Raw genomic sequence first — 57671 nt, forward strand, 5'->3', positions numbered from 1 at the left:
TCGAGGGTTGCGAACCGCTGACCTCGGTTGCCGATCTTACCCTGCCGCTGCGCAAGGATGAAGTCACCGATGGCAACATCCAGCAAAAAGTGCTGTCGAATGCACCGATGACCGATGCTGGCTGTTTTGTTGTGCCCAAGGTGGTTGAATAATGACTGATCTGACAAAGCTGACACTTGCAGAAGCCCGCGACGGGCTTGCAAAGGGTGAATATACCTCGGTCGAACTGACCGAAGCGCACCTGAAATCGATGGAAGCACATCGCAATCTGAACGCTTACATCACCGAAACCCCGGAAAAGGCCATCGAAATGGCCAAGGCATCCGATGCCAAGCGCGCCAAGGGCGAAGCTGGCAAAATGGAAGGCCTGCCGATTGCGGTCAAGGATCTGTTCTGCACCGAAGGTGTTCAGACCACGGCGGCGTCGCATATCCTCGAAGGGTTCAAACCGGAATATGAATCCACGGTCACCAGCAAGCTGTTTGAAAATGGCGCGGTGATGCTGGGCAAGGCCAACCTTGATGAATTTGCCATGGGGTCGTCAAATACGTCTTCCTATTACGGCAATGCAATCAACCCGTGGAAGGGCAAGGACGGCAAGGATCTGGTTCCCGGTGGTTCGTCAGGCGGTTCTGCGGCTGCTGTTGCTGCCAACATGGCGCTTGCGGCAACCGGTACCGACACCGGTGGTTCGATCCGCCAGCCGGCATCCTATTGCGGTATTGTCGGCTTGAAGCCGACCTATGGCCGTTGCTCGCGCTGGGGTATTGTTGCCTTTGCAAGTTCGCTTGATCAGGCCGGCCCGATGACCAAAACCGTTCGTGACGCGGCAATCATGCTGGGTTCGATGGCCGGTCACGATGCCAAGGACAGCACGTCTGCGCCAATGGCGGTTCCTGATTTCGAAGCTGCCCTGACGGGTGACATTCGCGGCATGAAAATCGGTATTCCAAAAGAATACCGTGTTGATGGCATGCCCGAAGAAATCAGCAAGCTGTGGGACGATGGTGTTGCCATGCTGCGCGATGCGGGTGCCGAAGTGGTCGATGTGACCCTGCCGCACACCAAATATGCGCTTGGCACCTATTATATCGTCGCCCCGGCAGAAGCATCTTCGAACCTCGCCCGTTATGACGGTCTGCGTTATGGCCAGCGTGTCATGGACGAAGGCGACAGCCTTGATGACATGTATATGAAGTCGCGCGCAGCCGGTTTCGGCAAGGAAGTCCAGCGCCGCATCATGATCGGCACCTATGTGCTGTCGGCTGGCTACTATGACGCCTATTACAACAAGGCGCTTAAAGTCCGTCGTCGCATTTACGAAGACTTCGCCAATGCCTTTGGCACGGTTGACACCATTCTGGCACCGACCGCACCGTCGGCCGCGTTCGCCATCGGTGAAAACGAAGGCGATCCGGTCAAGATGTATCTGAACGACGTCTTCACCGTTCCGGCAAGCCTTGCTGGTCTTCCGGGCCTGTCGCTTCCGACCGGTCTGTCGTCCGAAGGACTTCCGCTTGGCCTGCAGCTGATTGGCAAGCCGTTTGATGAAGAAACCGTTCTGCGTGTCGGTGGTGTGCTTGAAAGTGCCGCCAACTTCACCGCAAAACCGTCCGGGCTGGAGGGTTAATCCATGAGCTATGTGATCGAAGGTTCGACCGGCCCGTGGGAAATCGTTGTCGGTCTGGAAGTTCACTGTCAGGTGATTTCCGAGTCCAAACTGTTTTCCGGTGCATCAACCAAGTTCGGGAACGAACCGAACACCAATGTCAGCCTTGTTGACGCGGCGATGCCGGGCATGCTTCCGGTGGTTAATGCCCAGTGCGTGCGCCAGGCAGTCAAAACCGGTCTGGGTCTTAAGGCCAAGATCAACAAGGAAAGCGTTTTTGCCCGCAAAAACTATTTCTATGCCGATTTGCCGCAGGGCTATCAGATTTCGCAGTTTGACAAACCGATTGTCGGCGAAGGCACGATCATTCTTGATATGCCCGATGGTTCGACCAAGTCGGTTGGCATCGAACGTCTGCATCTTGAACAGGATGCCGGCAAGTCAATGCATGATCAGGACCCGAAATATTCGCATATCGACCTGAACCGTTCGGGCGTGGCGCTGATGGAAATCGTGTCCATGCCAGATATCCGAACCCCGGAAGAAGCTGGTGCATACCTGACCAAGCTGCGTGCGATTGTGCGGTATCTTGGTACGTGTGACGGCAACATGAACGAAGGTTCGATGCGTTGCGATGCCAACGTTTCGGTCCGTCGTCCGGGCGAGCCGTTCGGCACTCGTTGCGAGATCAAAAACGTCAACTCCATCCGTTTCGTGATGCAGGCGATCGAGATCGAAGCCAAACGCCAGGTCGAAGTTCTGGAAGCCGGCGGTGAAATCGTTCAGGAAACCCGCCTGTATGATCAGCGTCTGGGTGAAACCCGTTCGATGCGTTCCAAGGAAATGGCACATGATTATCGCTATTTCCCGGATCCGGATCTGCTGCCGCTTGTCTTCGATGATGCTTTCATCTCGGAAATCGAAAAAGAACTGCCGGAACTCCCGGACGAGAAAAAAGCCCGCTTCATGCGTGAAAACGGCCTGTCGGCATATGATGCCGGTGTTCTCGTTGCGGAAAAGGAAAAGGCTGATTACTACGAAATCGTCGCCAAGGGCCGTGATGGCAAACTGGCTGCGAACTGGGTGATCACCAACCTGTTTGGCGCGCTGAACAAGGCAGAAGTCGGCATCGCGGACAGCCCGGTTTCGGCTGAAAACCTTGGCAAGCTGATCGATCTGATTTCCAATGACACCATTTCGGGCCGTATCGCCAAGGATGTCTTTGAAATCATGATTGAAACCGGTGATGATCCAGAAAAGATCGTCGAGGAAAAAGGTCTGAAACAGATCACCGATACCGGTGCCATCGAAGGGGCGATTGACGAAGTCATCGCAGCCAACCCCGACAAGGTACAGGAAATTCGTGACGGCAAAGACCGCATGCTGGGCTGGTTCGTTGGTCAGGTCATGAAGGCCACCGGCGGCAAAGCCAACCCGGGCATGGTCAACAAGCTGCTGCGTGACAAGATCCTTGGCTGATTAATCATCAGACCATTGAAAAAGCCGCCCTGATCGGGCGGCTTTTTTTGTATGAGGAATGCCGGGGCCCGTCGCGGTGCGCTCATGATGGTAATGCTGCTGGTGATAATGCTGCCAGGGGCGGGCATTGGTCCGTGCGGCAAAATGCATCATCCATGCCCGCGGTTATCGGGCCGGTTGGCGATGAGTAAATAAAAAAGCCGCCTGTATCATGATTATACAGGCGGCCTTGACGTTCGGGTGGGGGGAGACACGAACGTTGATGGTATTGATCAGCTGGTCACGGACGCGGGATAACCTGCATCGGTGATCGCTGCGATCAGGGCGTTGACATCCGCGGTTCCGGAAACGGCAATTTCACCAGATTCCAGATCAACCTCTGCGCTTTCAACGCCGCTGACCTTGGTGGCGGCTGCGGTCACTGCATTGGCGCAGTGGCCACAGCTCATTTTTTCGACCTTCAGTTTTACCATTTGAATACTCCATAAAACCGGTATCTATGCCTGCAGTATGAAGGTTCCAGTAGATGGAAGGTCAAGCAGTTTTATGCGGACAAAAGTTTGATAACTTCGTCTGCGGTTGCGTCGCTTGATGCCGGGTTCTGTCCGGTCACAAGTTTGCCGTCAACCACAGCAAATGGCGCCCACATTTCACCACGTTCATAGGTGCCGCCATGCTTCTTGAATTCGTCTTCAATCGACAGCGGAACCACCTTTTCAAGGCCGACAGCCTTTTCTTCGTCATTGGTAAAGCCGGTGACACGTTTGCCCGCAACAAGCGGCTTGCCATCAGCTGTTTTGGCATTCACCAACGCAGCAGGACCGTGGCAAACAGCGGCGACCGGTTTGTTCTGTGCGACAAATGCTTCGATCAGGGCAATTGATTTTGCATCGGTTGCAAGATCCCAAAGCGGGCCATGCCCACCCGGATAAAACAATGCGTCAAAATCATCTGCCTTAAGGCCGTCAAGCGTGACGGTGTTTTCAAAGGCCTGTTTGGCGGCCGCATCTTTTTCAAAGCGTTCGGTCGCCTCGGTCAGGGCATCTGGAACCAGACTGTTGGGGTCAAGTGGCGGCTTGCCGCCTTTGGGCGATGCCAGGGTGATTTCCGCACCGGCATCGAGAAAACGGAAATAGGGGGCTGCAAGTTCTTCAAGCCAGATACCGGTCTTGTGGCCGGTATCACCCATGCGGTCGTGCGAGGTCGTAATCATCAAAATACGCATCAAATCCTCCATGCGCTGATTTCATTTGCCATGATCGTAACTGGCTGACAAAATTTGCGTAAGCGTGAATTATTGAACAGATTGTCAAATTAATTGAGCACATGAAATGTCGGCACTTGATGAAGTCAGAGCAATGATGATCTTTGCGCGCGTGGTCGAGGAGGGCGGGTTTTCCGCCGCTGCGCGCAAGATGGGGCTTAGTCGCGCGGCCATTTCACATCAGATCCGCCAGCTTGAAGCCAAACTTGGCGTGCCGTTGTTGCGCCGAAGTACTCGCACATTCAGCATCACGGATGCCGGTGAACGCTATTACGACAGTTGTCGCACCATCATGTTGGAGGCCGAAGCGGCCCGCAAACGGGTCGAGGAATTGCGTGATGAACCTGTTGGCAAGATTTCAATCACGTCTTCGGTGCATCTTGGCAATTTGCGGATCGTTCCGATTTTGAACCGGTTCCGCCGGACATATCCCAGTGTCGCAATTGATGTGCATCTGAGTGACGATGTTGTTGATCTGATTGGTATGGGCATGGATATCGGCATCCGGTCAGGACCGCTGAAAAGTTCCGATCTCAAAAGCTTCAAGCTTTATCAAACACATCGTATTGTCTGCGCCAGCCCGGACTATCTTGATCGTGCGGGGCATCCGGAAAAGATTGACGATTTCGCCCTGCATGATTGGGTGATGTATAGCCGCATCCCGGAAACCCTGACCATGACTTGCAAGGGTACAGAACAGAAAGTCCGGGTTAACGGTCATGTCCGCGTTGATAATGCCACGGCGCGGTTACAGTTCCTTCGGGGCGGGCACGGCATGGCTGTTGTGCCGCAATGTGATGTTCAGGATGATATTGAGCGCGGTGATCTGGTCCGAATTCTTCCTGACTGTATTCTGCCTGATTTGCTGGTTTATGCCGTTTATCCGGCCGGTGTAACGCGCAGCGCCAAAGTCCAGGCATTGCTGGAATTCATGCGCCGTGAATTGCGTGACATCGATATTTCACGGAATGGATGACGCCGCAATCATCGCCATATTGATCAATTGTGCCTGATCGGCTATGTCCCATTGACGACTTTCGGGGGGATCCATGGCCAATCTGTTTTTCTATTACTCGTCCATGAATGCGGGCAAATCGACCACGTTGCTTCAGGCAAGCTTCAATTACCGCGAACGGGGTATGGAAACGCTGTTGCTAACGGTTGCCTTTGACGACCGTTTTGGCGAGGGCAAGATTGCGTCACGCATCGGTCTGGAAGCCCCGGCACTTTTGTTTGATGGCCAAACCGATATGTGTGCGCTGATCCTTGGGGAAATGAAAAAGGGCAAGGTCGATTGCGTCCTGATTGACGAGGCCCAGTTCCTGAGCAAGGAACAGGTGTGGCAACTTTCCGATATCGCTGACAAGCACGGTGTTCCGGTACTTTGCTATGGCATCCGCACCGATTTCCAAGGGCAGTTGTTCGAAGGGTCCAAATGGTTGCTGGCCTGGGCGGACAAGCTTAATGAGCTCAAAACCATCTGCCATTGCGGTCGTAAAGCCGGCATGGTGCTGCGTGTCGATGAAAATGGCGATCCGGTCCGTGAAGGGGCGCAAGTCGAAATCGGCGGCAATGACCGATATGTCCCAGTATGCCGCCGCCATTTCAAGGATGCCATGGGCCAGTGAGGCCAGAATAATGGTTTCTGGTCCAATGGCGCGCGGTTACGCAAGGATGGCGCGGATTTCCGGTGCAAGCAGGCTATAGGCAACAAGCCACATCACCGCACAGGTGATCGCATCGACGATTTTCCAGGTGATTGGGCGCGCGACATAGGGGGCAAGCCACGCAGCCCCAAGCGCGATCGAAAAGAACCAGACGAAACTTGCACTCATGGCACCAAGGGCAAAGCCAAGCCGTTCATCCGCCGGATATTGGCCGCCGATCCCGCCCAGCATCACCACAGTATCAAGATACACATGCGGGTTCAGAAGCGTCACGGCGAGTGTTGTTGAAAGTACTGCCTTCCAGCCCTTCTTTGATCTGGTGTCATCTGACAGCGTTTCGGTTTCAAACAACCGCCGAAACGCGCCGATACCGTACCAGATCAAAAAGGCACCGCCGCCCCAGGCCGCAATTTTGGTCAGGAGCGGGTAGGCCGCAATAAGTGTTCCCAACCCGGCCACGCCCGCCGCAATCAGGATCGCATCACACAGCGCACAGACCAGCGCAACCATCAACGGATGGTTACGACGCAATCCCTGTCCCAAAACAAATGCGTTCTGGGCACCAATCGCGATAATCAATCCGCCACCAAGGCCAAATCCGGTTGCGTAAGTCAAAAGCATGTCGGTGTTCCTGTTTGAAGTGATGGCCCACTGATATCAATTTCACAAAATAAGAAAATCGAATTATGATTAAGCACCATTAGAAAAAATTATGGGTCAGGCATGCTTGATTACAAACTGTTGCAGGCCAGCGCCGAAGTCATCCGCCATGGCAGCTTTGAAAAGGCCGCCCGTGATCTTGGGCTGACACAATCTGCTGTGTCTCAGCGCGTCAAACTTCTTGAGGAACGTTTGGGGCAGCCGGTCATCATTCGGGCAAAGCCGATTGCCGCCACGGTCGCAGGGCAAAGATTGCTTCAGCATTATCAAAGTGTTCGGTTGCTTGAACAGGAACTGCTTGATGAAATGCCCGACATTCAAAGTGATGGCGGCTATGGTCAGGTCGCGCTCGCGGTCAATGCCGACAGTCTGGCAACCTGGTTTGTCGATGTCCCTAAATATCTGTTTGATCAGCTTGGGCTTCTTGTGCATTTGAAGGTGGGGGATGAATCGCTTAATCACAGCGCGCTTCAGGATGGCACCGTGCTTGGCGCGGTTGATATGCGTTCAACACCGATCCAGGGATGCCGGGTGCGTCCGTTGGGGATGATGCGCTATGTCATGGTCGTTTCGCCGGAATTCAATGCACGCCATTTTGCAAACGGCGTGACGGCAGATGCATTGCGATCCTGTCCGGCCGTCAATTTTTCCGAACATGACGAACTGCAAAACCAGTTTCTTAAGCAATATTTCGGCTTGAATCCCGGCGAATTCCCGGCCCACACCATTCCGAGTTCACAAGGCTTTGTCACGGTCGCGGAACAGGGTATTGCCTATGCCGTTGTTGAACAGCATCAGGCAGAGGAAGCATTGCGAACCGGTCGTCTGATCCGTCCATGCCCGTTTGAAATTGACCGGCCGCTATATTGGCACCACAAAACCATCCAAAGCCGTTTGCTTGATCAGGTCAATGAGATCGTGCTTTCACAAGCCCGCCGTTTTTTGCCCAAAATTACGACATAACAACAAGATAGCGGATAGTGTTCGGTACGTCTGTTCACGGATCATGTGATCGTGGCGACACCGATGCGGTTTGACTTCATGTCAAAAGTGTCGCTTACTTTGATGGACGAGCCATCATGGATAACGGTTTGTTTCAACAGGAAAACCATGTCGCGTCGATTGATTGCGTGTGAGCATTGCGACTATCTCCATGTCGAGGAAGACATCCCGGCAGGCAGTGTGGCGTGTTGTGTGCGTTGTGGCTCACCGCTTTATTCCGCGGAACAAAACCGGTTCGACAAACCCCTGGCATTGGCGGTGACGGCACTCATTCTTTTTGCAATCGCCAACACCTTTCCGGTTTTGACGTTTGGCATGGAAGGCCGGGTTGAAACCAATACACTGGCAAGCGGGGTGGTAACATTCTGGCAGGAAGGGTTTCCGTTCCTTGCCTTTATGGTGGCCGTGACATCAATCATCGCACCGTTGCTTTTGATTGCGGCGCATATTTATGTGTTGTTGCCGATCTGGCGAGGAACCAGTTGGCCCGGGATGAAACGGGTATGGCGTGTTCTTGCCGTGGTGCGTCCATGGTCGATGCTTGATGTTTTTCTGATCGGGTTGCTGGTGGCATTGACCAAGCTGACCGACTTTGCCCAGGTGATTGCTGGCCCGGCCTTTTTTGCGATTTGCTGTCTGATCCCGACCGTTCTGTTGATGAATGTGACGCTTGATACGCGTGCGGTCTGGCGGCGCATTGCCCCGTCGTCATTGCGCTATCTCGATCAGGATGATTTGCGCGAAAGCACCATGCCAATATCGGGGGCGGTTGCCAGAAAGCATGGGTTGCTGAGTTGCCATACCTGCGCGATGGTGGTCATCGAACAGGAAAATGGGCCAACGAAATGCCCGCGTTGCGGCGATGTTGTGCATCAGCGCAAGGCAAGAAGCCTGTCACGTGCCTGGGCGCTTTTGCTGGCGGCGGTGATCCTTTATGTGCCGGCAAATGTGTTTCCGATCATGCAGGTGACCTATCTTGGCCGGTCCGAAGCCGATACCATTCTGTCTGGTGTCGCGGCATTGACAGCAGCCGGGGAATGGCCAATCGCCATTGTGGTCTTTACCGCCAGTATTCTGGTGCCGATCGTCAAGATCGTGCTTCTGGGATGGGTGTATTTGGCAACCTATCTTGGTCTTGCCGGACCGCTTCGTGAACGCACCCTTATTTACCGGGTGACAGAGCTGGTCGGGCGATGGTCGATGGTTGATGTATTTATGGTTTCGATCTTGGCCGCGCTTGTGAAGCTGGGCAATATCGCATCGGTTCATCCCGGATTTGGCGCCGTTGCATTTTGTGGTGTGGTTATTTTGACCATGTTATCAGCAATGGCCTTCGATCCGCGGCTGATTTGGGATCGTGCGGAATTGAAGGCGCTGAAATCGCGATCCGATACAGGTTTTGAACGGAACCAAGTTGAAAAACAGGGGACGCCGTCATGATTGACGAACATTCGACTTCATCAGATCCGCGACCCGGATCGCCGGATGTCAAAAAGGGATGGGGGCGTTTTTCCATCGTCTGGCTTGTGCCGTTGGTGGCGTTGATCATCGGGGGCTGGCTGTTGTGGCGCGATGTCATGTCAAAGGGGCCGGAAATCACCGTTACCTTTGAATCGGCCGAAGGCATCGCCGCAGGAAAGACTGCCGTTCGCTACCGCGATGTTGATGTCGGGCAGGTGGTCGAAATCGATCTTGCCGAAGACCTTGATCACGTGCGTCTGACCATTCGCATGGATGCAGACCTTGGTGACTATCTGACCGACAAAACGCGTTTCTGGGTGGTTCGACCGCGGGTGACCGTGCGCGGGATTACCGGTCTCGATACCATTGTGTCGGGGGCCTATATCGAAGTCGTCCCCGACAAGACCGGCAAAAAACAACGCGATTTCGTTGGCGAGGAAGAACCACAGATCATTCATGACGAAGAAGACGGAACGCGCTTTGTGCTCAAGGCTGACGAGCTTGGCTCATTGGGGACCGGTACGCCGGTTCTGCTGCGCGGTATAGAAGTCGGTGAAGTTCTTGATACTGAACTGACCGAGGATGCAAGCGGTGTGACCATCCCGATCTTTGTACGCAAACCGTTTGATGCCCTGGTCAAGCGCGATACACGTTTCTGGGATTCAAGTGGTATTGCGCTTGATCTCAATTCCGGGGGCTTGTCGGTTCGTGCGCAGTCGGTGCGTTCTGTTCTGGCCGGCGGGATCAATTTCTATACGCCAAATGACAGCACGAATGATGATATGGCGTCTGCCGATACGGTCTTTCGCCTGCATCCAAGTTTGGAAAAGGCCGAGCTGCTGGCCCAGGGATACAGTCAGGAATATATCCTTTATTTCGATTCTTCGGTGCGTGGCCTGTCGCGCGGGGCGCCGGTTGAATTCAATGGTATCCGGGTCGGAACGGTCGAAAGTGTCGATCTGGAATATGTTGTGAACCGCAATATTTTCCGGGTTCCGGTTCTGGTCACGATCGAGCCAGAACGCGTGCGACTGGTTGGTGGTGATCTTGGTACCCGTGATCCGCAGGCAACCATTGAAACGCTTGTCGCCAATGGTTTGCGCGCCCGTCTTAAAACCGGAAGCTTTATCACAGGGCAACTGTTTGTTGACCTGGCGATGAACCCGGTTTCGCCCGCCCGTTATCTTGGCGACGGGCAGGGGCCGTATCCGGAATTGCCAACCTTGCCGCAAAAACTTGACGAAATCGCCAATTCGCTGACCAGCTTGCTTGAAAAGGTCGAAACCTTCCCGCTCGAGGAAATCGGCATTCGTCTTTTGGGGACGGTTGAAGGCATGGAAAATATCGTCACTTCGCCAGCACTAAGTGATGCGATGACCAACCTTAAACAGGCAGCGGCAGGTGTGAGCAGTCTGGTCAACAACCTTGATACCAGCGTTCTGCCCGCAACCCAGACCGCCCTTGATACCGCGCGCGAGGCATTGGGTGGGGTGCGCGATGTGACGGCCCCGACATCACCTGTGCGATACAATCTGGAACAAGCGCTTAAGGAGCTGAGTGCCACAGCACGGTCATTGCGGGATCTGACCGAGTTCCTTGAACAGAACCCAAGTGCGCTGATCCTTGGAAAAAGTGGCCCGAAGGAGGATGAATGATGCGACAGATAATCCGGATGCAGATGCGTAAATATCTGTTGTTGCTTGTCGCACCGCTGCTTGTTGCCTGCGCATCGCAATCGGGAACAGATCGTTATTACCTGCTGTCTTCAATGATGCAGCAAACGGCTGATCGTTCCGCACAGGCACCGGTTGTCGGTGTCGGGCCGGTGACCATTCCAAGCCACCTGGACCGGTCAACGATTGTCACGCGCAGCAGTGCCAACCGGCTGGAAGTCAATGCCGGTCATCGCTGGGCTGAACCGCTTGATGAAAACATCAACCGGGTTCTGATGGACAATCTTGATCGAACCGGGCGCGCGTCGCGGCTTGAAACATTCCCCTGGACATCCCGTGACGGGGTGGTGTGGCAGATCGTTCTTGATATTGACCGGTTCGAACGCCAGGCCGATGGCAATGTTGTTCTGGTGGCACGCTGGAAACTGGTGCATTTCGAAGACGGCGCCATTGTTCAGTCGGCAAAATATAACAAGATCAGCAAACCGGCCGACGCCACAATCGAAAGCACCGTTGTGGCCATGAGCACGTTGCTTTCAGACATGACCGGCGAGATCGCAAGTCATATTCCCTAATCTATACAATGGGTTATGCGCACGTTATGCGTGTGAATTCGCATCCCGGCATAACGGGACGATGCCGCGGATTTCAGGGCCGTTAAGGCATTGAAGGGCAACGGAAAGCGCAGTTATTGTAAAAGTTGTTGATCAACCTATTGTTTTCATACCCCGAATGGACTTATAAAGAAGATACAAATATAAAAAAACGGGACACGCGCCTGACTGATTACCGGCAAGTAAATGCCGCCCAAACAGGAAGTTAGGGAGCCAGAGCGCATCATGTCGGATACGACATTTGAAGTATTGGTTCAGCGGGGGGATCGCTGGATCATCCACTCGACATTTGACGTCGAAAAAGAAGCGGTTTCAGAAGCAGAAAAGGTTCTGAAAACCAAGGTGTCTGCCGTACGCGTGGTCCGTAACTGGGAACGCGGCGATGGTCGTCATGTTGAAAAGGTTCTTCTGGAAAAAGAAGGGGCAGGTGACAGCGAAGAAGAAGACGTCCGTGTTTCTTCGATCGATGAAGCGCCGCTTTGCGAGACCGACAACGACCTTTTGCAGAAAGAAAGCCGCGCAACCATCAACCGGTTGCTGCGCAAATATTTCGAACAGGAAATTCTGACTCCTTGCGAGGTAATGTATAATTACCAGAACCTCCGCAAGTTGATGTTCCATGACACCTTGATGCCGACGGCTGTCGACAAGGTTGCCGGTTTGCATGCCAAGGCGACCGATGGCGACCATATCGAGGCGATGAACAACCTTCATGGCGCGATCGAACAATTGTCTGCGCGCGCCCGCGAAGTTGAAAAGGTTGATCTGCCGGCATTCGAAGACGCCACCATCTCGGAAGTGCGCGACGAAATTCGTCGTCTTAACCTGGCCGAAGATACTGATTTCCTGACGATGGTAGCGCTAACACGCGTTCTGTCATCAACCCGCAACTGGGTGGGGAAGCTTGATCTTGCCCTGAAGGTCAAAGGCGACGAAAAAGACGAAGCCGCCCGCAAGATGCTTGATGACGTGATTGCCGATATTCTGGGATCACCGGTCGCGCTTAAGGAATTGCTGGGAAGTTCACGCAGCTTTGGCGAAGCGGTGACGCTTCATATCGATCTGGCTCTTGGTCGAGCAAAAGGCAATCGCGGGGCCGCGGATGATATTCTTGAACTGCTCAACCCGTTATTCGGATCCGGGCTGTTGTCGACCAGTCAGGAAGCGATGTTTGATTACGTCGTACGCGAGTTGCGCAGTGCCAACAACCTGACCCGCCATGAAAGTGATCCCGATCCGCTGATTGGCATTCTTGATCGTCTGATCACGGAGCGCGGCGTTGTTTATGGCACCCCGATGGTCGAAGCCATCGCAGAACGCGGTGCGCGGTTGCGCAATGTTGGTGGTCCACGTGCCCTGATCGAAGGTGTTGCCGAGATCAACGGCCGCCTGATCCCCAACTATCGCAAGCTGACCTGGCTGATTGCGGTCGCCAATAGCGGCATCGTCGAAGATTTCGCAGACGAGCTGTATGTCATGATGCAGGACGCGGTAAAGGATATGCGGGCCTTGCGGGCTTTTTGTGATCCGGAATCCAAACCGCGCGACAAGATGGCAACGGTCAAGCATATGAATGACCTGCTCAGCGAGAGCAACCTGCCCGAAGACCAAAAGACCCAAATTGGTGCCAAGCTTGATGATGGACTGGCAGAATATCTGGTGCGTGAAAAGGTGATCGAGCGGATTGATAATCCGTCTCTGCATCTGCGCAAGCGTGCCTATATGCTTGTGCAATTCTGTTCCAGCGGCGTCCTGATCGAAGGTAAATCGGCGGCAATGGCGCGAAAAAGGGTGGTTGGATATCTGAAACAGCCCAACTTTACCGACAAGCTGGTTGATGACATCAAGGATATGACCGCCAAGGAAGGTACGATCCGCGATTTTTATGCGTTGCTGCAACGAAGCGGGTTCTGACCGCCAGCCCACTGCATTTCTGATCTGATTGCAAACACCCCGCGATGCCATTTGGCAAAATTCGTGGGGTGTTTGTCATTGTTGCCAAAACCTGTTTGCGGCATGCTTGGATCAATCCAGCGAGGTGTCCGCATGTCAGTATCCAAAACAGCCGCAAAATCAGAAACCCCAAGACGATTGATCGTCTGCCATGCCTATGACCGGGTGATGAGCCTCGATGTCGTCGGGCCGCTTCAGGTTTTTGGTTCCGCTAATGACGAATTGACCCGAACCGGGCGGGCAGCAGGATATGACGTGCTTGTCACAGCCTCCCGGTCTGGTCCGGTCAGGACGTCCTGCGGGGTGCAGCTTTATGCCGATTGTGGCTGGCAGGATCTTGATCTTTCGACGGTTGATACGTTGCTTGTGCCCGGTGGGGACGGGGTTGCGCGTTTCTTTGATGACCATGATTTTCTTGAATGGCTCTGTGCTGCGGAAAAAGTCATTCCGCGCCTTGGATCTGTTTGTTCAGGCGCGCTGATCCTGGCCGAGGCCGGGCTTCTGAACGGGCGCATGGCGACAACGCACTGGTCGCGCTGTGATCAGATGATCCGTGATTATCCGGCCATTCATCTGATGGCAGATCGACTGCACAGTTATGATCCGACCGGATATGACGGTGACCCGCATGTCTTTACATCGGCCGGGGTGACGGCGGGCATTGATCTTGCCCTTGCAATTGTCGAGGCCGATTACGGTCGGGCACTGGCGTTATCGGTTGCGCGGCGGCTTGTGATGTTTCTTAAACGGCCGGGCGGGCAGGCGCAATTCAGTGCCTATCTGACGCCGGAAGGCGGGGCGACCACCCGCTTGGCCGGGTTGCTGGAATGGTTGCCGGCCAATCTGGCAGAAGATTTGTCGCTTGAAACGCTGGCCGGTCGGGCGGGTATGACACCGCGAACCTTTTCACGGGTCTTTAGCCGCGACCTTGGAATGAGCCCGGCACGCTATGTCGAACGTATCCGGGTCGAAGCCGCACGTGCCTTGCTGCAAGATGACGGGATTACAGTATCGCGGGTCGCCGAATTGTGCGGTTTCAGGCATCCGGAAACCTTGCGCCGGGCCTTTCAGCGACATCTGTCGGTCAGCCCGCAGGAATATGCCGAGCGGTTCGCCCGAAAACCGTATGCGGGCGCAATCTAGCCCGCACGGTACCGGCATCAGGCAGATTGCCTGATCAATTCAACACAGTTTGATTTTTTCGGAGTTGGCAACATGTTGTTACTGACCAATGGCGCGGTGCGTCTGCTGTTTATTGCACAGGCCCTTTACTGGTCCTGTTCGTTGATCGGAATTACCCTGACCGCGCTTGTCGGGGTGTCGCTTGCGCCAAGTGCCGGGCTTGCGACATTACCGCTTGGTGTTTTGATGCTTGGCAATCTTATGTCGGTTCATCCGCTTGCCATGGTGATGCAACGGCGTGGCCGGCGTGTCGGCCTTTTTCTCGGTGCGCTTTGTGGTGTGGCGGGCGGGTTGCTTCTGGCGGCCGGTATTTATATCGGGCAGTTCTGGTTGGTGGCATTGGCACCCTTGTTGATTGGTACCTATCAGGCATCGGCCATGTATTATCGCTATGCCGCGATCGAGGCCGTCGATAAAACACAAAGTGGCCGGGCGGCGGCACTGGTTGTCGGGGGTGGTGTCCTGGCCGCACTTGTTGCGCCGGAAATCGCCGGGTTCAGTCGTGATTTCCTGCCCGTACCGTTTGCCGGTGCCTATGTCGCACTTGCCGGTTTGGCAGCGATGGCTGCGATCATAACGATCATGTTGCCCGATGGCGGCATTCCGGCGCGATCCGGATCAAGCTGGACCGTAATGGCCACACTTTTGCGGCGACCGGTAATCCGCGGGGCCATTGCCGTAAGTGCAGCCGGGCACGGGATCATGATCCTTGTCATGACGGCAACGCCACTTGCGATGAAATATTGCGGGTTTGATATTGATGTATCGGCCAACGTCATCCGTTGGCATCTGATCGGCATGTTCCTGCCTGCCTTTGTCGCAGGCCCGATGATTGACCGGTTCGGCGCGCATCGGGTGGCATCCCTTGGTGTTGGCATCTTGCTGATCAGTGTCGGTTTTGCTGTGACGGACATATCGGCAGAAGCGTTTCTGATCAGTTCATTCCTGCTTGGGATTGGCTGGAACATGATGTTGCTGGCGGGGACGACCATGCTTGGTGCGGGACATGATCCATCCGAACGCGGACATGCGCAAAGCCTGATGGAGCTTGGCAACAGCATCACGGCAACTGCGGCCTCGATCGCCAGTGGCGCTTTGATCGCCGGGGCAGGGTGGATCCCGGTGAATTACGGCGTGGTGCCCGTTCTTGTGGTTGCGATGGTTTTGATGTGGCGCGGGCTGGTCGCGCAGCGATCAGCCGCACAGGCCGGGGCTTGAAAAAGATAAAAGGAACCGCCGGTCATGAGGACCGGCGGTGAAGTTGCGGGGCAAACGGGGAGTTTCGCCCCGGCGCGACTGAAAAACTCAATCGTTTCGCGCCGGATCACGTTCTGTAACGATGCTGTCCGGCCAATAAAAAAACCGGCCATCAGGCCGGTTGTGATTCAAACGATGCGGCGTTGCCGGCAACGAATTCCTTGATCTTCTGCAAAACAAATTCGCGAGAGCTGTTTTCACGGGTACGGAACAGCACTTCGCGATCCTGAATGACCAGGCCCATATAGACCGGATCGTTATGACCTTCCTTGATCAATTTCAGGGCGCGGAGGGTATGCCCGAAATCATCGGTGCTTTGATAGATGGTGCGCATCTTTCTCCAACCAGCATTTGTGTCGGGTGACAATGTAAGACCAATCGACCAAGGCTTTATGACAGCTGTTTTTTTCCAGCCGATGACAGCTTTATGATGGTTTGAAGACAGTTTTGCCCATCAACCAGAAAATTTCATGGGCAGGGCGGTCAAAAAGCTGCTGGTTTTATTTGGAAGGCCTGTTAAAAATAAAACGTCATCAAGGCCGGTTTCGGGCATTGACATGCGCCATGACGGTGTTTAAGAAAGGCGTCGTTCCGCAGGGAACACCAAAGACATACAGGGCAAATGGCCGAGTGGCTGAAGGCGCTCCCCTGCTAAGGGAGTATAGGGTGACAAGCCCTATCGAGGGTTCGAATCCCTCTTTGCCCGCCATTGATTAAAGCACCCCAGAAGGGTGCTTTTTTCTTTTTCCTGATGGCAGAAAATCCCTATCAAAATCGTTATTCTGTTGTGTGGATCTCGTAATCGGGGCCGCAAACAATATCTTTTGATAAACAAAGTGCTACAGTGATTGAGGGTGAAATGTCTGAACAGCGCCATATCCCGGGGTTTGCCGCGATCGTATCGATTGCAGTGATTGCGATCCTCTTGCCGGTTTCGATGGCCCAATCACATACGGCAGCCGGTCTGCATCTGCATGAACCTGTCGAAATTGCACAGGGTGGCGGCGTTTTCTCGGACGAAGAACGTCAGATCATTCGCGAAGTGCTTGATATCGCAACAGGCGAAGACAGTGATCGCAACAATGGTTCCAAAGGTGGCAAAGGCGATAAAGGAAAAGGCAACAAGGGCCTTCCGCCAGGCATTGCGATGAAGCTTGAGCGGGGCGGTACGTTGCCGCCGGGCATTGCAAAGCGTGATTTGCCAGCGAACCTTGAATCAAAATTGCCAAATCGCACGGATGGCGCAGTCCGCCAGATTATCGGTGATGACGTGGTTCTGATTGAGCGGGGAACCAACCTTATTCTTGATATTATCCGCGACGTGGTACGTAACCGGTAGGTCGTCAAATCAGAAAAAAAACGCGGCGAATAATGTCGCCGCGCACGTCGTTTTGGCCTTGTTGATCCGGGATCAGATCAATCAGGTGAAGGCATTGAAGGTAATGATGGTCTGGGTGTCCTTGATGTTGGGCAGCTTGTGGATCTGTTCATTCACATAGCGCCCGATATCCTGTTCGTCTTCGACATAGACCTTGACCAGAAGTTCAAACGGGCCGGAGATCGAATAGACTTCCGACACACCTTCGACTTCTTCCACAAGGTCTGCGGCCACGTCATAGGCTTTGCCAAGTTCACATTTTACGAAAATGAAGAACGGATGCATCGGAACGGCTCCAGTTTGAATTTGAATTTCAGACAAGCTACCCGGCTTGGACGGACCTTGCAATCACCTAGCAGCGATCACGCGGGCATCCCCGAAACGGACAGCCCCTAAAGAGATGTTTTACGTGCCTGCGCAGCCCGGCTTGAAACCGCGTCCTGTGTCAGGTTCCAGACCGTCGTGCCGTCGGTTTCCGCAGTCAGGCTTGCCATGGCAAGGCCTGACGCAATCGCGGCATCAAAGCTGGTGCCCGGTTTGGCATAGGATGCCAGAAACCCGGAATAGAAGGCATCACCCGCACCATTCACATCACGCACCCGGGTCGGAAGCGGCGACCAGAAAGACGTTTCAAGTCCGGTTGAGGAAACAACACCGGTCGCGCCAAGGGTGATAATAACATCGGGGACACCTTTGCCTCGCAAAAGTTCAATGGCGGTTTTGGCCTGGCTTTTGTCGTTGATTTCAATGCCGGTCAGAATTTGTGCTTCGGCGCGGTTGGTAATCAACAGATCAAGCTTGCCCAACACATCCTTGAAACGCACCGCCTTGCTTGGGGAGACAGTGGCAGCACACATCTTTGCCGTGCCCTTGTTTTCAGCCAGCCAGGCAATGGTTTGCGCCGGCAGGTTGGCATCAATCAACCACCATGGCCATGCCTGAAAATTCGAAAGATGCGGTGCCAGACGGTCAATCGTCAGAAGGTCATACACCTCGGCATCCATCATGCCCATCGCGAGTTCACCGGTTTCATCGAGAACCGCGGTGTAGCCCGCTGTATGCTTGCCTTCGAGCTTGATCATCCGTCGCGTATCAATGCCAAGATCGGCAAGGGCTGCGATAACCTGTTCACCATCACCGTCATCACCAACCGCGCCAAGCATCGCAACATTGTTGCCAAGCAATCGCAAATGAACGGCGATGTTGCGGGCAACGCCACCGGGCTTGCGATGCAGGGTGCGAACCGGGTTCGACGCAGCCGGAATATAATGGCCGGTACATTGCAGGGTACGGTCAAAATGAGCCGCGCCAAAGCAAAGGATATTGGCAGTCGGAGTGATCACGTTATGTCGCTCTTTGTGTGGGCATGTCACGATTGGTGACTGTCATAAGCTGCGACAGGTTGCCAAGGCAAGAAAAACAAAAAGGGCGACCCGTGTCGGCCGCCCTTTGCATTCACGATGTGTATTCCCGATCAGATGAAGCAGTTTACTTCATGATGATGCGGTCTTTGGCCATCGGGGTCATTGGCGAATTCATCCCGATATAGTCGGCGACGGCCTGTTCAAGGTTCGGGCCGAAGTCATAAACGTCGGTGGCATTGTCACGGAACAGGGCATAACCATCGCCGCCATTGCGCATGAAGTCATTGGAAACAACGCCGTATGTCTTGTTCATGTCAATCGGAACGAAGGTGTCACCTTCGGCGACCATGACATTTGAAACGCGCGACCCGACTGGCTGCGACAGGTCGAGATCAAATTTAAGACCGGCCACCTGCGGGAACTGGCCTTTATCCTCGTCAACTTTGGAAACGCCGTGTTCAAGGGATGCAACAACGTCCTTGCCCGACAGCTTGAATGTTGCCAGCGCATTCTGGAACGGCAAAACGGTCAGCACTTCACCCATGGTGACCGTGCCCTCATCGATGCTGGCGCGGATACCGCCCCCATTCTGAATGGCAATCTGATAACCGTCACCGGCCTTCCAAAGCATGGCGTCCGCCACAAGGGAACCCATTGAACATTCCATATGGCGGCATGTTTCACGCGACCCGTCCGCAGCCGTGGTAAAGCTGCCGACTTCGATGTTGCGAACGGCATCGACCTTCTGGCTGGCCTCGGCAATGACTGCCAGAACATCTTCGGCGGGCTTGACGCTGGCATCAAGGGCGATCGGGTTGCCGGACCAGGCAGTCGCAACACCGTTATCGTCAAAGGTTACATTCAACTCGCCAAGATAGCGGCTATATGCATAGGCCTGCACGACCAGAACAGGTTTGCCGTCCGGTGCGGTTTCAACAACCGGGTAGGGGTAGTTGGCCTTTTCATCGGTGTTTGAAAACAGCTGGTTGTCGTGACCGCCGACAATGACGTCAATGCCACTGACAGCGCGTGCGAGTTCAAAATCCTTGTAGGATCCCGAATGGCTCATGACGATGATTTTATTGACACCTTTAAGGCGCAGACGCGCAACGGAATAGCGCAGGGCCATTTCGGAATCTGTGATGGCGACCTTGTCACCCGGGCTTGAGATATCCGGTGTTTCTTCGGTCGTGATGCCGATCAGACCGATTTTTTCGCCGCCAAGTTCGATAATGGTATCGGGTGCGATTTCATCTTTGAGGCTGGATGCCGCGGTCGGGTGGACGTTGGCCGACAGCACCGGAATTTTGCTGGCTTTGATGAAAGCTTCGAGAACTTCGGGGCCGTCGTCAAATTCGTGGTTGCCGATGGTCATGGCGTCATAGCCGGCCATTTCCATCAGCTGTGCAGTCAGTTTGCCTTTGTAGGTCGAATAGTAAAGTGATCCCTGGAACTGGTCGCCGCCATCAAGGGCCAGCACATTGCCGCCCTGGGCCTTGGCATCGCGGATGGCCGTGGCAAGACGGGCATATCCGCCAAAGCATTTGCCTTCGGCATCGTCTTCGGCCTTACAGGTATTGTTGTATTTGGTTACCGATTCAACGCGATCATGGACGTCGTTGGTGTGAAGAATGCGCAAGTCGTAATCCGCCAACGCGCTTCCTGCACCAAGGGTCAGCATGGTGCAGGCCGACAGCAATCCTGCAATCTTATGTTTCATTACTATTCTCCAGCAAATAGGCACCTTTCCTGTCCCTCACGGGAAAGGGTGCTACGACAGATCAAAGATATCGGGAGTAAAGCGTTCCCCAACACGGGATGGTAGCACCAAATTCATAGGGACGGTATGCCCGGTTGATTACGGCGCTGTGAAAGTTTGATCATCGCGCAATGTGAATGGCCCCAAATATCGCCGTTTTGTAGAATCGGGCGGACCGCAAATCGGGTAGGGGAAGGCGATTTTGCAAAAAATTCACAGTCGGGATTATTAAGACTGGCAAGAAAATATGTTTCGCAGAAATTCGCCAGATGAATTGGCGGTTGGATCATAAAACTAAGGGAAACCCCGCAGAAACCGGATTGAGGGGTTGATTTGGTTCCGCCGAATTTTGACCGGCTGGACAGCTTTTGTCTTTCCCTTGCATGGTCTGCTATTTACAGGGCACTATATTTTGTAGTTACCATACGCGTTCGCACCATAAACATGCGGACAGCTAAGGTTGAGGGACCGTAGTCGTCCCGATATGGTGTGATCATGTGTTTTCGATGAGGGAGTTCCCCCGGTTAAGGGCACCGGCGGGAAGAATAATCAGAATTCAAGCAATGAAGGGCATCGGAATGAAAAAGCTTCTGACCTCGGTGGTCGCGGCTGTCGCCTGCTATGCGGGTGTCGCTTCGGCTGCAGAAATCAAACCGGCAGTGGTCTATGACCTGGGTGGCCGTTTTGACCGTTCGTTTAACCAGGGCGCATATAACGGCGCAGAAAAATACAAAGAAGACACCGGTACCGAGTATCGTGACTTCGAAATCCAGAACGATTCCCAGCGCGAACAGGCAATGCGGAACTTTGCACGTCGCGGCATGAACCCGATCGTTGCTATTGGTTTCTCGCAGGCATCCGCGCTTGAAAAAGTTGCCAAAGAATTCCCGGACACCAAGTTCACCATCGTTGACATGGTTGTCGATCTTCCGAACGTTCAGTCCGTCGTGTTCAAGGAACATGAAGGTTCGTTCCTGGTTGGTGTTCTTGCCGCAATGGCATCTGAAACCCACAAGGTCGGCTTTGTTGGCGGTATGGACATTCCGCTGATCCGCAAATTTGCCTGCGGTTATGTTCAGGGCGTCAAATACGCCGATCCGAGCGCAGAAGTTTTCCAGAACATGACCGGCACCACCGGTGCGGCCTGGAACGACCCGGTAAAGGGTGGCGAACTGGCCAAGTCGCAGTTTGACCGTGGCGCTGATGTTGTTTACCACGCTGCTGGTGGTACGGGCGTTGGTGTTCTTCAGGCGGCTGCTGATGCCGGCAAACTGGGTATTGGCGTTGACTCCAACCAGAATGCCCTGCATCCGGGTTCGGTTCTGACATCGATGCTCAAGCGCGTTGACGTTGCTGTTTACGAAGCATTCGCTGCTGCGGCCGGTGACAACTGGCAGCCGGGGCTGACCATTCTGGGTCTGGCCGAAGGTGGTGTTGACTGGGCTCTTGATGAAAACAACGAGAAGCTCATTACCGCTGAAATGAAAGATGCCGTTGCCAAGGCGAAGGAAGCAATCACTTCCGGCAGCCTTGAAGTTCATGACTACATGAGCGACAGCGCCTGCCCGCAATAAGGCAGTCTTGAAGCAAACCGGGGATTTGTAGTGTCGGATACGATGCATCAAATGCACGGCACCGGGGAAACCGGTGCCGTGCAACCCGCTATTGAACTGCGTGGCATTGACAAGCGGTTCGGAGCGGTACACGCGAACAAGGAAATCGATCTTAAGGTCGATAAAGGAACGATCCACGGTATCGTGGGTGAGAATGGCGCAGGCAAATCGACCCTGATGAGCATTCTGTACGGCTTTTATCAGGCCGATGCGGGAACCATCCATGTCGACGGCAAATTGTGCGATATCAAAGGTTCCGAAGATGCCATCGCCGCAGGGATTGGCATGGTCCATCAGCATTTCATGCTGGTCGAGACATTTTCGGTTCTTGAAAACGTAATTCTCGGTGTTGAAGGTGGTGCAGTTCTGCGCGACGGTGTTGACCGTGCCCGCGAAGAACTTCATCGTCTTGAGCGTGAATATTCGCTCGACATTGACCCGGATGCCATTGTCGGCGATCTGTCGGTCGGTCTTCAGCAGCGTGTTGAAATTCTAAAGGCTCTGTTCCGCGGGGCCGAAATCCTGATTTTGGACGAACCGACCGGGGTTCTGACCCCGCAAGAAGCAGACCATCTGTTCCGTATTCTTGAAACCCTCAAAGAGCAGGGCAAGACGGTTGTTCTGATTACGCACAAGCTGCGTGAAATCATGGCTGCAACGGACAATGTTTCTGTCATGCGCCAGGGGGCGATGGTTGCCCATCGCAAAACCGCCGATACCAGTCCGGAAGAACTTTCCGAATTAATGGTCGGTCGCAAGGTGTTGCTGCGTCTGGAAAAAGAACAGGCACAGCCCAAAGATACCGTTCTTAAGGTCGAAAACCTTTGCGTGGAAAATGCCCAGGGCGTGCGCAAGGTCAAGAATGCCAGCTTTGACATTCGTGCGGGTGAAATCGTCGGCATTGCCGGGGTTTCCGGCAATGGTCAGAGCGAGCTGCTTGAAGCACTTGGCGGCATTCGTGCGGCCAGCGAAGGCGTTGTTGAACTTAACGGTCAGGATGTCACGCCGGGCAAGGGTGTTGATGCCGCCGAATTGCGCCGTCGCGGTGTGGCGCATGTGCCAGAAGATCGCCATCGCATGGCAATGGTAACCGCGTTCTCGGCCAAAGAAGCAGCGATTTTGGGCTACGAGGATGATCCGGCCTATCAGAAGGGTGTGTTCCTTGATTGGCATGCGATTTCCGATGCGACCGCAAAGATGATGTCGGAATTTGACGTGCGCCCGGATAATCCGGACCTTAAGGCTGCCAATTTTTCCGGTGGTAACCAGCAGAAGCTTGTTCTGGCGCGCGAAATCATGCGCGACCCGGAATTGCTTTTGGTCGGGCAGCCGACCCGTGGTGTCGATATCGGGGCCATCGAATTCATCCATAAACGAATTGTCGCCATGCGGGACGCGGGCAAAGCCGTTCTGCTGGTGTCCGTGGAGCTTGACGAAATCATGTCGCTTGCCGACCGTATTCTGGTGATGTGCGATGGCGCGATCATCGGCGAAGTTGCTGCATCTGATGCGAATGAACGTGTGCTTGGTCTAATGATGGCCGGTGTTGATCCGAGCGAAGCCAAAGCCGTGGAGGGACAGTCATGAGTACGACCGTCCAGTTGCCGCGTTGGATTGATGTGGGGGCATTGCCGCTCCTCAACCTTTTGCTGGCGCTTGTTGTTTCGGGTCTTGTGGTTCTTGCGATTGGCGAGAACCCGGCAGAAGTGGTGGAAATCCTGCTTTATGGCGCGTTCGGCTATGAAGAAGCATGGGGCTACACCCTTTATTACACCACGAACTTTATCTTTACCGGGCTTGCCTTTGCGGTCGCATTCCATTGCGGGCTGTTCAATATCGGTGCCGAAGGCCAGGCTTATGTCGGTGGTCTTGGGGTGACGCTTGCCGCCCTGTATCTTGATTTCCTGCCTTTTCCGATCATGCTTGTGGTCGGAATGCTTGCAGCGATGATCTTTGGTGCGGCCTGGGCCTATATCCCGGCCTATTTGCAGGCCCGCCGCGGATCGCACATCGTGATCACCACGATCATGTTCAACTTCATCGCATCATCGCTGATGGTATATTTGCTGGTGAATGTGTTGCGTCCCGAAGGATCAATGACCCCGGAAAGCGAACAGATCGCCGAAAATCTGCGTTTGCCCTTCATCCATGACATTGCAGGCGCGCTCGGGATCGAGATGGCGTCAAGCCCGCTTAACCTGTCCTTTGTCTATGCGATCTTGGCCAGTGTTATGGTCTGGCTGTTCATCTGGCATACCCGTTGGGGATATGCGATCAGAACGGTGGGTGCCAATGCGGTTGCCGCGACCTATGCCGGGATTGAGCCGGGCCGGTTTATCATTATTGCGATGATGATTTCAGGCGCGCTTGCATCCTTTATGGCGCTAAACGAGATCATGGGGGTTCAGCACCGTCTGCTGATCGACTTTACCGCCGGTTACGGTTTTGTCGGGATTGCTGTGGCGCTGATGGGGCGCAACCATCCGTTCGGTATCTTCCTGGCCGCGTTGCTGTTTGGCATGCTGTATCAGGGCGGGGCGGAGCTTTCGTTTGAAATTCCAACCATTTCCAATGACATGGTGGTGGTTATTCAGGGCCTGGTGATCCTGTTTACCGGGGCGATGGAACATATGTTCCGTCCGCGCGTGACCAAGATGTACACCGCGTGGCGCTTGCGCCGTGACGCGCAGGAGGCCGTGTGATGGAAAATTTCGAACTCGTCATTCTGTTGCTTGATGCGACGCTTCGTACATCAACACCCCTTATCCTTGCGGCACTTGCCGGCATGTTTTCCGAACGTTCGGGGACCATCAATCTGGCCCTTGAAGGCATGATGCTTGGCGGGGCGTTCTCGGCGGCGGCTGTGGCCTTTTACATGGATGATCCGTGGATCGGTCTTCTGGCCGCAATTGCCACCACTATCGGGTTGTCATTGCTTCATGGTTTTGCCTGTATCACCCATAAGGGCAACCAGGTCGTATCAGGCATGGCGATCAATATCCTGATGTCGGGTTTGACGGCATTGGTCGGGATTGCCCTGTTTGCACAAGGCGGCAAAACGCCGGCACTTGACAAAGCAGCCCGTTTTCAGCCGATCACCTTGCCCGGTGCCGAGGCCGTCAAGGATGTTCCGATCATCGGTCCGATCTATTTCGAGCTTCTAAGCGGGCATAACATTCTGGTCTATATCGCGTTTCTTGCCGTGCCGGCAGCATGGTGGGTGATGTATCGCACGCGATTTGGTCTGCGCCTGCGGGCAGTTGGGGAAAACCCGGGTGCGGTTGATACAGCAGGTATCGGCGTGGTGGCCATGCGCTATCGTGCAGTGATTTGCAGTGGTGTGCTTGTCGGCATGTCGGGCGCGTATCTTTCGACTGCGCAGGGGGCGTCATTCCTTCAGGACATGACAGCAGGCAAAGGCTATATCGCGCTTGCTGCCATGGTGTTTGGCAAGTGGCGTCCGTTCCCGGCACTTGCGGCCTGTTTGCTGTTTGGTTTCCTCGATGCGGCAGCAACCCGCTTGCAGGGTGTTGTTCTTCCGGTGATTGGCGAAGTCCCGGTTCAGCTTGTGCAGGCGTTGCCCTATGTGCTGACGGTGATTTTGCTGGCCGGCTTTATCGGACGGGCCATTCCGCCAAAGGCGCTTGGCCGTCCGTATGTGAAGGAACGCTAAGTCTGATCCGGTCCGGTTGCGCAACATAGGCGGCCGGACCGGACTTTCTTGCGATTTCCGCTGCAAGAATTTTAATCATGACTACATGTCAACCGATACTGTCCCGTTCGGGGCGGTGTGAAATTTCAAACAGGATTACGTAAATGGGCGAGATGAAAAAGGCACCGCGCGATCTGATTGACGCTGCATTGGCGGCGCGCGACAAGGCCTATGCGCCTTATTCAAAATTTCATGTCGGTGCCGCATTGCGTACAGCCGAGGGCAAAGTCATTGCTGGCTGCAATGTTGAAAATGCAGCCTATCCCGAAGGCGTCTGTGCCGAAGCCGGGGCGATTTCGGCAATGGTCTTGGCGGGCGAAACAAAGTTCGACGAGATCGTGGTTGTTGGTCTTGGCGATGTTGCTTGCACACCTTGTGGTGGCTGCCGCCAGAAAATTCGCGAATTTACCGGTTCTGATGCAACGATCTTTATCATCAATGATGCCGGTGAAACGCTGTTGACCTTGTCGCGTGAAGAACTGATTCCACATTCCTTTGGTCCGGAGAACCTCAAATGAGCAACGTAAAAGCTGCATTGGACGTGATCGCCGCAAAGGCACCCGGCTTCAAGGCCGAGGTGGCATTGGTACTTGGAAGTGGTCTTGGCGGGGTTGTTGATGCCGTCAGCGAAGCAATCCGCATTTCCTATGAAGATTTGCCCGGTTTTCCGCGCCCGACCGTTGTCGGACATGGCGGGACGCTGGTCCTTGGCCGGATTGGTGGTGTTTCGGTCGCGGTGATGCAGGGACGGGCGCATTATTACGAACATGGTCGTTCCGATTTGATGGCAGAACCGCTTGAAACCATGCGGGAACTGGGGGCAGAACGCCTTATTCTGACCAATGCCGCCGGATCGTTGCTGCCCGAAGCCGTTCCGGGCAGTCTGATGCTGATTACCGATCATATCAGCCTGTTTGGGCCGAACCCGCTGATTGGTTATCACGGGAATGACCGCTTTGTCGGCATGGATGTGCCTTATGATCCGGAAATCGGTTCGGGTCTTCATGACACGGCGGCCAAACTGGGGATCAAGCTGTTTGAAGGCACCTATTGCTGGTGCACGGGGCCAAGCTTTGAAACCCCGGCTGAAATCCGCGCGCTCAAGACCCTTGGGGCGGATGCGGTCGGGATGTCGACCGTTCCGGAAAACATTCTTGCGCGTCGCCTTGGCTTCAAGGTTGCAGCAATTTCAAATATCACAAACCTTGCCGCGGGCATGAGCGCAACACCGCTGAGCCACGAGCAGACACTTGAAATGTCCAAAACAGGATCTGCCAATCTTATCAAGATCTTGCTTCAATATTTTTCAGGTGCTGCCTAAACGCGGCCAAGACCGGAAAACGGTCTGAGACAGTAACGACAAGCGCGCAGGAGACAGCAGATGCTGCCGCAGGAAATTATTCGCCGCAAACGCGAAGGCGAAGTTCTTACAGACGCAGAAATTGCCTTTTTCGTCAAAGGCATCACCGATGACAGCATTAGCGAGGGACAGGTTGCGGCCCTTGCCATGGCGGTGTTTTTCAATGGCATGACCATGGACGAACGTGCCGCACTTACCCGCAATATGCGTGACAGTGGCACCGTCCTTGACTGGAAGGCGCTCGGACTTGACGGACCGGTGGTTGACAAACATTCGACCGGTGGGGTCGGTGACAAGGTCAGCCTGATGCTGGGGCCGATTGTCGGGGCATGTGGTGCATTTGTTCCGATGATTTCGGGCCGTGGACTTGGTCACACGGGTGGAACACTTGATAAATTTGATTCCATCCCCGGATACCGCACCACGCCGACCCTTGAAGAATTCGCCAAAGTGACCCGTGAGGTCGGGTGTGCGATCATTGGTCAGACGTCGGACCTTGCGCCGGCAGATAAACGTTTTTATGGCATCCGCGACGTAACGGCGACGGTCGAAAGCATTCCGCTGATTACGGCATCCATCCTGTCAAAGAAACTCGCCGCCGGGCTTGATTCGCTGGTGATGGATGTGAAGTTCGGGTCGGGTGCGTTCATGAATGAATATGATCGCGCGCGTGAACTGGCGCAAAGCATCACCGAAGTTGCCACCCGCAATGGTGTGCCGACAGTCGCCCTGTTGACTGATATGGAACAGGTTTTGGGCGATACGGTTGGCAATGCGCTTGAAATGGTTGAGGCGATCGATTTCCTGACCGGTAAGCATCAGGAACAGCGTGTCTATGATGTGACCATGGCGTTGGCGGCCGAAATGCTGGCGGTCAGTGGTGTTGCCACCGATGTGTCCGAAGGTCTGCGTCAGGCGACAGACGCGCTTGAAAGCGGCAAGGCGGCCGAGGTCTTTGGCAAAATGGTTGCCAGCCTGGGCGGTCCGAACGACTTTGTCGAAAAACATGCCAACTATCTTGAAGCGGCCCCGATGACCAATGCCGTCACCGCGGCCAAGACCGGTCGCGTCTTGTCGATGGATGCCCGCAAGGTTGGTCTGGCACTTGTCGCGCTTAAGGGCGGGCGGACGCGTGCCGATCAGAAGATTGATTTCGCCGTCGGCTTTACCGATTTCATCAAGGTCGGCCAGCCGGTTTCAGCAGAAACGCCCCTGTGTGTCGCGCATACCCGGGATCAGGCGCAACTGGACGAGGCGACCGCATTGCTGCGTGAAGCCATCGTGATTGGCGATGGTGACGTTGCCCCGACCGGGTCGGAACCCGCGGTGCGCGAACGCATTGTGGCCAGCCTTAAGGGCTAAAACATCAGGGCATGATCTGTGAAAAAGGAAAGCCGGGGATTACCCCGGCTTTTTTTATTGTGTTGCAGATGCCTTGATCATCGCGGCGGCCTTTTCCGCGATCATGATGGTTGGCGAATTTGTGTTGCCTGACACGATGGTCGGCATGATTGACGCATCGGCAATGCGCAAACCGTCAAGACCGCGCAGTCGCAATTCCGGATCAACAACCGATGCCGGATCCGCCCCCATCCGACATGTACCCACCGGATGGAAAATGGTCGTGCCGATATCACCGGCGGCACGTATCAGGTCTTCTTCGCTATCATAGGCGGGGCCGGGTTTGAATTCTTCGGGGGCATAGGGAGACAGTGCCGGCTGGCTTGCAATTTTGCGCGTCAGGCGGATGGAATCTGCGGCGACCTTTTTATCGGCATCCGCGGACAGGTAATTTGGCGCAATGGCAGGCTGCTCGGTGTGATCCGGACTGGTGATATGGATGCTGCCCCGGCTTTGCGGGCGAAGATTGCAGACACTGGCAGTAAAGGCCGGGAACGGGTGAACCGGTTCGCCGAATTTCTCAAGCGACAGCGGCTGCACATGATATTGCAAATTGGGCGTTTCAAACGAGGCGTCAGACCGCGTGAAAATGCCCAGCTGGCTTGGCGCCATCGACATCGGGCCGGACTGGTTGAACAGATATTCCAGCGCGATGCTTGCCTTGCCAAACAGGCTGCTGGCCTTTTCATTCAGGGTTCGAATGCCGCTTACCTTGAATGCGCAGCGCAATTGCAGGTGATCCTGAAGGTTTTCACCGACCTGCGGGCTGTCGACAGCCTGTTCAATGCCATATTGCTGAAGAATGTCACCACGCCCGATCCCGGAAAGTTCAAGAATTTGCGGGGACCCGACAGAGCCGGCAGACAGAACGGTTTCGCGATTGGCATAGACCGTTTCGATATTGCCGCCGCGTTCATATTCAACACCGGTGACACGTCCATCAGCAATGATCAGCCGACGGACATGGGCGTTGGTTCGGACTTCAAGGTTTTTACGATCAAGGGCAGGGCGCAAAAACGCCTTTGATGTGTTCCAGCGAATACCGCGTTTCTGGTTCACATCGAAATAGGATGATCCTTCGTTGGTGCCACGATTGAAGTCGGGAACCTTGGGAATGCCGGCCTGTTCGGCAGCATCCTGAAAGGCTTCGAGGATTTCCCAGCGCACGCGAGCCTGTTCGACCCGCCATTCGCCGCCTTCGCCGTGCAATTCGTCAGCACCGCGGTAATAATCTTCGGATTTCTTGAAAAAGGGCAGCACATCGTCCCAGCCCCAATTTGAACAACCCGATTGACGCCACTGGTCATAATCATTGGCCTGACCGCGCATATAGATCATGCCATTGATCGATGAACAGCCGCCCAGAACCTTGCCGCGCGGATAGCCAAGCGATCGGCCGTTCAACCCCGGTTCGCGGACGGTGTTGAAACACCAGTCCACGTTCGGGTTGCCAATGCAGTAAAGGTAGCCGACCGGGATGTGAATCCAGGGATTGCGATCCTTGCCGCCAGCTTCAAGCAACAGGATGCTTGCATCAGCCATCTCCGAAAGACGGTTTGCCAATGTGCACCCGGCCGATCCTGCTCCGATAATGATGTAGTCGAATTTTTGCTCCATGCGCCTGATACTCTATTTGGGGGATTTCAGGCCCAGCTTTACAGCCAGGTTTGACGCATTAAATTCGCCGACAATCCCGCGACGGAACAATAATACGCAGACGATGAAAATAAGGCCGGTCAGAACGGTGACCGGGAAGCCTGTGGTCGAGAGGTAGTTTTGGACTGTTACCACAAAGGCCGCGCCAAAAATCGGGCCAAATATGGTACCAATTCCACCCAGCAATGTCATAAGGATCACTTCACCCGACATCTGCCAGGCAACATCGGTCAGGGTGGCAAACTGGAAAACCAATGCCTTAAGACCACCAGCCAGACCGGCAAGTGCGGCAGACATTACAAAGGCACCCAGTTTGTAAAGATTGACCGAATAACCAAGCGAAATTGCACGATTTTCATTTTCCCGAATGGAACGAAGTATCATGCCAAACGGGGAATGAACGATCCGCCAGACGGCAAAAACGCCAAGAACGAAGACGCCAAGAACAAAGAAATACATGTTCAGGGGCTCGTTAAGATCGATGAAGCGAAGAAGATGTCCGCGCGGAACCCCTTGAAGCCCGTCTTCACCTTTGGTGAATTCAGCCTGAAGGCAGAAGAAGAAGAACATTTGCGACAATGCCAGGGTGATCATGGCGAAATAGATACCTTGGCGGCGAATGGCGAAGAATCCGATCACCAGACCCATGACAGCGGCACCGGCCACACCAAGCAGAATTCCGGCTTCCGGCGAAAAGCCCCATTCCTTGACCGCATGTGCAGTGAAATAGACGGCACCACCAAAGAAGGCGGCATGGCCAAAGGAAAGAAGCCCCGTAAAGCCCAGCAGAAGGTTAAAGGCGCTGGCAAACAGTGCAAAGCACAACACCTTCATCAGGAAAACCGGATACAACACGAAGGGCGCAAATATCAGCGCGATCAGCAGTGCGATGATAAGCGCAATCTGGACGCGGTTTGCAGTCTGATTGCGTGTTTCGGAGGTCATACTAATTTCAGTCATATCAAGCATCCCGACCAAACAGACCCGCAGGCCGGATCAACAGTACAATGGCCATGATCACAAAGATCACGATGTTGGAGGCTTCCGGATAGAATACTTTGGTCAGGCCTTCCAGAATGCCGAGCATATAGCCCGTAACAATCGCCCCCATGATAGATCCCATGCCGCCGACAACAACGATGGCAAAAACCACAATAATAAGGTTTGAGCCCATCAGCGGGCTGACCTGATAGATCGGGGCTGCCATGATGCCGGCAAGTGCCGCCAGCCCGGCGCCAAGCCCGTAGGTCAGCGTCAGCAGGAACGGGACATTGATGCCGAAAGATTGCACAAGCGTCGGGTTTTCGGTTGCGGCACGCAAATAGGAACCAAGCTTTGTCTTCTCGATCAACAGCCAGGTACCGATACAAACGATCAGCGAAGCAACAACAACCCAACCGCGGTAAATCGGCAAATACATGAAGCCAAGATTGACCCCGCCCGACAGCAATTCGGGTGTCTCGTAGGGTTGGCCGGATGTTCCATAGAAATAGCGGAAGCTGCCTTCTATCACCAGTGCAAGGCCAAACGTAAACAGCAGACCGTACAAATGATCCAGGTTGTAGAGACGGCGCAAAGCAAACCGTTCAATGACGATCCCGGTCAAGCCAACAATCACCGGCGCCAGCAAAAGGGCAAACCAGTAATTGACGCCGACCCATGACAGCAGAAGAAAACCTGCGAAAGCGCCCATCATGTATTGTGCGCCATGCGCGAAATTGATGACACGCAAAAGGCCAAAAATAATCGCCAGCCCAAGACTGAGCATGGCATAGAACGAACCATTGATCAGGCCGATCAGAAGCTGACCGAGAAACGCCTGAATTGGGATACCAAAAATCATAATCACGGCGTCATACTCCCAGAACTTCGTGCAGGGTTTCCATTTTCGCGGGCAGTTCCGCCAAATCAAAACCGTCTGTCACTTTCCCGTGATCCATAACGTAGAAGCGGTCGGCAATCTTGCTTGCAAAACGGAAGTTCTGTTCAACGAGCAAAATGGTCATGCCACGTGCTTTTAGGGTTTGCAGCACTTCTCCGATGCGTTGAACAATTACCGGTGCGAGACCTTCGGTCGGTTCATCAAGCAGCAGCATCTTGACGCCGGTACGCAGCATGCGTGCCATGGCAAGCATCTGTTGTTCACCACCGGAAAGCTTGGTTCCCTGACTGTTACGTCTTTCCTTAAGGTTCGGAAAAAGCTGATAGATTTCCTCTACCGTCATTCCGGTATCGGAAACGACAGGGGGCAACATAAGATTTTCCTCAACACTGAGAGTCGAGAAAATTCCCCGTTCTTCCGGGACAAAGCCAATACCCACCCGTGCAGTATGATGAAGCGGGCGGTTCATAAGGTCGGTACCGTCAAAGCTGATGGTGCCGGTACGTTTGCGCAGAATGCCGACGATTGAACGCAAGGTGGTTGTCTTACCCATACCGTTGCGACCCAGTATCGTGACGGTTTCGCCTTCACGGACTTCCAGATTTACACCATGCAGGATGTGACTTTCATCGTACCAGGCATTGAGATCCCGAACGGAGAGAAGAGTTTTATCAGTCATGGTCCGTCCCCATGTAGGCGATCTTGACTTGCTCGTCATTGCTTACGGTGGCGTAGTCGCCCTCTGCCAGAATTTCACCGCGTTGCAGGACGGTGATGTGGTCACACAGGTCAGACACAACATTCAGGTTATGCTCGACCATCAGGACGGCCCGCGTTTTTGCAACATCTCTTATGAGTTCTGCGACCATTCCGACATCTTCGCCGCCCATACCGGCCATTGGTTCGTCAAGAAGGAGAACCTTCGGATCAAGTGCCAGCGTGGTCGCGATTTCAAGCACACGCTTGCGTCCATAGGACAGGTCCGCGGCAAGACTGTTGCACTGATTTTGCAAACCGACCGAGGTCAGAAGTTCCATCGCCCGATCATTTAGAACATCGAGTTTGGACAAAGGCAGCCAGAACTGTGTCGACAAATTACCCGGACGCTGAAGGGCGACGCGTATATTTTCCAGTACCGTCAAATGAGGGAAAATTGCCGAAATCTGGAAAGATCGCACCAATCCCATACGCGCGACGCGCGCAGGCGCGGTCTTGGTAATGTCCTGGCCAAGCAGGGTGATCTTGCCGCTGGTCGGCTGCAGGAATTTTGTCAGAAGATTGAATACGGTGGTTTTGCCTGCGCCATTTGGTCCAATCAGCGCATGCACTTTGGCGTGATGAACGTCGATATTGACGTTGTTGACCGCAGTAAAGCCGCCAAAATCGCGACGAAGGTCACGAGCGGAAAGAACCACTCGTGACTTTGTCTCGTTTTGCTGGCTACCGGGTTTCGTGTGAAATTCGGTTGCCGTCATGGTCTTATTTCGATGCCAGGCTGCAACCGCTTTCGGCCGGATCGATGAAGGCCTTGTTGCCAGGAACGGTATCAAGGATGTTGTAGTAGTCCCAGTCGCCCGTCATTTGTTCTGGCGATTTTACTTCCATCAGATACATGTCGTAAATCATGCGGCCGTTGGCGCCGACCTTGCCATTGTTGGCAAAAACGTCATTGACCGGCATTTCATGCAGGGCCTTGGCGACAGCTTCGGTTTCGTCAGTGCCGGTTTTATCAATGGCCTTGAGATACTGAAGAACTGCCGAATAGGTGCCAGCCTGAATCATGTTTGGCATACGACCCGTGCGGTCAAAGAAGCGTTTGCCAAATTCGCGGGTTTCGTCATTACGATCCCAATAGAAACCCTCAGTCAGGGTCAGACCCTGGGATGCCTTGGCACCCAGACCATGGACTTCTGCAAGCGTAAAGAGCAAGGCAGCCAGTCGCTGGCCGCTCTGTACGATACCGAATTCCGATGCCTGTTTGATCGCGTTGGCGGTATCAAGACCAGCATTGGCAAGGCCAATAACTTTTGCCCCGGATGCCTGTGCCTGAAGCAGGAAGGAGGAATAGTCGTTCGTTCCAAGAGGATGACGGACTGAACCCGATACGGTGCCGCCGCTTTCCTTTACAAAGTTACCGGTCTGTTCTTCGAGTGAATAGCCAAACGCGTAATCGGCAGTAAGAAAGAACCAGCTGTCTCCACCGTTATTGACCAGTGCGCCGCCGGTGCCAACAGCAAGTGCGTGCGTGTCATATGCCCAGTGGAAACCGTACGGGGAACATTGTTCGCCTGTCAGTGCCGTAGTTGCCGCACCGGTAACGATATCGATCTTTTTCTTTTCTTTTGAAATGCCTTGCACGGCAAGTGCGACCGAAGACGTCGTCAATTCCATGATGGCATCAACTTGGTCCTGATCATACCATTGACGTGCAATGTTGGCCGCAACATCAGGCTTGTTCTGATGGTCAGCTGTAATGACTTCAACCGGCTTTCCCTGAACGGTGCCGCCGAAATCTTCAACGGCCATTTTGGCTGCTTCGAATGACCAGACACCGCCGAAGTCGGCATAGACGCCCGACTGATCATTGAGAATGCCGATCTTGACGACGTCATCTGAAATCTCGGCATGGGCGGGCAGTGCAGCGGCTGCTGCCATAATTGCAACCGATGCAATCGTGAACTTCTTCATCTAGATTCCTCCCTGATGGAATGAAGTATCCGTCGTCAAGAATGCGACAACGGACTGTAGGACGTTGTTTGACTGCACATTTTTGTTATGGGTGGACGCAAGTGAAATGTGTCAGTCAAGTATCTGAATTATTGGTAGTTTTTGTTAGTTTGATTTGGTTATTCAGAACTTTGAATTACGATAACATTGACCAAAACACCTTCAAATATATAATTTTGGACAATGATTGTACAAAAATGAACAGGTCGGTGGATGCGTCAATTCTCCTGGGATGATTTGCAGTATTTTCTCGCAGTTGCACAAGAAGGCAAGCTGTCTGCGGCGGCACGCCGGTTGCGCACCAGCCACGTAACGGTTGCCCGGCGCATTGACCGCCTTGAAGAAGGTATCGGCGCCAAATTGTTTCAACGAAGCGGAACGGGCTATACCCTGACTTTCATGGGGGAAAAGCTGATGGAGCCGGCCCGGGCGATGTCGATTGAAGCCGACAAGATGCTTGGTGTCGTCGGCGAGGGTACAATACCGCTAAGCGGGGTGATCCGGCTAAGTGTTCCGGAAGGATTCGGGAGTTTCTTCATCGCAGACAGGCTTCCGCACTTCGCGTCGCAACATCCGAACCTGACCATTGAAATGGTCAATATTCAGCAAATTGTTTCTCTTTCCCGGCGCGAAGCGGACATTTCGATTTCGCTTAATACGCCAAAGGCGGGGGCATACTATTTTGAAAAGATCTGCAGCTATATACTCTATATCTATGCATCCAAGGATTACCTGAAACAGCACGGCAAAATCGAACGAAGATCGGATTTGGCGAAGCATCCTTTTATTGGCTATATCGAAGACATGATCTTTACACCCGAACTGAACTATTTGGGTGAGATCGTCCCCGGATTGCGGCCGTCCTATCAAACGTCAAGCGTGTTTGCGCAGGCCAAGGCGTGTCGTGCGGGGTACGGGTTATGTGTCCTGCCATATTATATGGGCAACATGTTTGATGATATTGTTGCGGTGATGCCCCACAGCATTCCAATCCATCGGGACTATTTTCTGGTGTGTCACAATGACGTAATTGACGCTGCGCGTATTCGACCACTCATTGATTTTATTCGGGCTGAAACAGCAAAATCGAATGACTGGTTTGCCGGTTTCCCCAGCCAATTTGTTTAACCGATTGCCCTGTACTTGAAAAATTGCGACTGAATTTGCACAACTGCGCTTGCAAGACAGGAAAATTCACCGCATTTTGATCGGTAACGAAAATTTGCCCGCCAATATGAAAATCAGAAAATATCAGGAGAGAACGGCATGGGAAAACTGGATCGGCGGCGTCGTGAGATACTCGAACTTGTGGCGTCCAACAGCTTTATGACGATTGATTCCCTTGCCGAACATTTTTCCGTAACCCCGCAAACCATCCGTCGAGACATCAACGAGATGGCCGAAGAGGGGCTGATTGCGCGTTATCACGGTGGCGCGGCAAGCGTGTCCACGACCGAGAATACGGCCTACCAGGACCGTCAGGTTCTCAATCTTGGCAGTAAACGCGAAATTGCGAAACTGGTTGCCGAACATATTCCCGAAGGTGCATCGCTCTTTATCAATATCGGCACCACCAACGAGGAAGTGGCCCATGCGCTTTCGGGTCATAAAAGCCTTAAAATCATCACCAACAATCTGCATGTCGCGGAAATTTGTGCCGCTAATCAGGGGTTTGAGGTAATCATTGCCGGCGGTGTTGTGCGCCAGCGTGACTTTGGCGTGATCGGTGAGGCAACGATAGACTTCATCAACCAGTTCAAGGTCGATTACGCCATTATCGGCATTTCCGGTGTGGATGAAGACGGCAGTTTGATGGATTTCGATTATCGGGAAGTGCGGGTTGCCCGCGCGATCATTTCCAATGCGCGTCAGACATTCCTGTGTACCGATGCCTCGAAATTCGGGCGGCGCGCCATGGTACGTCTGGGGCACCTATCCGAAATTGATGCCCTGTTTACCGATCGTCATCCCGGGCCAATCTGGTCGGACGTGATCCGTGAAGCCGATGTGTCGGTCTATACCGCTAACTGATCAAGAGTAATAATTGCGGCCGGTCTGAGCGGTGCGTGATTTGGCGTGAGGCAAGGAACGGGATCAGGCGAAGATGCCGTCTTCGCGTTTGCCGGTCCGCATGGTGATCGGGCCTTGCGATGAACCATCTAGCATCTGGGTCAGATGGGCGTTGTGGGCATCGTCAATATCGTCCGTCTTGCCGGACCAATAGACTTTGCCATCATGCATCATCATCAGGTTTTGATACCGGGTGCGGGCGATTTGCATATCGTTGGTGATCGAAATGACGGTGGTGCCGCGCTGTGTCGCGATCTTTGAAATCATCAGTTCGATATGGTTCGACAAAACCGGATCCAGCCCCGCAGTCGGATTATCAAGCAACAGAAGTTCCGGATCGGTTGAGATTGCGCGCGCAATTCCGACGCGCTTTTGCATGCCACCCGACAGATCGCTTGGTGTCAGTTCCGCACTTTCTTGGGCCAGCCCGACAAGTCCAAGCAGTTCGACAGCCCGTTCTTTGGCGGCCTTGCGGCTAAGTGTGCCCAGTTCAATCTGACGAAAACAGATATTTTCCCAGACCGTCAGGCTGTCAAACAGGGCGTTTTGCTGAAACAGCATGCCGATCTTTGCCGCCCATTTCGGACGTTCGGGGGCGTTGGTATCGCTGACATCATCCTGATCAAGGTAAATGGTACCTTCATCGGCACCATAAATGCCCACCAGGCATTTCATCAAAACACTTTTCCCGGCCGCGGACGGCCCGATAATCGCCAGTGTTTCGCCCCGCGAAAGGGTCAGATCGACATTGTTGACGGCAACCACAGACCCGAAGCGTTTGGTAAGTTTTTTAACGGCAACAAAGGCCGTGCTGTCCGAATGAGAAGATGCAGCTTGGGTCATTGAAATTCCGGTTGTGATCCAGTTTGCGCAGAGTTTCGGCAATTGGCGGGCAGGGGGCAAGCATCAATTTCACAAAAATGAAAACGGCCCCGATCGGGGCCGTTTTGCATAAGGTCGTGAAGTCTGAAAATCCGCTTAGTGCGAAAGAATCTGGCTGAGGAACAGCTTGGTACGTTCGCTTTTCGGATTGTCGAAGAATTCATGCGGACCAGCCATTTCAATGATCTGGCCGGCATCCATAAAGATCACGCGATCGGCGACCTCTTTGGCAAAGCCCATTTCGTGGGTCACGCACAGCATGGTCATGCCTTCTTTTGCAAGTTCGACCATAACGTCGAGAACTTCCTTGACCATTTCCGGGTCAAGGGCCGAGGTCGGCTCATCAAACAGCATGATTTTCGGCTGCATGCAGAGCGAACGGGCAATGGCCACACGCTGCTGCTGGCCACCGGAAAGCTGACCCGGATATTTGTGGGCCTGCTCGGCGATGCGGACACGCTCAAGATAGTGCATGGCCAGATCATTGGCTTCTTTCTTGGGCATCTTGCGAACCCAGATCGGTGCCAGTGTCAGGTTTTCAAGCACAGTCATGTGCGGGAACAGGTTGAAGTGCTGGAACACCATGCATACTTCGCGACGAACGGCTTCGATGTTTTTGACATCGTCACCCAGAAGGATGCCATCCACGGTGATTTCGCCGGTCTGATAGGTTTCCAGACGGTTCATCGTACGGATCAGTGTCGATTTACCCGAACCCGACGGGCCACAGATAACGATACGCTCACCCTTGCGAACGGTAAGGTCAATATCCCGCAGAACGTGGAAATTGCCGTACCATTTGTTCATCTTGTTGACGACGATGACATCTTCCTCGCTCGGAGAAGGCACAGCGCCGGTAGTGGTTTCAGTTGCTACAGTCATTGTTCTTTCCTCACTCCTTACCTGCGTTCGCCTTTGCGAAGTTCTTTTTCAAGATAGGCGGAATATTTCGCCATCGAGAAACAGATCAGGAAGAAAATTGCCGCGGCGAAGGCATAACCTTCGACGTAATACTTGGTCCAGGCCGGGTCACTGCGCAGTGCCAGCTTCACGGTGCCAAGGAAGTCAAACAGGCCGATAATCACGACCAGCGTGGTATCCTTGAACATCGAGATGAAGCTGTTCACGGTTGGCGGAATAACCAGACGCAGTGCCTGCGGCAGGATGATCAGGCGCATGGACTGCCAATAGGACAGTGCAAGGCTGTCACCTGCTTCAAACTGGCCACGCGGAACGGCCTGCAATCCACCACGGAATACCTCGGCAAGGTAGGCGGCGGTAAACAGGATGATACCGATCTGTGCACGCAGCAACTTGTCGATGGTAACCCCATCAGGCAGGAACAGCGGGAACATGACCGATGCCATGAACAGAACCGTAATCAGCGGCACACCACGAATGACTTCGATATAGACCACGGACATGGTTTTGATGGCCGGCATGTGAGACTGGCGACCCAGTGCAAGAAGCAAACCGAACGGAAAGGCAAAGATCACACCGATTGATGACAGGATCAGGGTCAGCGGCAGGCCGCCCCAATAGCTGTTCTGGACATAGGTAAGACCCAGAACACCGCCCCACATCAGAATGGCAATGATCGGTACACCGATCACCCACATCGGGATAATTGCCTTGCGCAAACCGGGATACTTAACCGCGCCAAGGCTGCCGCAGATGATGCCCATCAAAATGATCATGGCCAGCAGCGGGCGCCACTGTTCATCATACGGGTAGGTGCCAAACAGGATCAGCCGCAAGTTGGCATTCACAAAGCCCCAGCAGGCACCGCTGACTTCTTTACAGCCCTCGATGGTCGGTTCCAGAGTTGCGTTGACAATGCCCCATTCAATGATCGGCGGGATCAACCACAGCAGAAAGGCGATCGCGCCAATCGTCAGGATGGAATTGAACCAGCCGTCAAACAGGTTCTTCTTCGACCAGGAAACGGCACGTTCGGCAAAGGTGCCGGTAGGAAGAGGAGGTGATTTTGCGTTATCGGACATATTACCTCTCCACCAGTGCCATTTTCTTGTTGAACCAGTTCATAAAGAGCGAGGTCAACAAGGACAAACCAAGATAGATCGACATGAAGATCGAGATGGCCTCGATCGCCTGACCTGTCTGGTTCATGGTCGTGTTGGAAACAGAAACCAGATCCGGATAACCAACCGCAACCGCAAGCGAGCTGTTTTTGGTCAGGTTCAGATACTGGTTGGTGAGCGGCGGGATCGCAACGCGCATGGATTGCGGCAGGATCACTTTGCGAAGGGCGACAGAACGCTTGATGCCAAGACTGTCGGCCGCTTCCCACTGGCCACTCGGAACAGCCTGGATACCGGAACGGACAACCTCGGCAACATAGGTCGAGGTATAGACAGTCAGGCCGATCAGAACCGCCAGGAATTCCGGCGAAATGTTATAACCGCCACGAATGTTGAAGCCTTTGAGTTCCGGCATGCTCATTTCGGTCGGTGCACCACCTGCCAGATAGGCAAGCAACACAAGACCGACAAAAATGCCAAGACCGGTCAGGAACATCGGGAATGGTTGCCCGGTTGCATCCTGACGTTTCTTCGCCCAGCGTTTGATGAAGAAGATCGCAACAAGTGCGATGATCGCGGCAATTCCCATCAGGGTATAGGCCGTATCAGCCACCGGAACCGGCATATACATGCCGCGCGACGTGAAAAGCACACCCGGAAGAGGTTCCAGCGCATCACGCGGGTGGGGGAACGCCCCGGGGATCAGCGCGTACCAGAAGAACAGCTGAAGCAGGACCGGGATGTTACGGAAGGTTTCAACGTAAACCGTTGCCAGTTTCCGTACGATCCAGTTTGACGAAAGGCGTGCGACGCCAAAAATCGTCCCAATGATCGTGCAAAGAACGATGCCAAGCACCGAGACCTTTACGGTGTTGAGAAGACCGACGACCAGTGCTGTCGCATAATTGCTTTTGGCACTGTAATCAATCATGGTCTCGCTGATCTCGAAGGATGCTTCAAGATCAAGGAACCCGTAGCCGGTAGAGATGTTCTGCTGCGCGAGGTTGTACAGGGTGTTCGACACCAGGTACCAACCAGCCAGAATGATAAGACCGATCGCGACGATCTGGTAAAGCACGGCGCGAACGTTCTCGTCATTCAGGTAATCGACGAGGCTCTTGGAGCGAACATCCCCCTGGGCATTTTGAGGCTTACTCATATGACCCTCAGGTGTAGATTGTATCCAAAATCAGTAGCCACCTAACGAAAAGCTCCGCCCATGCGTTCAGGCAGTGGGGCGGAGCTTCGTAGGTTTTAGCGTACGGTTGCTATCGTATTAGCGAACCGGCCATGCGTACTGCAGGCCACCATCGGTCCACAGAGCGTTCAGACCACGCTCGAGGCCAAGCTTGGCGGTAACGTTTTTCTCGTAGCTTTCGCCGTAGTTACCAACGTTCTTGATGATGCGGTAAGCCCACTCTTCGTCAAGACCAAGAGCTTCGCCCATGCCCGGCGATACGCCCAACAGACGCTGGATGCCCGGGTTGGTGCTGTTTGCTTTCATGTCGTCAACATTTTCCATGGTGACGCCAAGCTCTTCTGCTTCGACCATTGCGGTCAGCGCCCAACGAGCTACGTCCGACCACTGTTCGTCACCCTGGGCGACAACCGGGCCAAGCGGCTCTTTGGAGATGATTTCCGGAAGGATCATGTAATCATCCGGGTTTTCCGCCATGGTGGTGCGGATCGAAGCAAGACCCGAAGCATCCGTGGTGTAAACGTCGCAACGGCCCGAGAAGAAGGCTGCGGTTGCTTCGTTGATGTTTTCGATAACGACCGGCTCGAAGCTCATGCCTTTCGCGCGGAAGTAATCAGCCAGGTTCAGCTCGGTCGTGGTGCCCGGCTCAACGCAGACGGTTGCGCCGTCAAGCTCGGTCGCGCTTTTAACGCCAAGAGCTTTCGGGATCAGGAAGCCCTGACCGTCATAGTAGTTGATGCCGACAAAGGTCAGACCCAGTTTCGCGTCACGAGTGGTGGTTGCCGTGGTGTTACGCGACAGAATGTCGATTTCACCAGACTGCAGAGCGGTGAAACGCTGTGCGGCGGTCAGCGGGGTGTACTGAACGCTGTTTGCGTCACCGAGAACTGCTGCTGCAATTGCACGGCAAACATCAACGTCAATGCCTTCCCACTTACCTTCGGCATTGGCAGCGGAGAAACCCGGAAGACCGGTGTTCACGCCACACTGAACGAAACCTTTGGCCTTAATGCCGTCAAGCACGGCACCAGCCTGTGCATTCTGCGCGGCAACGGCTGCAACGGTCATTGCGCCTGCGGCAAGGATCGTTTTGATTTTCATAGATGAGCTCCCTTATTAGCAAAGCATTGTTTTTAGCTTTTGTACCACCCTGGATACGCGATGTAGCATATCCATCTATCCAAATAGATTGGATTGCCAAATTAAGAAATTTTAGGCCGCTATGTGTCAAGTGCGAAAAATTTTATACTGGTCGGGCCAAAGCCGATTTGGTCGGAAAATCGCCGGTTTTTGGCTGTTGGTCGCGGTATGAATGTTTGAACTTCTATAAATGGCGAGTTGAGAATTGTCTGTTATATCAGTAATTTAACGGATGAATTGACAGTGCATGGGGATGCTTTTGCAGATTGCACGAACTTTTTTCGCGCAGAATGAACAACTGTTTAAAAAAAGGTCAATATTTCACCCTGTGTAAAAATGATGCACTTCGCGGTGCGGAATCGGACGGGAATGACTCCGGCTTCTTTCCGCTAGGCCCGCGTGACGCCGCAAAAGAAAAACACCTCCTGACCGGCTGATCAGGAGGTGTTGCGCATTTATTTCTTGAGTTCACCAAGATTGGAGAATAGCTCGAGCGCTGTGGGATTTGCTAGAGCTTCCTGATTTTTGACCGGGCGCCCGTGAACCACATCACGTACCGCAAGTTCGGTGATCTTGCCCGATTTGGTGCGTGGGATATCGGCAACGGCAATCACCTTTGCCGGAACATGGCGCGGGGTGCAGTTGTTGCGGATCTGCTTTTTGATCTTGTCGATCAGAGCTGCATCCAATTCGTAATTATCGCGCAGCACAACAAACAGAATGACCCTTACGTCATTATCCCAGTCCTGACCGATGACAATCGATTCCTGAATCTCAGGAAGCTTTTCGACCTGGCGATAGATTTCCGCTGTACCGATACGCACACCACCCGGATTAAGCGTCGCGTCCGAGCGGCCATAGATAACCATGCCGCCTTCGTCGTCGAGTTCAACATAATCGCCATGGCACCAGATATTCTCGAACCGGTCAAAATAAGCGGCGTGATAGCGTGATCCGTCCGGATCGTTCCAGAAGCCGACCGGCATGGACGGGAAGGGCTTGGTGCAGACCAGTTCGCCTTTCTCGTTGCGAACGGCTTTGCCGTCATCGTTAAAGACGTCCACAGCAACCCCAAGGGCACGGGTCTGGATGACGCCGCGTTTGACCGGCAGAACCGGTGATGCCAGCACGAAACAGCCAAGGATGTCGGTGCCCCCCGAAATTGATGCCAGATGAATGTCTTCCTTGATGTCGCGGTAAACGTAATCGAAGCTTTCAGGTGCCAGCGGCGAGCCTGTCGAAGTCATCGCACGTACGGTTGACAGATCGTGGGTCGCACGCGGTTTGAGTTCCGCCTTGGCCAATGCATCAATATATTTGGCAGATGTCCCGAACAGGGTCATGCCTTCTGCATCGGCATAGTCAAACAGGATGTTGCCGCTGGGATAGAATGGTGATCCATCATACAGCAGCAGCGTTGCCCCGGCAGCCAGACCGGCCATCAGCCAGTTCCACATCATCCAGCCGCAGGTGGTGAAATAGAATACCCGATCGCCCGGTGCCACGTCACAATGCAGGACATGTTCGGAGACCTGTTTCAACAAGGTCCCGCCGGTACCATGGACAATGCATTTCGGTTTGCCCGTTGTTCCCGACGAGAACATGACATAAAGCGGATGATTGAATTCAACCTGTTCAAAGGTGATCTTTGCGCCTTCGAACGGGGCGATGAAATCATCATATGTAACCGCGTTGCGAATGCCGGTGCTGTCAGTGCCATCAAAGGCATATTTGACGATGACGACCTTTTTCAGGCTGTCGATCCGGTCAACAACATCGCGGACCTTTTCGCGGATGTCGTGCTGTTTGCCATTATAATGGTATCCATCGACCGTAATCATCACAGTCGGTTCGATCTGGCCAAAGCGGTCAACAACGCCCTGGACGCCAAAGTCGGGGGAGGCGGAAGACCAGGTTGCCCCGATGGCGGCCGTTGCAAGCAGCGCGATCACGGTTTCGCCCATATTGGGCATATAGCCGCAGACGCGATCGCCTTTGCCGACACCTTCGGCGCGCAGGGCCTGTGAAAAGCGCGACACGGCGATATTGAGGTCCGTCCATGACAGACGTGTTTTTACCTTGTCCTCGCCCCAGAAAACCAGGGCATCGGTATTGTCATCGCGAACCAGAAGGTTTTCCGCAAAATTCAGGCGTGCATCGGGGAAAAACTGTGCGCCGGGCATTTTATTGCCATCAATCAGGACGCGCTCACCCCAGGTTTCAGCCTTGAGATCAGTATATTCAATCAGGGCAGGCCAGAACTTTTCAGCCTGATCCACAGACCAGTCATACAGCGCCGTGAAGCTTTGGAGATCCAGACCGTGTTTATCGTTAACCCAGCGGCGAAAGCTGGTGACATTTGCGTTTTCAACGCGTTCCGTCGTCGGTTTCCAAAGCACGTCGCTCATGATGGGGCCTCTGTTTCCTGCCTGTTTGTGATTGTTTGATAGCGTCCAAATGGGGCGCTAATTTGGTATCTTCATACCGTTTTTCTACGGTGAAAAATGTCGGGCGGCAAGCAGAGTAACGTCGATGTCGAATATTGGTAATACCAATGATGTCAAAAATCTTGCAGTATAAGATTGAGATACATTGATAATCAATTGATAACTAATGACATGTTTTAAAATAATTAGCTGTAAAAAATCTTTACCGTGATTGGTGGTTATTTGCGCGGTTTGCTAATTAAATGACAAAAATCAATGTGATTTTGGTCGATCATGATTCGGCGCACGCAATCAAAATGTCGGTTGTTATGAAAAGGCTTGCACATCAAATGCGGCGTACTAGTTTGATCTGGCCACAAAAAAGTCGGGAGGTCAGTTTGGCCGGGATAGATGAAAGCAAGCCGTTTGTATCGATCAACATTGCCGTTTTAACGGTCAGTGATACGCGAACGGCCGCGAATGACACATCGGGTGATGTTCTTGTCAGTCGCATCGAAGAAAACGGTCATCGCGTGTTTGATCGGAAAATCTTGCCAGATGATCAGGGCGCATTGCGCGACCAATTGGCAAGCTGGTGCGAGAACCCGGAAATTGATGTGATCATCACGACGGGTGGCACGGGTGTTACCGGGCGTGACGTTACGGTCGAAGCCCATCGTGCCCTTTACGAAAAGGAAATCCCGGGTTTTGGGGAACTGTTCCGCTGGATTTCGTTCCAGAAGATCGGGACATCAACCGTGCAATCCCGGGCAACAGCCGGGGTTTGCAAGGGTACCTATATGTTCGCGCTGCCGGGCTCGACCGGTGCTTGCAAGGATGCGTGGGATGAAATCCTGACCTATCAACTCGATATTCGCCATCGCCCCTGCAATTTCGTCGAATTGATGCCGCGTCTTACCGAACGTTGAAGATCGCGCCAAAGGGGCTGCTTAACGGCCCTTGGTAATCTTTTCATCACTGACCTAACCTGTCTCAGGGAAATTCCATGGATTTCATCACAGATCCGTTCTTTTATGCGGTCGCAGTGCCGGCTGTTCTGATTGCCGGGGTCTCAAAAAGCGGATTTGGTGGCGGGTTGGGGGTGATCGCCGTGCCATTGATGGCATTGGCCGTATCGCCACAAGCCGCCGCAGCAATCATGTTGCCGATCCTGTGTTTGATGGATGTTGCCAATGTCTGGGCCTATCGCAATCGGTGGGACCGGCGCAATATGCTTATTCTGGTGCCCGCAGCACTTGTCGGGATACTGGTTGGTGTCTTGACCTTCAGTTATCTGAGTGTGGCGGCTGTCAAACTGATCATCGCACTGATTGCCATTGTCTTTACCCTTGATCACTGGCTGCGTGGCAAGAAAACAGGCGACACGCCAAAAGAAGCAACCTGGGGAAAAGGATCGGTCCTGGGGAGCCTTGCGGGGTTCACAAGCTTTGTCGCCCACGCGGGCGGGCCGCCGGTTTCGGTCTTTTTGTTGCCGCAGCGGATGGACAAGTCGATTTTTGTCGGCACCACGGTGATGTTTTTCATCGTCGTCAATTACGTCAAACTCGTACCGTACTGGTTCCTGGGCCAGTTCAGCAGTGCAAACCTTGGAACGTCAGCCGTGCTGATACCTGTTGCATTGTTCGGCACCTGGGTGGGGCTGTGGGCGCATGACAAGGTGAATGTCGTGCTGTTTTACAGGGTTTGCTATGCATTGCTGTTCCTGACCGGGATCAAGCTGCTTTGGGATGCGGTCGTTCTGTTTTCGGCGTGATGTACCAATCACCGATGTCTGAACTGAAATTTTGCGGGCATCGATTGCGATGTCCGCATTTTTAATGGGCGGACCATTGCAAAGTGGTTCATGCTTGCCCGCGTTCGGCAAACCATATAGCGATACAGTCAATTTGTTGATAAATTGTCATTAAGTGACTTTTGTGCGCGAGGTGCCCGAACGTGGAACTGATACTGGCCAAACTGAGTGTCTCGGTTGGAATGGTTCTTGGTCTGTCCTTTCTGGCAGAACGCGCAGGCCCGCGTGCCGCAGGTATCCTGTCGGGTTATCCATTGGGGACGGCAATTTTGCTTTATTTCATCGCAGTAGAGCAGGGCATTGCCTTTGCCAGTGAAAGTGCCGTCTATGCGATGCCGGGGCTGATTGCCACGCTGGCATTTCTGTATGGCTATTTTCATGCATCATGTCGCTTGGTGCGTTTGCCCGTGATCCCGCAGATTGTGCTAAGTTCGCTTGCGGCCTTTGCTGTGTATCTTGCGGTGTCGTGGTTATTCCAATTGACATCAATGACCCTGACGCAGGCTGCGATCATTTTGCTGTTTGCGATTTTTGCCGCTCTCGTCCTGTTCCGAAAAATCGAGAATGTCAAAATTCTCAACCGGGTGCGGGTTACCAAACGCGTTATCCTGTTCCGGGCCGGACTGGCGTCGGTGATCGTGCTGATTATCAGTGGTCTGGCAGCGTGGATTGGCCCACGGTGGTCAGGGTTGCTTTCGGGTTTTCCGGTTGCGCTTTATCCGACAATGATCATTTTGCATTTCAGTTACGGGGCGGCACCTGTTCATACACTGGTGCGGAATTTCCCGCGCGGCATGGGGGCACTTTGGACATATATCCTGGCCGTATCGCTGAGCTATCCTGTGCTCGGGCTTAATGTCGGGACGCTGGTTTCGTTTGCAGCAGCAACGGTTTACCTTGTTACATATTCCACTTTCGTTTGGATGAAGCAAAAGTCCGTGCGCCCAATAGAATGATCCCATAATATCACTGACAATGGTGAAATAGCGGTCCGTTAAACGGGCCAGTTCAGGGAGACGTATCTGCATGCAGCAGGTTCAATCACTGGTCAGGGCGTTAAGCATCCTTAATGCGCTTGCAGAAAGCGATGATGGCATGACGCTGACCGAAATTGCGCAACAGGTGAAGTTGCCTCCATCAACCGCCCACAGGTTGCTGACAACCATGCAACACGAACGCTATGTGTCGTTTGATGGCGAACGGACATTGTGGTTTGTAGGTGTTCAGGCCTTCAGTGTGGGAAATGCATTTACGAAAAACCGCAATCTGAGCCAGATTGCCCGTCCCTATATGCGGGCATTGATGGAAGATAGCGGTGAAACAGTTAATCTGGCCGTCGCCGACGGCGGGGAGGTCATTTTCCTGTCACAGGTCGAATGCCGCAAAATGATGCGCGCTCTGGTCACGCCGGGACGCCGCGCATTGATGCATTGTTCCGGTGTCGGCAAGGCGCTGCTGGCGTTCCTGCCGGAATCCGAACTGAAATCCGTCGTTGCCAAGCATGGATTGCCAAAAATCACGGAACGGACACTGGTTTCGTCCGGTGCACTTGAAAAGGATCTGGAACGCGCCCGCCAGCGTGGCTACGCCCTTGATGACGAGGAACATGCCGTTGGCCTGCGATGTGTCGCAGGGGTGGTTCGCGATGAAACCGGAAGTCCGATCGCAGCCCTTTCCCTGTCAGGGCCGGCTGCACGTATTCCAAACGATCACATCGAACAGCTTGGGCTTAAGGTTCGGCGTGTTTGTGCCGATCTCAGCCGTGAATATGGCGGGAAGCCGGTATAAACCGGCAAAGCCCGCAGCTTGTTCAGCTATTCGGTACGTGAACGGTTGTTTGTCGCAAAGCGGAAGGTGTTCCTTCCGCTTTTTTTCGCGGCATACATTGCATCATCCGCCGCGGCAATCAATTCATCGACGGTTTCGCCGTGATCGGGATAAAGCGCGATGCCAATGGATGCTGTCACCGTATAGGGTGAGAGGTCATCACCAAATTCAATGGCGCTGCCCGATAGGGCGGTTTGCAGTTTGCGCGCAACAAGTTCGGCGTCTTCGGGCGTCTCGGTGCCGGGCAGAATAATGGTGAATTCATCACCGCCAATGCGGGCAACAGTATCGACATTGCGCAATGTGCCGGTCAGTCGCTTGGCAATTTCATCAAGTGCCTTGTCGCCTGTGGAATGGCCACCGGTATCATTCAGCGACTTGAATTCATCAATATCGATGAACATCAGGGCAAAGCATTCACGCCGTCGCTTTGACAGTTTGATCGCAAAGTTCAGCCGATCCATGAACAAATAGCGGTTCGGAAGGGATGTCAGCGCATCATGATTGGCCTGGAAACGAATTTGTTCCTCTGTGAATTTGCGATCCGAGATATTGGTAAAGCTGGTCAGCCGCAAAGTCTGGCCTTGGACAACGACGTTTCTGCCATTGATTTCACAGGGAAACTTGCTGCCATCCTTGCAAACAGCAATCGCCTCGTAGGGTTTGTCATATCCCGAGCGGATATTGGCCATGACAAGCGGCAAGGTTTCGCTTGAGATAATGTCCGCTGCACTCAGCAACAGAAGTTCGGAACGATCATAACCGAACATGCGTTCGGCGGCGTTATTGGTATCGATGCATTTCCCGCCATCATGCAGAAAAATTGCTTCGTTGCTCAGGGTTTCAAGGATCTTGAGCCGTTCTTCGCTTTCCTGGCGGCGGTTGCGTTCCTCGACCAGTTCGGTGATGTCCCAGATGATGCAATCGATCTGACAATCCGGGGTGATCGGCGGTAAAGCACGCATTTGAATACGCACCCAGCGTTGTTCACCGTGATTGGTTTTTACAGTCATTTCGGTCGTTTGAATTTCGCCTTTGGCCTCGATTGCCGCCCGGCGAAGGTTCATCAGGGCTTCATGGTCAAAAATCTGATTGCGCAGGCTGTCCGTAATCGATGCACCGGCCCAGTTAAGACCCTGGTCCGATGCAAATTCGATCTTGCCGAACTCATCAATGCGGAACACCAGCCCGGGCAGGCGGGCAAAGAACCGCTGCCGTGATTTGGCGTTTCGGCGCACCATGAAATGCACGATCGCAAGCAATCCGGCAACGGACAGGAAAAAGACAAGTGATGTCGAAAGCGGGGGGAATGTCGCGTCACTATAGGTCAGGGCAAGGGCATATTCAATGCCGCCGCATAACCAAAGTCCCAGTAGCCACCAGGATATATGCAGGCCGATAAAGTATCGGTCTTTCAAAAACGGACCCGGCATATCTCTTTGTATATCCTTTGCCTACCAATCAAGCCAAAGAATATACCGGTCATGAAATATGACAAGCATCTGATTTGTCGATAGCAGACGCGATGCGGTCCGTTTTTGAAGACAGGTCAAATTCGGCTTTTACATACCGGGGCAGGAAACCCCGGTGCCGCCTAGTCCGCAATATCCATCAGGATTTTTGTGCAGATACTGCTGATGGAAATCTTCGGCGTAATAGAATGTCGGCGCATCGGAAATTTCGGTGGTGATCCCGCCCTGACCAGCGGTATCAAGGGCTGCGTGATATGCATCGCGCGATGCAATTGCCGCTGCTTTTTGATCGGGGTTGGTCGTGTAGATCACCGAACGATACTGTGTACCGATGTCATTGCCCTGACGCATGCCCTGGGTCGGGTCATGATTTTCCCAAAACAGCTTCAGCAGTTGCTGATAGGAAGTCACAGCCGGGTCGAAAACAACCATTACAACTTCGGCATGGCCGGTCATGCCACTACACACTTCGCGGTATGTCGGATTGCGGGTATAGCCGCCGGCATAGCCAACAGTGGTGGTCCAGACGCCGTCCGCTTTCCAGAACAGGCGCTCGGCCCCCCAAAAACATCCCATGCCAAAGACAGCAACTTCGAGATTGTCGGGGAAGGGACCCACCATCGGGTTTCCGGTCACAACGTTACGTTCTGCGACGGCAATGGCATCGTCGCGACCGGGCAATGCGGTATCTGCGGATGGCATTTGTGCCTTGTCTGTTTTAAGGGCGGAAAGCATGTCTTTCACCTGATGAGTTTGGAATTTCTGACTGCAATGTAACCCAGTGCACGACAATAGCAATTCCCCTGTTGATCAAATGTCTTTGAACATTCTTTTGGTGGGGCACGACAGGCCATAGATAATGCGCGCAACAAAGCGGTTGTCGGGAAACAAGGTTTCGTCGTGCGCAGACTGTCGAATTTGAAATCAATGGCTTTGATCCTGATCGGGGGGCTTTGTTTGTTGATCGGATTGGTGTTTTTGCCATTGCCGCCGCCATTTTTCGGCATGGTGTTCATTGCGCTGGGCCTGCCATTGCTGGCGGCCGGCTCAAAACGAACTCGCCGCCTGATCCAGCATCTGCGATGGCGGTATTATCGACATAATGCAAAAATCGAATATCTGCTGGCGCGCTTGCCGGGCTTTTTACGCCGTCACGGCCACAAGACGCGGCCAGATGTGCTTGTGCGACTCAATAAAAAGCGTTAGGCAAGGTTGGACCGTTGATTGTTAAGCGTGCGGCTATCTCAGGCATATCGTCAAAGCAGGCCCGGGTACTCAGCGTTCCACACGGCGGATCAGGCAATCAACGCCGGCTGATTTAAGCTGGTTACAGGCTTGGGCGGCCTCTGACTGACGCGCATATGTTCCGGTCAGAAGACGGAAAAACAAACCCTTGCCCTCAATTGCGATACTGACAACCTCATGATCAGCGTTTGTCAGCATTCCCCGAGATGAATTCTGAAATTTCGGCCAAGCATCTTCGGCACGACCGCGCGACCGGTATGCTGCCAATTGAACAGCATAATAGGGGCCCGACCGGGTTGCAGACGAGGCCGCCGGTGCAGATGTCGAAGCGGGAGCAGGTGCGGTTCTTTCTGCAACACTTGGTGTGCTGCGCGGTGCGGGCGCCGGCGTGGATTGCGATGCCATCGGCAATTCGATCATCGTGCTTGATGGTTCGCGATCAATGATTTCGAGTTCCCCTTGCTCAACCGGCCGGGAATTGGTGGCAACAACTGCACCCTGATGGTCGACATCGGCCGCTGTTCCGGCGATTGTCGGTGCCTCGGTCACCGGTGCTTTTGCCGCTTTGGAGGCTGCCGCAGGCATCTGTTCCGCAACAGGTGCCGGTTGCACGGGGATGACCGGAATAATCGTTGGCTGCGAAGCCGCTGTTGCCGGTGCCGCCACGGTGCCCGGACTTGTCATCGCAGCCGATGGCGTCGATGTGGTTTGCGGTTGTGATACACGGCGTTCAACACGGGTGAGCTGGGCCGTGTTTTCACTAACCGGCATGTCCATACGTTCGATCGGCTTGGTACTGTCTTCGGGTTCGGCAGTAACAACGCCACCGGTTTCATAGAAACGACGATCACGCTCCACCTTGGGCGGATCGGGAAGATCAGGGCCCGGTGCGACGGTTGCGGCCGCCACGACCGATTCAATTTCGCTTGAACGGGCAAATTGCGGGGCAATTTCATCAAGTGCAACCAATCGACGCTGGGCGAGGGCGTTGACATTGCCGGTCAGCTTGATGCCCTGACCACAATCAAGATTGATTTTGTTTTCAGGCGGGGATGCTGTCAGCCAGACATACAATTTACGCGCATTTTCGTAATTTCCATTGATGTCATAGGCAATGGCCTGCATCAGGTTTTCTTGCGGGGTGCGCGTAAGCGAAATCTCGGTAGCAGCAATATGCGATACTTCGGCGGGCGTGGTCTTGCCGAAAAACAATCCGCATGCTGCACGGTTCAAGTCATAGCCGGTTTGCGGACTGTCCGTCGCAGGGCCGTCAACCGATGATGGCTGCATTGCTGAGACATCGCTGGATGAAGTTCCAAACCACAGCCCGGAAAAATCATCGGTGCTGCAGGCGCCAAGAAGCGGCAATAGTGCTGCGGCGGCAAACCAGCCCTTTTTAAGCGGGGCGTTCTTTTTTCTTGTCGCAGCTCTGATTTTCACGCTTCACCTGATGATCATATTATCAGCGTAAGTTATAGCCAGCAGGAAGGCCCGGAGCAACTGTTACAAGCCGCCCCGGTGCTGTCAAGCATCCAGAAAAATCAGAAGGATATGGCGCCCCATCTGTAAGATTGGGCTGATCTGCCTGCCGTCAGGCCGGTGGTGGTTCTATCGGGAAATCAGCGGGACCATGATGCCGATCAAAAGGACAAGCACGGTAATCGCAATAACGATGTTGATTACGCTTTTGGAGGCCTGGTTTGCTGTTTCGCGCGATATGCCGGGATTGGCCTTGCGCGCACGCGTGCCCGATCCCCCGGAACTGCCAGATGCACTTTCCGCAGTCAGGATTTTGATAACCTGTTTTTTGTCCTTGCGGCTGGCCTGGTCGTATTTGCTTTCGACAATCCGTACTTCGGTATTGTTCTTGTTTGTCAGAGCTTCTTTTGCCGAATTAAGCGCCGCCCCATAATCGGAAACCGTCTGCAAATCCATCTGCTGCCCGGTCGCACGGACGCAAACGACGGTGTAGCTTTTGCGCATAATTGCGTCAGACATATCTTTAATCACTCTTCAAACGTCAGCCTTGCGGCGACATATGACCTCTTCAGGCGTAAATAAAAAGATATCCTAACGAATAGGGCGGGCTATTTTTCCGAATGATGGATGAAATGGCGGCGCAGAAATTCGATCAGTTGGCGATCTTGCCTGCCAGTTCCTTGTATTCTGCGCAATCTGTTCCGCAAATCTGTTCAAGTCGCGCCAGGTTTTCCTGTGCGAGTTCAGGCTTTCCGGTTTTAAGAAACAGCTCGCCCTGATATTCCAGCGCACCGACATGTTCCGGGTTGATCATAAGCGCGCGTTCATAATTTTGCCCGGCGCTGTCATAGTCGCCCAGATTGCGCTGGCTATAGGCAAGGTAGTTATACAGATCGGCATTATCCGGATCGTCTTTGAGCATGGTTTCGATCTTGTCGACGGCCATATCATACATGCCGGTATCGACCAGTTCGGAAACGGCAGACAAATCGGTGCCGTCAGACGTCCAGGTGTTTGAACTTCCCATGGCAAGGGCGCTTGTGGTTGTCGCCCCGGTCAAAAATACAAACATCGCACATGACGAGGTGATTTTAGGTGTTTTACCCTTGCGGTTCATCGTCATACCTTTCATTGATCAACATATGGCATCAACAGGTGCGTCGGGACGCGTCAACTTGTGATTTATCACAATCACCGGGTTGTCGTAATCACTTGTTGGTGAAGAATATGTCAATGAAAGGGCGTGTCATTGGGAGTTGTTGAAACACTTGCTCTGAGCATGGGCGGTGCTTGGGCCAGCGGCGTCAATCTGTACGGGACAGTGGTTGTTCTGGGGATGATGGATAATTTCGGCTTTATCGATCTTCCACCCGATTTACAGATTTTGGCCAGTTGGTGGGTGCTGGCAATTGCGATCTTCCTGTATCTGATCGAATTCGTTGCCGACAAAATTCCTGTTGTTGACAGTCTTTGGGACGCCCTGCACACCTTTATCCGCATTCCGGCCGGTGCCTTGCTGGCCGCCGGTGCCGTAAGCGGACTTGATCTTGGACTGGGGGATGAGGCCCAAACTGTGATCAGCCTTCTTGTCGGTGGAACCATCGCAGCCGGAAGCCATTTCACAAAGGCCGGAAGCCGTGCAGCGATCAATACATCACCCGAACCGGTGACCAACAGTGTGGCGTCTGTGACCGAAGATATTGCCGTGTTCGGCGCCCTTTACACCGTGGTGTTCCATCCGGTTGTGTTCTTTGTGTTGCTGGCGGTTTTTGTGTTGCTGTTGGTCTGGCTGGTGCCAAAAATCTGGCGGTTCATTGGTGACGTATTTGGCAATGCGCGCCACCCGGCCGCCGCATACGGGCAGGCACGGGCCCAGCATGGCGGCGCAAACAGTGGACAGTTCGGCAAAATCAGTTTGTCCGGCACCCGGGGAAAACACCAAACTGCCCAAGAATGATCCGAAATTGCCACCACAATAAAGCGCACGTCATCACCATCGGAACCAAAAAAGCCCGCAAGCATATGCCTGCGGGCTTTTTATTTGGTCGTTTGGGCAGAAACCGTTCCTAGAACTCTGCCTCGATCACGCGATCACGGATTTCAGTTGCCATCGCGTTGGCAAGTTCTTCAATCCCAAAGGTCTTCTGGTGTTTGAAGCCGATGCGGCGCACAGAAGCTGTTTTTTCTTCTGCTTCGCGTTTGCCAAGCGCCAGGATCATCGGAACCTTGGCGTGGCTGTGTTCGCGGACCTTGTAGTTGATCTTCTCGTTACGAAGATCGAGCTCAACATTAAGGCCCTTTGCTTCAAGGGCGGCTTTGACCTCGTGGGCGTAATCATCGGCTTCGTTAGTGATCGAACAGATCACTGCATGAACCGGTGACAGCCACAGCGGCAGGCGACCGGCATAGTTTTCGATCAGAATGCCGATGAAGCGTTCAAGGGATCCAAGGATTGCACGGTGCAGCATGACCGGGCGATGCTTTTCGCCGTCTTCACCCATATAGGACGCATCAAGACGTTCCGGCAGAACAAAGTCGGCCTGAAGCGTGCCGCACTGCCAGTCACGACCGATGGCATCACGCAGAACAAATTCAAGCTTCGGCCCATAGAACGCGCCTTCGCCCGGGTTGATTTCAAGCGCAAGACCGGCTTCTTCGGCCGCTTCGCGAAGGGCTGCTTCTGCCTTGTCCCAGATTTCATCGGAACCGGCACGAACTTCCGGACGGTCCGAGAATTTGACAAGAATGTCGGTGAAGCCGAAATCCTTGTAAACGGACTTCAGAAGGTCACAGAAAATCTTGGTTTCCGAGACAATCTGATCTTCGGTGCAGAAGATATGCGCGTCATCCTGAATGAACTGGCGTACACGCATGATGCCATGCAGGCCGCCAGACGGCTCGTTCCGGTGACAGCAACCGAATTCTGCCATACGCAGCGGCAAGTCACGATAAGACTTGCTGCCCAGACGGAAAATCTGAACATGGCACGGACAGTTCATCGGCTTAAGGGCCAGAACCTTTTCGGGATCATCTTCATCCGGGGTGGTGGTGAACATGTTCTCGCGGAACTTTTCCCAGTGACCGGACTTTTCCCAAAGCACACGGTCGACAAGCTGCGGCGTGCGCACTTCCTGATATCCTGCATCGTCAAGACGATCACGGATATAGTTTTCGACCTTGCGATAAAGCTTCAGCCCCTTGTCATGCCAGAAGACCGACCCTTGGGCTTCTTCCTGCATGTGGAACAGGTCCATTTCGCGGCCAAGGCGACGGTGATCACGCTTTTCGGCTTCTTCAAGCATGTGCAGATACGCATCAAGGTCTTCCTTGCTTTCCCAGCAAGTGCCATAGATGCGCTGAAGCATCTCGTTATCCGAGTTGCCACGCCAATAGGCACCGGCAACCTTCATCAGTTTGAAGGCCTTGCCGATTTTGCCGGTCGACGGTGCGTGCGGACCACGGCACAGATCAATGAAGTCACCCTGGCGATAGCATGTGATCGTCTCGGTTTCCGGAAGATCACGGATAATCTCGGCTTTGTACTTTTCACCCTTATCAAGGAAGAACTTGATCGCCTCGTTACGATCCCAGACTTCGCGAACAATCGGTTCGTTCCGTTCGATGATCTTGTGCATCTGCTTTTCGATCTTGACCAGATCGTCGGGCGTGAACGGGGTCGCGCGTGCAAAGTCGTAATAGAAACCGTTTTCAATGGACGGGCCGATGGTGACCTGAGTGTCAGGATAAAGTTCTTGGACAGCTTCGGCCATCACATGGGCACAGTCGTGACGGATCAGCGGCAGAACCTCGTCATGGCCCTTGGTCACGATTTCGATAGTCGCGTCAGTGTCAATCTCGCGCGAAAGGTCGCGTACTTCACCGTTAACGATGATGGCAAAGGATTTCTTTGCCAGCGAAGAACTGATGCTTTTTGCGACATCAAAACCCGATACAGGGCCGTCAAATTCGCGTACGGCGCCATCGGGAAGGGTCAGGGCAATCATGGTTGGCTCAACTCTGCTTTATCTGCGGGCATAATTCAGTAATGCACATATACGACCCGCATATTTACGCGGGGTAAAGGCACAAGAAAAGGAATTTCAGGATGAGGTCAAGTTCGCTCTTTGAAAAAAGCGACTTTCGGGACAGCACAAATCACCGTGCCACCATGATGGTGTCCGGAGATTGTGTTGGTGATCAAGTTTTTCTCGGCCATGCCGTGCATTGATACTATCCCGTTGCGTGAAGAGCCAATATAACAGTTGAGACCTTAAGGGCAAGGCTCAACCACATGACAATGGCCGATATTCCGGACTTCATTGCCGTGATCTGGGTGCCTTGTCGCAATTTAGAAAATAATGGCGCCACCATCGCCAAAATCGGGAGCCCCACATGTCCAACCCGGAAGTTCGCCGGAACATCATGATCCTTAGTTTATGCGTCGCACTTTCTGCCAGTGCGATGTCGCTGATCTTCACTGTTGCCGCGGTGATCGGGTATTCGCTGGCGACAGACAAGTCACTTTCGACCTTGCCGGTGGCCTTCATGATGATCGCCATGATGGCGATGACAGCACCATCGGCCATGGTGATGGCGAAATTCGGACGCCGGTTCGGCTTCTGGATGGGGGCCGGGATTGCAATGATGGGCGCGGTTTCGGGCATGGGAGCCGTTTATTACGGCAATTTCTGGCTGCTATGTGTGGCCTGCGCCTGTATCGGGGCAGGCAATGCGATCGCCATGCAATACCGGTTCGCCGCCGCCGAAGCAGCACCCGCAGAATTCCGTGCGCGCGCCATTTCCTATACCATGCTGGGCGGGCTTGCATCGGCATTTATCGGACCGAATTTGGCAAGTTTTGCACGTAACTGGTTTGAAACTGTACCTTTTCTTGGAACGTTTGTTGCGCTGATTGGTTTGCAAATCCTGTTGGTGATTGCGATCGGACAGCTTCGTCTTCCCGATATGCGCGGCCGTGTTCATGATGAACCGGCCCGGCCGCTGAAAACCGTTTTGGGGCAGCCCGCCGTAATGGTGGCGATTTTTGCAGGCGCACTTGGCTATGCCGTCATGAGCTTTGTGATGACCGCAACGCCACTGGCGATCCTTGATTGTGATTATGCGTTCGGGGATGCGGCATTCATCATTCAATGGCACGTGGTCGGGATGTACGCGCCGGGATTCTTTACAGGCAATCTGATCAAACGGTTCGGGGCGTTGAAAATCATTCAGGTGGGCGCACTTCTGAACTTTGCCTGTCTGGCAGTCGGTTTGTCGGGGCAGGACCTGATGGGGAATTTCTGGATATCGCTGGTTCTGTTGGGGATTGCCTGGAACTTCATGTTTGTCGGGGCAACGACCTTCCTGACCGAGAATTATCGCCCCTCCGAGCAGGCGCGGGTTC

Annotated in this window: 54 protein-coding genes and 1 tRNA gene (2 of these 55 only partly in view); 30 read left to right on the plus strand and 25 right to left on the minus strand. The window is 53.7% G+C overall.

Annotated features, from left to right (window positions below):
- The 3 genes in view from gatC to gatB are tightly spaced (at most 3 nt apart) and all read left to right on the plus strand, a layout consistent with a single transcriptional unit that may run on beyond the window.
- Positions 1-152: the 3' portion of an Asp-tRNA(Asn)/Glu-tRNA(Gln) amidotransferase subunit GatC gene (gene gatC / locus CU041_RS05855; RefSeq protein WP_008890773.1), read on the plus strand. 139 nt of this gene lie to the left of the window's left edge; the window shows 152 of its 291 coding nt (coding positions 140-291); the start codon falls outside the window, past its left edge; the stop codon is at positions 150-152.
- Positions 152-1630 (plus strand): Asp-tRNA(Asn)/Glu-tRNA(Gln) amidotransferase subunit GatA, encoded by a 1479-nt coding sequence (gene gatA, locus CU041_RS05860; RefSeq protein WP_068519387.1) that lies wholly within the window; start codon positions 152-154, stop codon positions 1628-1630. Before gatC ends, gatA begins: the two co-directional genes overlap by 1 nt.
- Positions 1631-1633: 3 nt before the next feature.
- Complete coding sequence (gatB, locus tag CU041_RS05865; RefSeq protein ID WP_101246119.1) at positions 1634-3088, plus strand: Asp-tRNA(Asn)/Glu-tRNA(Gln) amidotransferase subunit GatB; 1455 nt, start codon at positions 1634-1636, stop codon at positions 3086-3088.
- Between the two features lie 272 nt (positions 3089-3360).
- On the opposite strand, the gene CU041_RS05870 is transcribed toward gatB, so the two are convergent.
- On the minus strand, positions 3361-3561 hold the full coding sequence (locus CU041_RS05870; protein ID WP_101246120.1) for a heavy-metal-associated domain-containing protein: 201 nt from the start codon (positions 3559-3561) through the stop codon (positions 3361-3363).
- 71 nt (positions 3562-3632) lie between these two features.
- Positions 3633-4313 (minus strand): type 1 glutamine amidotransferase domain-containing protein, encoded by a 681-nt coding sequence (locus CU041_RS05875; RefSeq protein ID WP_101246442.1) that lies wholly within the window; start codon positions 4311-4313, stop codon positions 3633-3635.
- Between the two features lie 106 nt (positions 4314-4419).
- Here CU041_RS05875 and CU041_RS05880 point away from each other — a divergent pair, with 106 nt between their 5' ends.
- Both CU041_RS05880 and CU041_RS05885 read left to right on the plus strand, forming a co-directional pair.
- Positions 4420-5328, plus strand: coding sequence for a LysR family transcriptional regulator (locus tag CU041_RS05880; RefSeq protein WP_101246121.1), 909 nt, complete (start codon positions 4420-4422; stop codon positions 5326-5328).
- Between the two features lie 73 nt (positions 5329-5401).
- Positions 5402-5980, plus strand: coding sequence for a thymidine kinase (locus CU041_RS05885; protein ID WP_068519391.1), 579 nt, complete (start codon positions 5402-5404; stop codon positions 5978-5980).
- Positions 5981-6016: 36 nt separating this feature from the next.
- Here the strand turns inward: CU041_RS05885 and CU041_RS05890 are convergent, their stop codons facing one another.
- Positions 6017-6640 carry a LysE/ArgO family amino acid transporter gene (locus CU041_RS05890; RefSeq protein ID WP_101246122.1) on the minus strand — a complete coding sequence of 208 codons (624 nt, stop codon included), beginning with the start codon at positions 6638-6640 and terminating at the stop codon, positions 6017-6019.
- Between the two features lie 102 nt (positions 6641-6742).
- Here CU041_RS05890 and CU041_RS05895 point away from each other — a divergent pair, with 102 nt between their 5' ends.
- The 7 genes from CU041_RS05895 to CU041_RS05925 all read left to right on the plus strand — a co-directional run bounded on the left by CU041_RS05895 (position 6743) and on the right by CU041_RS05925 (position 15782).
- Complete coding sequence (locus CU041_RS05895; protein WP_101246123.1) at positions 6743-7642, plus strand: LysR family transcriptional regulator ArgP; 900 nt, start codon at positions 6743-6745, stop codon at positions 7640-7642.
- Positions 7643-7789: 147 nt separating this feature from the next.
- Positions 7790-9121: a paraquat-inducible protein A gene (locus tag CU041_RS05900; protein ID WP_101246124.1), complete on the plus strand. Its 1332-nt coding sequence runs from the start codon at positions 7790-7792 to the stop codon at positions 9119-9121.
- Positions 9118-10797, plus strand: a complete 1680-nt coding sequence (locus CU041_RS05905; RefSeq protein ID WP_068519395.1) for a PqiB family protein — start codon at positions 9118-9120, stop codon at positions 10795-10797. Before CU041_RS05900 ends, CU041_RS05905 begins: the two co-directional genes overlap by 4 nt.
- Complete coding sequence (locus tag CU041_RS05910; RefSeq protein WP_101246125.1) at positions 10794-11390, plus strand: PqiC family protein; 597 nt, start codon at positions 10794-10796, stop codon at positions 11388-11390. Before CU041_RS05905 ends, CU041_RS05910 begins: the two co-directional genes overlap by 4 nt.
- Before the next feature lie 264 nt (positions 11391-11654).
- Entirely contained in the window at positions 11655-13343 is a 1689-nt protein-coding gene (locus CU041_RS05915; RefSeq protein WP_101246126.1) for a hypothetical protein, read from the plus strand.
- A gap of 132 nt (positions 13344-13475) precedes the next feature.
- Positions 13476-14525, plus strand: a complete 1050-nt coding sequence (locus CU041_RS05920) for a GlxA family transcriptional regulator (protein WP_101246443.1) — start codon at positions 13476-13478, stop codon at positions 14523-14525.
- A gap of 72 nt (positions 14526-14597) precedes the next feature.
- Positions 14598-15782: an MFS transporter gene (locus CU041_RS05925; protein WP_101246127.1), complete on the plus strand. Its 1185-nt coding sequence runs from the start codon at positions 14598-14600 to the stop codon at positions 15780-15782.
- A gap of 151 nt (positions 15783-15933) precedes the next feature.
- On the opposite strand, the gene CU041_RS05930 is transcribed toward CU041_RS05925, so the two are convergent.
- The gene (locus CU041_RS05930; RefSeq protein ID WP_068519195.1) at positions 15934-16155 is read right to left on the minus strand and encodes a hypothetical protein; all 222 of its coding nucleotides are present in this window, start codon (positions 16153-16155) and stop codon (positions 15934-15936) included.
- 282 nt (positions 16156-16437) lie between these two features.
- On the opposite strand from CU041_RS05930, the gene CU041_RS05935 reads away from it, so the two are divergent.
- Both CU041_RS05935 and CU041_RS05940 read left to right on the plus strand, forming a co-directional pair.
- A tRNA-Ser gene (locus tag CU041_RS05935) sits at positions 16438-16530 on the plus strand.
- Between the two features lie 150 nt (positions 16531-16680).
- Entirely contained in the window at positions 16681-17160 is a 480-nt protein-coding gene (locus tag CU041_RS05940) for a hypothetical protein (protein ID WP_212733771.1), read from the plus strand.
- Between the two features lie 81 nt (positions 17161-17241).
- Here the strand turns inward: CU041_RS05940 and CU041_RS05945 are convergent, their stop codons facing one another.
- The 3 genes from CU041_RS05945 to CU041_RS05955 all read right to left on the minus strand — a co-directional run bounded on the left by CU041_RS05945 (position 17242) and on the right by CU041_RS05955 (position 20283).
- Positions 17242-17484, minus strand: a complete 243-nt coding sequence (locus CU041_RS05945) for an Lrp/AsnC ligand binding domain-containing protein (RefSeq protein ID WP_033069566.1) — start codon at positions 17482-17484, stop codon at positions 17242-17244.
- Positions 17485-17591: 107 nt separating this feature from the next.
- On the minus strand, positions 17592-18542 hold the full coding sequence (locus tag CU041_RS05950) for a carbohydrate kinase family protein (RefSeq protein ID WP_228195381.1): 951 nt from the start codon (positions 18540-18542) through the stop codon (positions 17592-17594).
- Positions 18543-18687: 145 nt separating this feature from the next.
- Positions 18688-20283: a bifunctional metallophosphatase/5'-nucleotidase gene (locus CU041_RS05955; RefSeq protein ID WP_101246128.1), complete on the minus strand. Its 1596-nt coding sequence runs from the start codon at positions 20281-20283 to the stop codon at positions 18688-18690.
- Between the two features lie 617 nt (positions 20284-20900).
- Here CU041_RS05955 and CU041_RS05960 point away from each other — a divergent pair.
- From CU041_RS05960 to deoA, 7 genes are all read left to right on the plus strand, one after another.
- Positions 20901-21896 carry a BMP family lipoprotein gene (locus CU041_RS05960; protein ID WP_068519222.1) on the plus strand — a complete coding sequence of 332 codons (996 nt, stop codon included), beginning with the start codon at positions 20901-20903 and terminating at the stop codon, positions 21894-21896.
- Between the two features lie 42 nt (positions 21897-21938).
- Positions 21939-23522, plus strand: coding sequence for an ABC transporter ATP-binding protein (locus CU041_RS05965; RefSeq protein WP_101246129.1), 1584 nt, complete (start codon positions 21939-21941; stop codon positions 23520-23522).
- Complete coding sequence (locus CU041_RS05970) at positions 23519-24637, plus strand: ABC transporter permease (protein WP_068519192.1); 1119 nt, start codon at positions 23519-23521, stop codon at positions 24635-24637. Before CU041_RS05965 ends, CU041_RS05970 begins: the two co-directional genes overlap by 4 nt.
- The gene (locus tag CU041_RS05975; RefSeq protein WP_068519191.1) at positions 24637-25608 is read left to right on the plus strand and encodes an ABC transporter permease; all 972 of its coding nucleotides are present in this window, start codon (positions 24637-24639) and stop codon (positions 25606-25608) included. The genes CU041_RS05970 and CU041_RS05975 overlap by 1 nt, the downstream gene beginning before the upstream one ends.
- A gap of 143 nt (positions 25609-25751) precedes the next feature.
- Complete coding sequence (locus CU041_RS05980; protein ID WP_101246130.1) at positions 25752-26165, plus strand: cytidine deaminase; 414 nt, start codon at positions 25752-25754, stop codon at positions 26163-26165.
- Positions 26162-26968, plus strand: coding sequence for a purine-nucleoside phosphorylase (locus CU041_RS05985; RefSeq protein ID WP_068519190.1), 807 nt, complete (start codon positions 26162-26164; stop codon positions 26966-26968). The genes CU041_RS05980 and CU041_RS05985 overlap by 4 nt, the downstream gene beginning before the upstream one ends.
- Before the next feature lie 60 nt (positions 26969-27028).
- Positions 27029-28369, plus strand: coding sequence for a thymidine phosphorylase (deoA, locus tag CU041_RS05990; protein ID WP_101246131.1), 1341 nt, complete (start codon positions 27029-27031; stop codon positions 28367-28369).
- 54 nt (positions 28370-28423) lie between these two features.
- On the opposite strand, the gene CU041_RS05995 is transcribed toward deoA, so the two are convergent.
- From CU041_RS05995 to CU041_RS06020, 6 genes are all read right to left on the minus strand, one after another.
- Positions 28424-30025: a GMC family oxidoreductase gene (locus CU041_RS05995; RefSeq protein ID WP_101246132.1), complete on the minus strand. Its 1602-nt coding sequence runs from the start codon at positions 30023-30025 to the stop codon at positions 28424-28426.
- Positions 30026-30037: 12 nt separating this feature from the next.
- Positions 30038-31009, minus strand: coding sequence for a branched-chain amino acid ABC transporter permease (locus tag CU041_RS06000; protein WP_233433048.1), 972 nt, complete (start codon positions 31007-31009; stop codon positions 30038-30040).
- A gap of 16 nt (positions 31010-31025) precedes the next feature.
- Positions 31026-31907 carry a branched-chain amino acid ABC transporter permease gene (locus CU041_RS06005; protein WP_197460836.1) on the minus strand — a complete coding sequence of 294 codons (882 nt, stop codon included), beginning with the start codon at positions 31905-31907 and terminating at the stop codon, positions 31026-31028.
- A 10-nt stretch (positions 31908-31917) separates the two neighbouring features.
- Positions 31918-32625, minus strand: coding sequence for an ABC transporter ATP-binding protein (locus tag CU041_RS06010; RefSeq protein ID WP_101246134.1), 708 nt, complete (start codon positions 32623-32625; stop codon positions 31918-31920).
- Positions 32618-33361, minus strand: a complete 744-nt coding sequence (locus tag CU041_RS06015; RefSeq protein ID WP_324788806.1) for an ABC transporter ATP-binding protein — start codon at positions 33359-33361, stop codon at positions 32618-32620. Before CU041_RS06015 ends, CU041_RS06010 begins: the two co-directional genes overlap by 8 nt.
- A gap of 64 nt (positions 33362-33425) precedes the next feature.
- Positions 33426-34634, minus strand: a complete 1209-nt coding sequence (locus tag CU041_RS06020) for an ABC transporter substrate-binding protein (protein ID WP_101246136.1) — start codon at positions 34632-34634, stop codon at positions 33426-33428.
- Between the two features lie 252 nt (positions 34635-34886).
- Here CU041_RS06020 and CU041_RS06025 point away from each other — a divergent pair, with 252 nt between their 5' ends.
- Positions 34887-35801 carry a LysR family transcriptional regulator gene (locus CU041_RS06025; protein WP_101246137.1) on the plus strand — a complete coding sequence of 305 codons (915 nt, stop codon included), beginning with the start codon at positions 34887-34889 and terminating at the stop codon, positions 35799-35801.
- 138 nt (positions 35802-35939) lie between these two features.
- Positions 35940-36704, plus strand: a complete 765-nt coding sequence (locus CU041_RS06030; RefSeq protein ID WP_068519181.1) for a DeoR/GlpR family DNA-binding transcription regulator — start codon at positions 35940-35942, stop codon at positions 36702-36704.
- 63 nt (positions 36705-36767) lie between these two features.
- Here CU041_RS06030 and CU041_RS06035 read toward each other — a convergent pair whose 3' ends face one another.
- The 6 genes from CU041_RS06035 to CU041_RS06060 all read right to left on the minus strand — a co-directional run bounded on the left by CU041_RS06035 (position 36768) and on the right by CU041_RS06060 (position 44413).
- Positions 36768-37586, minus strand: coding sequence for an ABC transporter ATP-binding protein (locus CU041_RS06035; protein WP_101246138.1), 819 nt, complete (start codon positions 37584-37586; stop codon positions 36768-36770).
- 135 nt (positions 37587-37721) lie between these two features.
- On the minus strand, positions 37722-38507 hold the full coding sequence (locus tag CU041_RS06040; RefSeq protein WP_068519179.1) for an amino acid ABC transporter ATP-binding protein: 786 nt from the start codon (positions 38505-38507) through the stop codon (positions 37722-37724).
- Between the two features lie 17 nt (positions 38508-38524).
- Positions 38525-39628 (minus strand): amino acid ABC transporter permease, encoded by a 1104-nt coding sequence (locus CU041_RS06045; RefSeq protein ID WP_101246139.1) that lies wholly within the window; start codon positions 39626-39628, stop codon positions 38525-38527.
- Position 39629: 1 nt separating this feature from the next.
- Entirely contained in the window at positions 39630-40826 is a 1197-nt protein-coding gene (locus CU041_RS06050) for an amino acid ABC transporter permease (protein ID WP_068519177.1), read from the minus strand.
- Positions 40827-40943: 117 nt separating this feature from the next.
- Positions 40944-41966, minus strand: a complete 1023-nt coding sequence (locus tag CU041_RS06055) for an amino acid ABC transporter substrate-binding protein (RefSeq protein WP_068519176.1) — start codon at positions 41964-41966, stop codon at positions 40944-40946.
- 494 nt (positions 41967-42460) lie between these two features.
- Positions 42461-44413 (minus strand): acetoacetate--CoA ligase, encoded by a 1953-nt coding sequence (locus CU041_RS06060; protein WP_101246140.1) that lies wholly within the window; start codon positions 44411-44413, stop codon positions 42461-42463.
- Between the two features lie 416 nt (positions 44414-44829).
- Between CU041_RS06060 and moaB the strand changes: the two genes are divergently transcribed.
- The 4 genes from moaB to CU041_RS06080 all read left to right on the plus strand — a co-directional run bounded on the left by moaB (position 44830) and on the right by CU041_RS06080 (position 48032).
- Positions 44830-45360: a molybdenum cofactor biosynthesis protein B gene (moaB, locus tag CU041_RS06065; protein ID WP_101246445.1), complete on the plus strand. Its 531-nt coding sequence runs from the start codon at positions 44830-44832 to the stop codon at positions 45358-45360.
- A gap of 77 nt (positions 45361-45437) precedes the next feature.
- Positions 45438-46205 (plus strand): sulfite exporter TauE/SafE family protein, encoded by a 768-nt coding sequence (locus tag CU041_RS06070; RefSeq protein ID WP_101246141.1) that lies wholly within the window; start codon positions 45438-45440, stop codon positions 46203-46205.
- A 182-nt stretch (positions 46206-46387) separates the two neighbouring features.
- Entirely contained in the window at positions 46388-47200 is an 813-nt protein-coding gene (locus tag CU041_RS06075; RefSeq protein WP_101246142.1) for a hypothetical protein, read from the plus strand.
- Positions 47201-47270: 70 nt separating this feature from the next.
- The gene (locus CU041_RS06080) at positions 47271-48032 is read left to right on the plus strand and encodes an IclR family transcriptional regulator (protein ID WP_101246143.1); all 762 of its coding nucleotides are present in this window, start codon (positions 47271-47273) and stop codon (positions 48030-48032) included.
- Positions 48033-48058: 26 nt separating this feature from the next.
- Here the strand turns inward: CU041_RS06080 and CU041_RS06085 are convergent, their stop codons facing one another.
- Both CU041_RS06085 and msrA read right to left on the minus strand, forming a co-directional pair.
- On the minus strand, positions 48059-49504 hold the full coding sequence (locus CU041_RS06085; RefSeq protein WP_101246144.1) for a diguanylate cyclase domain-containing protein: 1446 nt from the start codon (positions 49502-49504) through the stop codon (positions 48059-48061).
- A 129-nt stretch (positions 49505-49633) separates the two neighbouring features.
- Positions 49634-50278, minus strand: coding sequence for a peptide-methionine (S)-S-oxide reductase MsrA (gene msrA, locus CU041_RS06090; RefSeq protein WP_101246145.1), 645 nt, complete (start codon positions 50276-50278; stop codon positions 49634-49636).
- A gap of 192 nt (positions 50279-50470) precedes the next feature.
- Between msrA and CU041_RS06095 the strand changes: the two genes are divergently transcribed.
- On the plus strand, positions 50471-50749 hold the full coding sequence (locus CU041_RS06095) for a hypothetical protein (protein ID WP_101246146.1): 279 nt from the start codon (positions 50471-50473) through the stop codon (positions 50747-50749).
- Positions 50750-50818: 69 nt separating this feature from the next.
- Here the strand turns inward: CU041_RS06095 and CU041_RS06100 are convergent, their stop codons facing one another.
- The 3 genes from CU041_RS06100 to CU041_RS06110 all read right to left on the minus strand — a co-directional run bounded on the left by CU041_RS06100 (position 50819) and on the right by CU041_RS06110 (position 53384).
- Complete coding sequence (locus CU041_RS06100; RefSeq protein WP_101246147.1) at positions 50819-52228, minus strand: SPOR domain-containing protein; 1410 nt, start codon at positions 52226-52228, stop codon at positions 50819-50821.
- 168 nt (positions 52229-52396) lie between these two features.
- Complete coding sequence (locus CU041_RS06105) at positions 52397-52786, minus strand: hypothetical protein (protein ID WP_068519166.1); 390 nt, start codon at positions 52784-52786, stop codon at positions 52397-52399.
- A gap of 133 nt (positions 52787-52919) precedes the next feature.
- The gene (locus CU041_RS06110) at positions 52920-53384 is read right to left on the minus strand and encodes a tetratricopeptide repeat protein (RefSeq protein ID WP_101246446.1); all 465 of its coding nucleotides are present in this window, start codon (positions 53382-53384) and stop codon (positions 52920-52922) included.
- Between the two features lie 126 nt (positions 53385-53510).
- Between CU041_RS06110 and CU041_RS06115 the strand changes: the two genes are divergently transcribed.
- Complete coding sequence (locus CU041_RS06115) at positions 53511-54224, plus strand: DUF4126 domain-containing protein (RefSeq protein ID WP_170310152.1); 714 nt, start codon at positions 53511-53513, stop codon at positions 54222-54224.
- Positions 54225-54333: 109 nt separating this feature from the next.
- Here CU041_RS06115 and thrS read toward each other — a convergent pair whose 3' ends face one another.
- The gene (gene thrS, locus CU041_RS06120) at positions 54334-56271 is read right to left on the minus strand and encodes a threonine--tRNA ligase (RefSeq protein ID WP_068519164.1); all 1938 of its coding nucleotides are present in this window, start codon (positions 56269-56271) and stop codon (positions 54334-54336) included.
- Positions 56272-56659: 388 nt separating this feature from the next.
- Between thrS and CU041_RS06125 the strand changes: the two genes are divergently transcribed.
- Positions 56660-57671, plus strand: the 5' portion of a protein-coding gene (locus CU041_RS06125) for an MFS transporter (protein WP_101246149.1). It continues 176 nt past the right edge of the window; only the first 1012 of its 1188 coding nucleotides appear in the window; its start codon is at positions 56660-56662; the stop codon falls past the right edge of the window.

The sequence above is a fragment of the Thalassospira povalilytica genome, assembly GCF_002844235.1.
GTDB classification, from domain to species: Bacteria; Pseudomonadota; Alphaproteobacteria; order Rhodospirillales; family Thalassospiraceae; genus Thalassospira; species Thalassospira povalilytica.

Excerpts from the sequence above, each read along its gene's own strand:
- CU041_RS06060 (WP_101246140.1), bottom strand. The coding sequence starts at position 44,413 with ATGAGCGACGTGCTTTGGAAACCGACGACGGAACGCGTTGAAAACGCA.
- CU041_RS05890 (WP_101246122.1), bottom strand. The coding sequence starts at position 6,640 with ATGCTTTTGACTTACGCAACCGGATTTGGCCTTGGTGGCGGATTGATT.
- CU041_RS06105 (WP_068519166.1), bottom strand. The coding sequence starts at position 52,786 with ATGTCTGACGCAATTATGCGCAAAAGCTACACCGTCGTTTGCGTCCGT.
- CU041_RS05895 (WP_101246123.1), top strand. The coding sequence starts at position 6,743 with ATGCTTGATTACAAACTGTTGCAGGCCAGCGCCGAAGTCATCCGCCAT.
- CU041_RS05875 (WP_101246442.1), bottom strand. The coding sequence starts at position 4,313 with ATGCGTATTTTGATGATTACGACCTCGCACGACCGCATGGGTGATACC.
- CU041_RS05870 (WP_101246120.1), bottom strand. The coding sequence starts at position 3,561 with ATGGTAAAACTGAAGGTCGAAAAAATGAGCTGTGGCCACTGCGCCAAT.
- deoA (WP_101246131.1), top strand. The coding sequence starts at position 27,029 with ATGCTGCCGCAGGAAATTATTCGCCGCAAACGCGAAGGCGAAGTTCTT.
- CU041_RS06035 (WP_101246138.1), bottom strand. The coding sequence starts at position 37,586 with ATGACCCAAGCTGCATCTTCTCATTCGGACAGCACGGCCTTTGTTGCC.
- CU041_RS06070 (WP_101246141.1), top strand. The coding sequence starts at position 45,438 with ATGGATTTCATCACAGATCCGTTCTTTTATGCGGTCGCAGTGCCGGCT.
- CU041_RS06010 (WP_101246134.1), bottom strand. The coding sequence starts at position 32,625 with ATGACTGATAAAACTCTTCTCTCCGTTCGGGATCTCAATGCCTGGTAC.
- CU041_RS05955 (WP_101246128.1), bottom strand. The coding sequence starts at position 20,283 with ATGAAACATAAGATTGCAGGATTGCTGTCGGCCTGCACCATGCTGACC.
- CU041_RS06050 (WP_068519177.1), bottom strand. The coding sequence starts at position 40,826 with ATGAGTAAGCCTCAAAATGCCCAGGGGGATGTTCGCTCCAAGAGCCTC.
- CU041_RS05930 (WP_068519195.1), bottom strand. The coding sequence starts at position 16,155 with ATGCGCACCATCTATCAAAGCACCGATGATTTCGGGCATACCCTCCGC.
- CU041_RS05915 (WP_101246126.1), top strand. The coding sequence starts at position 11,655 with ATGTCGGATACGACATTTGAAGTATTGGTTCAGCGGGGGGATCGCTGG.
- CU041_RS06030 (WP_068519181.1), top strand. The coding sequence starts at position 35,940 with ATGGGAAAACTGGATCGGCGGCGTCGTGAGATACTCGAACTTGTGGCG.
- CU041_RS05900 (WP_101246124.1), top strand. The coding sequence starts at position 7,790 with ATGTCGCGTCGATTGATTGCGTGTGAGCATTGCGACTATCTCCATGTC.
- CU041_RS05975 (WP_068519191.1), top strand. The coding sequence starts at position 24,637 with ATGGAAAATTTCGAACTCGTCATTCTGTTGCTTGATGCGACGCTTCGT.
- thrS (WP_068519164.1), bottom strand. The coding sequence starts at position 56,271 with ATGATTGCCCTGACCCTTCCCGATGGCGCCGTACGCGAATTTGACGGC.
- CU041_RS05905 (WP_068519395.1), top strand. The coding sequence starts at position 9,118 with ATGATTGACGAACATTCGACTTCATCAGATCCGCGACCCGGATCGCCG.
- CU041_RS06040 (WP_068519179.1), bottom strand. The coding sequence starts at position 38,507 with ATGACTGTAGCAACTGAAACCACTACCGGCGCTGTGCCTTCTCCGAGC.
- CU041_RS05995 (WP_101246132.1), bottom strand. The coding sequence starts at position 30,025 with ATGGAGCAAAAATTCGACTACATCATTATCGGAGCAGGATCGGCCGGG.
- CU041_RS06095 (WP_101246146.1), top strand. The coding sequence starts at position 50,471 with ATGGCTTTGATCCTGATCGGGGGGCTTTGTTTGTTGATCGGATTGGTG.
- CU041_RS06055 (WP_068519176.1), bottom strand. The coding sequence starts at position 41,966 with ATGAAAATCAAAACGATCCTTGCCGCAGGCGCAATGACCGTTGCAGCC.
- CU041_RS06025 (WP_101246137.1), top strand. The coding sequence starts at position 34,887 with ATGCGTCAATTCTCCTGGGATGATTTGCAGTATTTTCTCGCAGTTGCA.
- CU041_RS05960 (WP_068519222.1), top strand. The coding sequence starts at position 20,901 with ATGAAAAAGCTTCTGACCTCGGTGGTCGCGGCTGTCGCCTGCTATGCG.
- CU041_RS06000 (WP_233433048.1), bottom strand. The coding sequence starts at position 31,009 with ATGACCTCCGAAACACGCAATCAGACTGCAAACCGCGTCCAGATTGCG.
- CU041_RS05980 (WP_101246130.1), top strand. The coding sequence starts at position 25,752 with ATGGGCGAGATGAAAAAGGCACCGCGCGATCTGATTGACGCTGCATTG.
- CU041_RS06110 (WP_101246446.1), bottom strand. The coding sequence starts at position 53,384 with ATGAACCGCAAGGGTAAAACACCTAAAATCACCTCGTCATGTGCGATG.
- CU041_RS06080 (WP_101246143.1), top strand. The coding sequence starts at position 47,271 with ATGCAGCAGGTTCAATCACTGGTCAGGGCGTTAAGCATCCTTAATGCG.
- CU041_RS05970 (WP_068519192.1), top strand. The coding sequence starts at position 23,519 with ATGAGTACGACCGTCCAGTTGCCGCGTTGGATTGATGTGGGGGCATTG.
- CU041_RS05985 (WP_068519190.1), top strand. The coding sequence starts at position 26,162 with ATGAGCAACGTAAAAGCTGCATTGGACGTGATCGCCGCAAAGGCACCC.
- CU041_RS05965 (WP_101246129.1), top strand. The coding sequence starts at position 21,939 with ATGCATCAAATGCACGGCACCGGGGAAACCGGTGCCGTGCAACCCGCT.
- msrA (WP_101246145.1), bottom strand. The coding sequence starts at position 50,278 with ATGCTTTCCGCCCTTAAAACAGACAAGGCACAAATGCCATCCGCAGAT.
- CU041_RS05885 (WP_068519391.1), top strand. The coding sequence starts at position 5,402 with ATGGCCAATCTGTTTTTCTATTACTCGTCCATGAATGCGGGCAAATCG.
- CU041_RS06020 (WP_101246136.1), bottom strand. The coding sequence starts at position 34,634 with ATGAAGAAGTTCACGATTGCATCGGTTGCAATTATGGCAGCAGCCGCT.
- CU041_RS05925 (WP_101246127.1), top strand. The coding sequence starts at position 14,598 with ATGTTGTTACTGACCAATGGCGCGGTGCGTCTGCTGTTTATTGCACAG.
- gatA (WP_068519387.1), top strand. The coding sequence starts at position 152 with ATGACTGATCTGACAAAGCTGACACTTGCAGAAGCCCGCGACGGGCTT.
- CU041_RS05920 (WP_101246443.1), top strand. The coding sequence starts at position 13,476 with ATGTCAGTATCCAAAACAGCCGCAAAATCAGAAACCCCAAGACGATTG.
- CU041_RS05940 (WP_212733771.1), top strand. The coding sequence starts at position 16,681 with ATGTCTGAACAGCGCCATATCCCGGGGTTTGCCGCGATCGTATCGATT.
- CU041_RS05945 (WP_033069566.1), bottom strand. The coding sequence starts at position 17,484 with ATGCATCCGTTCTTCATTTTCGTAAAATGTGAACTTGGCAAAGCCTAT.
- gatB (WP_101246119.1), top strand. The coding sequence starts at position 1,634 with ATGAGCTATGTGATCGAAGGTTCGACCGGCCCGTGGGAAATCGTTGTC.
- CU041_RS06005 (WP_197460836.1), bottom strand. The coding sequence starts at position 31,907 with ATGATTTTTGGTATCCCAATTCAGGCGTTTCTCGGTCAGCTTCTGATC.
- CU041_RS06045 (WP_101246139.1), bottom strand. The coding sequence starts at position 39,628 with ATGTCCGATAACGCAAAATCACCTCCTCTTCCTACCGGCACCTTTGCC.
- CU041_RS05910 (WP_101246125.1), top strand. The coding sequence starts at position 10,794 with ATGATGCGACAGATAATCCGGATGCAGATGCGTAAATATCTGTTGTTG.
- CU041_RS06085 (WP_101246144.1), bottom strand. The coding sequence starts at position 49,504 with ATGCCGGGTCCGTTTTTGAAAGACCGATACTTTATCGGCCTGCATATA.
- CU041_RS05880 (WP_101246121.1), top strand. The coding sequence starts at position 4,420 with ATGTCGGCACTTGATGAAGTCAGAGCAATGATGATCTTTGCGCGCGTG.